General features: G+C 59.7%; 55 protein-coding genes and 1 pseudogene (1 of these 56 running past the window's edge). 28 read left to right on the plus strand and 28 right to left on the minus strand.

The window, feature by feature from the left end; genetic code table 11:
* Nucleotides 1–35: 35 nt before the first annotated feature.
* From EHF44_RS01280 to EHF44_RS28260, 3 genes are all read left to right on the plus strand, one after another.
* Nucleotides 36–962, plus strand: coding sequence for a cation diffusion facilitator family transporter (locus EHF44_RS01280; RefSeq protein ID WP_059416137.1), 927 nt, complete (start codon nucleotides 36–38; stop codon nucleotides 960–962).
* 154 nt (nucleotides 963–1,116) lie between these two features.
* A complete protein-coding gene (locus EHF44_RS01285; RefSeq protein ID WP_049286305.1) occupies nucleotides 1,117–1,641 on the plus strand; it encodes a cytochrome b in 525 nt (174 codons plus the stop codon).
* A 48-nt stretch (nucleotides 1,642–1,689) separates the two neighbouring features.
* Nucleotides 1,690–1,854, plus strand: a complete 165-nt coding sequence (locus EHF44_RS28260; protein ID WP_156174057.1) for a hypothetical protein — start codon at nucleotides 1,690–1,692, stop codon at nucleotides 1,852–1,854.
* A gap of 7 nt (nucleotides 1,855–1,861) precedes the next feature.
* Here the strand turns inward: EHF44_RS28260 and EHF44_RS28620 are convergent, their stop codons facing one another.
* From EHF44_RS28620 to EHF44_RS01350, 12 genes are all read right to left on the minus strand, one after another.
* Nucleotides 1,862–2,080, minus strand: a complete 219-nt coding sequence (locus EHF44_RS28620) for a hypothetical protein (protein ID WP_253699766.1) — start codon at nucleotides 2,078–2,080, stop codon at nucleotides 1,862–1,864.
* 170 nt (nucleotides 2,081–2,250) lie between these two features.
* Nucleotides 2,251–5,166 (minus strand): Tn3-like element IS1071 family transposase, encoded by a 2,916-nt coding sequence (locus tag EHF44_RS01295; protein ID WP_003049965.1) that lies wholly within the window; start codon nucleotides 5,164–5,166, stop codon nucleotides 2,251–2,253.
* A gap of 114 nt (nucleotides 5,167–5,280) precedes the next feature.
* Nucleotides 5,281–5,538, minus strand: coding sequence for a hypothetical protein (locus EHF44_RS01300; RefSeq protein ID WP_124682115.1), 258 nt, complete (start codon nucleotides 5,536–5,538; stop codon nucleotides 5,281–5,283).
* A 21-nt stretch (nucleotides 5,539–5,559) separates the two neighbouring features.
* Nucleotides 5,560–5,904, minus strand: a complete 345-nt coding sequence (locus EHF44_RS01305; protein ID WP_017514039.1) for a hypothetical protein — start codon at nucleotides 5,902–5,904, stop codon at nucleotides 5,560–5,562.
* A complete protein-coding gene (locus tag EHF44_RS01310; RefSeq protein WP_038316601.1) occupies nucleotides 5,897–6,247 on the minus strand; it encodes a hypothetical protein in 351 nt (116 codons plus the stop codon). Before EHF44_RS01310 ends, EHF44_RS01305 begins: the two co-directional genes overlap by 8 nt.
* A 59-nt stretch (nucleotides 6,248–6,306) precedes the next feature.
* A complete protein-coding gene (locus tag EHF44_RS01315) occupies nucleotides 6,307–6,966 on the minus strand; it encodes a hypothetical protein (protein WP_017514041.1) in 660 nt (219 codons plus the stop codon).
* 231 nt (nucleotides 6,967–7,197) lie between these two features.
* On the minus strand, nucleotides 7,198–7,515 hold the full coding sequence (locus EHF44_RS01325) for a hypothetical protein (protein WP_017514042.1): 318 nt from the start codon (nucleotides 7,513–7,515) through the stop codon (nucleotides 7,198–7,200).
* Nucleotides 7,516–7,880: 365 nt separating this feature from the next.
* Entirely contained in the window at nucleotides 7,881–10,160 is a 2,280-nt protein-coding gene (locus EHF44_RS01330; protein ID WP_039376341.1) for a T6SS phospholipase effector Tle1-like catalytic domain-containing protein, read from the minus strand.
* Nucleotide 10,161: 1 nt separating this feature from the next.
* Complete coding sequence (locus EHF44_RS01335; protein ID WP_017513003.1) at nucleotides 10,162–10,704, minus strand: DUF3304 domain-containing protein; 543 nt, start codon at nucleotides 10,702–10,704, stop codon at nucleotides 10,162–10,164.
* On the minus strand, nucleotides 10,701–11,552 hold the full coding sequence (locus tag EHF44_RS01340) for a DUF4123 domain-containing protein (protein WP_017513002.1): 852 nt from the start codon (nucleotides 11,550–11,552) through the stop codon (nucleotides 10,701–10,703). Before EHF44_RS01340 ends, EHF44_RS01335 begins: the two co-directional genes overlap by 4 nt.
* A gap of 28 nt (nucleotides 11,553–11,580) precedes the next feature.
* A complete protein-coding gene (locus EHF44_RS01345) occupies nucleotides 11,581–14,457 on the minus strand; it encodes a type VI secretion system Vgr family protein (protein ID WP_017513001.1) in 2,877 nt (958 codons plus the stop codon).
* Between the two features lie 15 nt (nucleotides 14,458–14,472).
* Nucleotides 14,473–14,985: a hypothetical protein gene (locus EHF44_RS01350; RefSeq protein WP_017513000.1), complete on the minus strand. Its 513-nt coding sequence runs from the start codon at nucleotides 14,983–14,985 to the stop codon at nucleotides 14,473–14,475.
* Nucleotides 14,986–15,312: 327 nt separating this feature from the next.
* Here EHF44_RS01350 and EHF44_RS01355 point away from each other — a divergent pair, with 327 nt between their 5' ends.
* Entirely contained in the window at nucleotides 15,313–18,297 is a 2,985-nt protein-coding gene (locus tag EHF44_RS01355) for a Tn3 family transposase (protein ID WP_049286361.1), read from the plus strand.
* Between the two features lie 2 nt (nucleotides 18,298–18,299).
* On the opposite strand, the gene EHF44_RS01360 is transcribed toward EHF44_RS01355, so the two are convergent.
* The gene (locus tag EHF44_RS01360) at nucleotides 18,300–18,617 is read right to left on the minus strand and encodes a hypothetical protein (protein WP_216643949.1); all 318 of its coding nucleotides are present in this window, start codon (nucleotides 18,615–18,617) and stop codon (nucleotides 18,300–18,302) included.
* A gap of 122 nt (nucleotides 18,618–18,739) precedes the next feature.
* Here EHF44_RS01360 and EHF44_RS01365 point away from each other — a divergent pair, with 122 nt between their 5' ends.
* Entirely contained in the window at nucleotides 18,740–19,270 is a 531-nt protein-coding gene (locus tag EHF44_RS01365; RefSeq protein WP_017512751.1) for a hypothetical protein, read from the plus strand.
* 546 nt (nucleotides 19,271–19,816) lie between these two features.
* On the plus strand, nucleotides 19,817–21,253 hold the full coding sequence (locus EHF44_RS01370; RefSeq protein ID WP_017512752.1) for a DNA cytosine methyltransferase: 1,437 nt from the start codon (nucleotides 19,817–19,819) through the stop codon (nucleotides 21,251–21,253).
* A 53-nt stretch (nucleotides 21,254–21,306) separates the two neighbouring features.
* On the opposite strand, the gene EHF44_RS01375 is transcribed toward EHF44_RS01370, so the two are convergent.
* A complete protein-coding gene (locus tag EHF44_RS01375; protein ID WP_038315709.1) occupies nucleotides 21,307–21,960 on the minus strand; it encodes a hypothetical protein in 654 nt (217 codons plus the stop codon).
* Nucleotides 21,961–22,319: 359 nt separating this feature from the next.
* Here EHF44_RS01375 and EHF44_RS01380 point away from each other — a divergent pair, with 359 nt between their 5' ends.
* From EHF44_RS01380 to EHF44_RS01400, 5 genes are all read left to right on the plus strand, one after another.
* A complete protein-coding gene (locus tag EHF44_RS01380; protein WP_011229372.1) occupies nucleotides 22,320–23,036 on the plus strand; it encodes a DsbC family protein in 717 nt (238 codons plus the stop codon).
* A gap of 101 nt (nucleotides 23,037–23,137) precedes the next feature.
* The gene (gene traW, locus EHF44_RS01385; RefSeq protein ID WP_011229373.1) at nucleotides 23,138–23,770 is read left to right on the plus strand and encodes a type-F conjugative transfer system protein TraW; all 633 of its coding nucleotides are present in this window, start codon (nucleotides 23,138–23,140) and stop codon (nucleotides 23,768–23,770) included.
* Entirely contained in the window at nucleotides 23,767–24,801 is a 1,035-nt protein-coding gene (locus EHF44_RS01390; protein WP_111733920.1) for a TraU family protein, read from the plus strand. The genes traW and EHF44_RS01390 overlap by 4 nt, the downstream gene beginning before the upstream one ends.
* Before the next feature lie 67 nt (nucleotides 24,802–24,868).
* On the plus strand, nucleotides 24,869–25,486 hold the full coding sequence (trbC, locus tag EHF44_RS01395) for a type-F conjugative transfer system pilin assembly protein TrbC (RefSeq protein ID WP_111733938.1): 618 nt from the start codon (nucleotides 24,869–24,871) through the stop codon (nucleotides 25,484–25,486).
* 103 nt (nucleotides 25,487–25,589) lie between these two features.
* Nucleotides 25,590–26,363, plus strand: a complete 774-nt coding sequence (locus EHF44_RS01400; protein ID WP_011229376.1) for a hypothetical protein — start codon at nucleotides 25,590–25,592, stop codon at nucleotides 26,361–26,363.
* 77 nt (nucleotides 26,364–26,440) lie between these two features.
* On the opposite strand, the gene EHF44_RS01405 is transcribed toward EHF44_RS01400, so the two are convergent.
* The 6 genes and pseudogenes from EHF44_RS01405 to EHF44_RS01430 all read right to left on the minus strand — a co-directional run bounded on the left by EHF44_RS01405 (nucleotide 26,441) and on the right by EHF44_RS01430 (nucleotide 30,073).
* A complete protein-coding gene (locus EHF44_RS01405) occupies nucleotides 26,441–26,689 on the minus strand; it encodes a hypothetical protein (protein WP_017512257.1) in 249 nt (82 codons plus the stop codon).
* 125 nt (nucleotides 26,690–26,814) lie between these two features.
* Entirely contained in the window at nucleotides 26,815–27,141 is a 327-nt protein-coding gene (locus tag EHF44_RS01410; protein WP_017512258.1) for a hypothetical protein, read from the minus strand.
* A gap of 59 nt (nucleotides 27,142–27,200) precedes the next feature.
* On the minus strand, nucleotides 27,201–27,515 hold the full coding sequence (locus EHF44_RS01415) for a hypothetical protein (RefSeq protein WP_017512259.1): 315 nt from the start codon (nucleotides 27,513–27,515) through the stop codon (nucleotides 27,201–27,203).
* Between the two features lie 201 nt (nucleotides 27,516–27,716).
* A pseudogene (gene ssb, locus EHF44_RS01420) lies at nucleotides 27,717–28,079 on the minus strand (single-stranded DNA-binding protein); the annotation flags it as partial.
* Between the two features lie 158 nt (nucleotides 28,080–28,237).
* The gene (locus EHF44_RS01425) at nucleotides 28,238–29,143 is read right to left on the minus strand and encodes a recombination-associated protein RdgC (protein ID WP_017512261.1); all 906 of its coding nucleotides are present in this window, start codon (nucleotides 29,141–29,143) and stop codon (nucleotides 28,238–28,240) included.
* 708 nt (nucleotides 29,144–29,851) lie between these two features.
* Nucleotides 29,852–30,073, minus strand: a complete 222-nt coding sequence (locus tag EHF44_RS01430; RefSeq protein WP_124682117.1) for a hypothetical protein — start codon at nucleotides 30,071–30,073, stop codon at nucleotides 29,852–29,854.
* Nucleotides 30,074–30,245: 172 nt separating this feature from the next.
* Between EHF44_RS01430 and EHF44_RS01435 the strand changes: the two genes are divergently transcribed.
* Nucleotides 30,246–31,295: a toprim domain-containing protein gene (locus EHF44_RS01435; protein ID WP_253699769.1), complete on the plus strand. Its 1,050-nt coding sequence runs from the start codon at nucleotides 30,246–30,248 to the stop codon at nucleotides 31,293–31,295.
* A gap of 349 nt (nucleotides 31,296–31,644) precedes the next feature.
* The gene (locus EHF44_RS01440; protein ID WP_235672260.1) at nucleotides 31,645–32,010 is read left to right on the plus strand and encodes a YcbK family protein; all 366 of its coding nucleotides are present in this window, start codon (nucleotides 31,645–31,647) and stop codon (nucleotides 32,008–32,010) included.
* A gap of 269 nt (nucleotides 32,011–32,279) precedes the next feature.
* Here the strand turns inward: EHF44_RS01440 and EHF44_RS01445 are convergent, their stop codons facing one another.
* The 3 genes from EHF44_RS01445 to EHF44_RS01455 form a co-directional block, all read right to left on the minus strand.
* Nucleotides 32,280–33,173 (minus strand): hypothetical protein, encoded by an 894-nt coding sequence (locus EHF44_RS01445; RefSeq protein WP_029309093.1) that lies wholly within the window; start codon nucleotides 33,171–33,173, stop codon nucleotides 32,280–32,282.
* A 97-nt stretch (nucleotides 33,174–33,270) separates the two neighbouring features.
* Nucleotides 33,271–35,040: a type IV secretory system conjugative DNA transfer family protein gene (locus tag EHF44_RS01450; protein ID WP_029309092.1), complete on the minus strand. Its 1,770-nt coding sequence runs from the start codon at nucleotides 35,038–35,040 to the stop codon at nucleotides 33,271–33,273.
* A 105-nt stretch (nucleotides 35,041–35,145) separates the two neighbouring features.
* Nucleotides 35,146–36,021, minus strand: coding sequence for a hypothetical protein (locus tag EHF44_RS01455; RefSeq protein ID WP_051723324.1), 876 nt, complete (start codon nucleotides 36,019–36,021; stop codon nucleotides 35,146–35,148).
* A gap of 224 nt (nucleotides 36,022–36,245) precedes the next feature.
* On the opposite strand from EHF44_RS01455, the gene EHF44_RS01460 reads away from it, so the two are divergent.
* The 14 genes from EHF44_RS01460 to EHF44_RS01525 all read left to right on the plus strand — a co-directional run bounded on the left by EHF44_RS01460 (nucleotide 36,246) and on the right by EHF44_RS01525 (nucleotide 51,128).
* A complete protein-coding gene (locus EHF44_RS01460; RefSeq protein WP_124682118.1) occupies nucleotides 36,246–36,872 on the plus strand; it encodes an OmpA family protein in 627 nt (208 codons plus the stop codon).
* Nucleotides 36,869–37,153 (plus strand): type IV conjugative transfer system protein TraL, encoded by a 285-nt coding sequence (gene traL, locus EHF44_RS01465; protein WP_017515798.1) that lies wholly within the window; start codon nucleotides 36,869–36,871, stop codon nucleotides 37,151–37,153. Before EHF44_RS01460 ends, traL begins: the two co-directional genes overlap by 4 nt.
* A gap of 73 nt (nucleotides 37,154–37,226) precedes the next feature.
* Complete coding sequence (locus tag EHF44_RS01470; protein ID WP_017515797.1) at nucleotides 37,227–37,949, plus strand: TraE/TraK family type IV conjugative transfer system protein; 723 nt, start codon at nucleotides 37,227–37,229, stop codon at nucleotides 37,947–37,949.
* Nucleotides 37,946–38,803 (plus strand): TraK domain-containing protein, encoded by an 858-nt coding sequence (locus EHF44_RS01475; RefSeq protein WP_124682119.1) that lies wholly within the window; start codon nucleotides 37,946–37,948, stop codon nucleotides 38,801–38,803. Before EHF44_RS01470 ends, EHF44_RS01475 begins: the two co-directional genes overlap by 4 nt.
* Nucleotide 38,804: 1 nt before the next feature.
* The gene (locus EHF44_RS01480) at nucleotides 38,805–40,028 is read left to right on the plus strand and encodes a TraB/VirB10 family protein (RefSeq protein ID WP_017512650.1); all 1,224 of its coding nucleotides are present in this window, start codon (nucleotides 38,805–38,807) and stop codon (nucleotides 40,026–40,028) included.
* 20 nt (nucleotides 40,029–40,048) lie between these two features.
* Nucleotides 40,049–40,723, plus strand: coding sequence for a type IV conjugative transfer system lipoprotein TraV (gene traV, locus EHF44_RS01485; protein WP_124682120.1), 675 nt, complete (start codon nucleotides 40,049–40,051; stop codon nucleotides 40,721–40,723).
* 27 nt (nucleotides 40,724–40,750) lie between these two features.
* Nucleotides 40,751–41,047, plus strand: coding sequence for a TraA family conjugative transfer protein (traA, locus tag EHF44_RS01490; protein WP_017512648.1), 297 nt, complete (start codon nucleotides 40,751–40,753; stop codon nucleotides 41,045–41,047).
* A 130-nt stretch (nucleotides 41,048–41,177) separates the two neighbouring features.
* A complete protein-coding gene (gene traC / locus EHF44_RS01495) occupies nucleotides 41,178–43,637 on the plus strand; it encodes a type IV secretion system protein TraC (RefSeq protein WP_017512646.1) in 2,460 nt (819 codons plus the stop codon).
* A gap of 181 nt (nucleotides 43,638–43,818) precedes the next feature.
* A complete protein-coding gene (locus tag EHF44_RS01500; protein ID WP_124682121.1) occupies nucleotides 43,819–44,247 on the plus strand; it encodes a hypothetical protein in 429 nt (142 codons plus the stop codon).
* Nucleotides 44,248–44,251: 4 nt separating this feature from the next.
* Nucleotides 44,252–44,815, plus strand: coding sequence for a signal peptidase I (gene lepB / locus EHF44_RS01505; RefSeq protein ID WP_017512644.1), 564 nt, complete (start codon nucleotides 44,252–44,254; stop codon nucleotides 44,813–44,815).
* A gap of 37 nt (nucleotides 44,816–44,852) precedes the next feature.
* Nucleotides 44,853–45,803 carry a conjugal transfer protein TraF gene (gene traF / locus EHF44_RS01510; protein WP_017512643.1) on the plus strand — a complete coding sequence of 317 codons (951 nt, stop codon included), beginning with the start codon at nucleotides 44,853–44,855 and terminating at the stop codon, nucleotides 45,801–45,803.
* Nucleotides 45,804–45,817: 14 nt separating this feature from the next.
* Nucleotides 45,818–47,272, plus strand: coding sequence for a conjugal transfer protein TraH (locus EHF44_RS01515; RefSeq protein ID WP_017512642.1), 1,455 nt, complete (start codon nucleotides 45,818–45,820; stop codon nucleotides 47,270–47,272).
* Nucleotides 47,273–47,281: 9 nt separating this feature from the next.
* Entirely contained in the window at nucleotides 47,282–50,782 is a 3,501-nt protein-coding gene (locus tag EHF44_RS01520; protein ID WP_124682122.1) for a conjugal transfer protein TraG N-terminal domain-containing protein, read from the plus strand.
* Between the two features lie 73 nt (nucleotides 50,783–50,855).
* Nucleotides 50,856–51,128, plus strand: coding sequence for a hypothetical protein (locus tag EHF44_RS01525; protein WP_124682123.1), 273 nt, complete (start codon nucleotides 50,856–50,858; stop codon nucleotides 51,126–51,128).
* A 97-nt stretch (nucleotides 51,129–51,225) separates the two neighbouring features.
* Here the strand turns inward: EHF44_RS01525 and EHF44_RS01530 are convergent, their stop codons facing one another.
* The 4 genes from EHF44_RS01530 to EHF44_RS01545 are packed head-to-tail and all read right to left on the minus strand — an operon-like array spanning nucleotide 51,226 to nucleotide 54,098.
* Entirely contained in the window at nucleotides 51,226–51,858 is a 633-nt protein-coding gene (locus EHF44_RS01530; protein WP_234710870.1) for a thioredoxin domain-containing protein, read from the minus strand.
* Complete coding sequence (locus tag EHF44_RS01535) at nucleotides 51,749–53,395, minus strand: GspE/PulE family protein (protein ID WP_017514226.1); 1,647 nt, start codon at nucleotides 53,393–53,395, stop codon at nucleotides 51,749–51,751. Before EHF44_RS01535 ends, EHF44_RS01530 begins: the two co-directional genes overlap by 110 nt.
* Nucleotides 53,396–53,400: 5 nt before the next feature.
* Nucleotides 53,401–53,667 carry a hypothetical protein gene (locus tag EHF44_RS01540; protein WP_017514227.1) on the minus strand — a complete coding sequence of 89 codons (267 nt, stop codon included), beginning with the start codon at nucleotides 53,665–53,667 and terminating at the stop codon, nucleotides 53,401–53,403.
* On the minus strand, nucleotides 53,664–54,098 hold the full coding sequence (locus tag EHF44_RS01545; RefSeq protein WP_017514228.1) for a lytic transglycosylase domain-containing protein: 435 nt from the start codon (nucleotides 54,096–54,098) through the stop codon (nucleotides 53,664–53,666). The genes EHF44_RS01540 and EHF44_RS01545 overlap by 4 nt, the downstream gene beginning before the upstream one ends.
* Between EHF44_RS01545 and EHF44_RS01550 the strand changes: the two genes are divergently transcribed.
* Nucleotides 54,073–55,116, plus strand: coding sequence for a tetratricopeptide repeat protein (locus tag EHF44_RS01550; protein WP_017514229.1), 1,044 nt, complete (start codon nucleotides 54,073–54,075; stop codon nucleotides 55,114–55,116). The genes EHF44_RS01545 and EHF44_RS01550 overlap by 26 nt on opposite strands.
* Nucleotides 55,117–55,201: 85 nt before the next feature.
* On the opposite strand, the gene EHF44_RS01555 is transcribed toward EHF44_RS01550, so the two are convergent.
* Nucleotides 55,202–57,108 carry the 3' portion of an adenosylcobalamin-dependent ribonucleoside-diphosphate reductase gene (locus tag EHF44_RS01555; RefSeq protein WP_124682124.1) on the minus strand. Its footprint extends 586 nt past the window's final position, so only the last 1,907 of its 2,493 coding nucleotides appear in the window; its start codon lies beyond the right edge, outside the window; its stop codon occupies nucleotides 55,202–55,204.

The following is a 57,108-nucleotide window of genomic DNA, read 5'->3' on the forward strand; positions in this document are numbered from 1 at the left end:
GCGGCGTACTCCACGTGTCCTAACGTAGATGAATCATGCGACATCCCGAAGACCTCGATCTCAAAATCGACCTGGATACCGAAGACAGTGCGACCAAGCAGGCAGCCGCACGGCGCAGCACGCTGGTGAGCGTGGGCGTCAACCTGAGCTTGACCGTTGCACAAGTCGTGGCGGGCATCCTGGCCGGCTCCCAGGCGTTGGTGGCCGATGCCATCCACTCGTTGTCCGATTTGATCTCGGACTTCGTTGTGCTGTTTGCCAGCCACCACAGCCAGAAAGGGCCGGATGCAACTCACCACTATGGCCATCAGCGCTTCGAGAACGCCGCGTCGCTAGTGCTCGGATTGCTGTTGCTGGCCGTCGGCGTCGGCATGCTTTGGAATGCAGTAGTGAAGCTGGAGCACCCCGAGGCCATTCAGCCAGTCAAGCTCATCGGCCTGTGGGTCGCTCTCGGGGCGCTGGCGGCAAAGGAGCTGCTGTTCCGCTACATGCTGGCCGTTGCCGAGCGTGTGCGCTCCAGCATGCTGGTCGCCAACGCATGGCATGCACGCTCGGACGCCGCCTCGTCGCTGGTGGTGGCGCTCGGCATTGTGGGCAATGTGTTCGGCTACCGCCTGCTTGATCCTGTAGCGGCTCTGATCGTCGGCCTGATGGTGACGCGCATGGGTTGGCAGTTCGGGTGGGAGGCGCTGCACGATCTCATGGACCGTGCCGTCGACCAGGAAACCGTTGAGGCGATCCACCAAACGATGCTGGAAACGCCCGGCGTGCACGGCGTACACGACGTCAAGACCCGCCGCATGGGCGACATGATCCTGGTCGATGTCCACCTGGAAGTCGATGCGCGTGCCAACGTGAGACAAGGCCACGACATTGCATTGGAAGCGCGGCGCCGCGTCATGCTGCGCCGCGATGTGCTCAACGTAATGACCCACGTGGACCCTGTGGAGGCGCCAACCTAAACGCGAGGGAGGGCAGTTTTTTGATCTGCGACAACTGTTTTCCGTATCGCGGCGGCGATCGATCAGAAGTCGCTGCTCCGTAACGGGGCATGCGAGTACATAGATGTTGTACTGCGCAGCCATGATTCACACACTCCAATTTCTAGGTGGTTTTATGCGCTCTGAACAGAAGTACTCCCTTGCCATGCGATCCCTGCATTGGCTGGTATTCCTGGCCGTCACGATTGCCGTGGTGGCGATCGAGATCCACGACTTTTTTCCCAAAGGCAGCACCGCGCGCACCGCGGCATTTGCGGTTCATCAGACCGCGGGGCTGTCCGTGCTCGCGTTGATGGTGCTGCGTTTATTTGTCCGCTGGGGAACCCAGCCGCCGGCACCGGTCCCTGGCCCACAACTGCTGCAGCGTGCAGCATGCCTCACGCATGGCGTGCTCTACCTGTTGATGGTCGGGATGCCCATTCTTGGCGTGCTGGCGCTGGCCTGGGGTGGTAAGCCGATTCAGCCGTTCGGGCTGACTTTGACGCTCCCCCTTTTGCAGGACAAGAGCTTGGCGAGCCTCAGCAAGGAGGTGCATGAGTCAGGTGCCACGCTCGTGTACATCTTTGTTGGGCTGCATGCGGCCGCAGCGCTCTGGCATGAGTTCATGCTGAAAGACCGATTGTTGCGTCGCATGATCTAGCGCAGCAAACGGTTCTTCCAGGTCGCTATTCGTGCAGGCCCATCGTTCATGGAATCCGGCTTCCGTCATCTCAATATAGCGCTGCTCGCTGTCTCGGCCGCGACGCTGGCGGCCGGATTGTTGGCGCGCTACCTGCGGGCCGACCAAGATAAGCCGACCCGCTATCATAAGCCTCTCGGTGATGAAGGCGGCGCTTGTTATTTCGTTTGGTAATTAGGCGTCAGGCCGGTTTTGGCCGCTGGCCAGCGCGTCCAACTGGCGCTTTCTTCAACACATCTACCAACCGGCGCGTCGTTGCCGCCTCGGTCTCGGCGCGCTCAGCGCGTCGCAGCGCTTCCTGCAGCTGCAACTGAGTCTGCGCCAGTTGATCGGCCGCCGCGCGCAGCTGAGCCACGGCGGCGTCTGCCTGCTGCTGCGCCCCGCCCAGTTCCGCGCGCAAGGCGCCGATCGCGTTGGCGTGCTGAACGGGGTCTCCTCGTTTTCAGTGCAATAAGTGACGGTACGAAAAGCTAGCACTGGCGCGGAGGTGGTGTTGGTAGATCGTTGATTTCATTGACTTTCCTGTTCACTTTCAAATCTGCGATTCGTGGCGTCAAACCGTGGTCGGTTTCATCCATTGGTGCCAGTTATCGATGCATTTGGCCGCGAAGGCAGGATTTGGTCAGCATAGCGGTCAACCGGGAAGCGAAACACACCCCGCAAGTTGATGCTCTCCAGCCTGGTGGGCGCAATCTTCCCGATCAGTTCCGGTGGAATGACCTGGCGGCGGTTCGACCAGCGATCCAGGACCGCCTGCATCTGTGAGGTATTCCACGCCATCACGATGTTGGCCATCAGGCTCAACGCATCGGCCACAGCCTGCATTTCATCGACACGTTTGGCCTGCGCCGGGCTGATCCGGCCGGTATAAATGGCGCGCTTGAGGGCGTTAACAGCCTCGCCCCGATTGAGCACCCGGCGCAACTCGTTCCTGAAAGCGTCCTTGACAAAGTAGTCAGCCAAAAACGCCGTACGCAGCAACCGCCCCAATTGCACGCCAGCCTCATAGATTGGATCGCCCTGGGCGGCAGAACCGAACCGCGCAAGAGCTGCCACCGCACTGGCATGTCCGCTCATGACCGAGGCTGCCAGGTGCACCAGACTATCCCAATGCTTTTCGATCAAAGCGACGTCGACATTGGCTTCGCACACCGCAGCGATTTCTGCGGGCACTTTGGTGCCGCGTGGCACAAAGAGGTGGCGCTGTTTGAGTTCCTTCAACCGCGGGCAAAGATCAAAACCAAGCAAACGGGCATGTGACATGGCAAAGTCGGTGTAGCCATGGGTATCCACAGCAAGCTGGCTGGTCTCCAGCTTTTCTTGGCGGATGACACCTTCAATGGCCACGCCCGCCTGGCGCTCATTGAGCACAAAGGGCTGCGCATGGAAGATGCCCCACCGGTCTTTTACATGGGAGTAGATTCCAATGGAAGGTGTGTTGCGCCGAGGATCAAGCCGGGCTTGCCACACCCGTTTGGTGGTCTCCATGCTCATCATGTCAGAAGATGCCAAATCGGACCGCCCCCAGGTGGCGGCAATCGGGTGTCGCTGCATGAATTCCAGCACAGCCTGGCAGGCCTGGCTCAGACGCCGTTCGTCCCGCGCCCAGCGCATGGCCTGGCGAATGCTGGTGGCAGACAATTGCGGAATCATGCGCGCGCATTCGACCGCAGTCAGACTGGTGCCGTGGGCCATGATGCCGGCATAGACCATCAGCAGCTCGTCGGTAGAGCGCGGCTCACGTCCGAGCATGATCCAGCTAAAGCGCACCTGGGCGTCAACGGCCAGAATCACTTCCGGCAATTGAACCTCACCGATGCGGTGATCCAAAGCCGCGCGCAGCTTGGTCACTTCTGGGTCTTCGTCCTCTGCGGGCAATGGCGACAAATGGAGTTCATCATCCACGCGCAGTACGCCACTGCGGGCTGCAGCGGCCACCGCATCGACACCGGCAGTTACTCTGGCCAGCAAAGGCTTCAAGAAAGTGGCAGCCTTGCTGGGTAACGATAGACGGGCATAGTGTTTCTTGGACTCTGCCTGCCAACGCTCGTCCGTGAAGAACAAGCGCGCACGACCCCGAAAGCTCAGGCTGTGCTCAATCCAGACCGAGCCATTGCGCACCGCGCGGCGCAGGGCAAACAGGGTGGCCACCTCCAACGCCTGAAACGCCCGTTCCCGGTCTGGGCTGGAGATCGAAACCTGCCAGATCATTCCCAGACTTGGTGCCACCACTTCAACTGGCAGCTTTCTGGATCCTTTGAGATATAAAGCTTGCAGCTTGGCAAGGTACTCGATGGCAGGATGCTCGCCGGTGGCCTGCCAGGGCAGCTTTGCAATGGCGACGAGCAACGACCGCACGGGGCGAATTCCATCAATCAATCCCTCGCGGACCAGGGAGGCCCTGCTCGGTGGTTTGCGTTTCTGGGTTTCGGTGATCAAGGCTTCAAGACGGGCACGCAACTCAGCATCTGGCACCGCACCTTGCGCGCTCAAGGCAACAAGTTCGCCGAGCAGCGTTTTGTACATTGCGGCCCAATTGACGGTAGCGGGGACATCGGCGGCAGCCTGACGCCACAGATCGGCGATCCGGCGCTGCACCATAAGGATCAACTGGTCTGTGGTGGTGAACAGGCAATACCGAAGAAAGCATGCGACCTCCACGGTGCGCGCTGGCTCTTTGATCTTGGCTCCGGCTGAGGGCGGCCTGGAGACAAGTCGGCGCGCGTAGCGGCGCAAGATGAGATCGGGGATGTCTGCCAGGTGCTTATGAACGTCCAGCGTGTAAAGCAGGTCGATGCGCTCCAGTACCTCGCTGATTTGGCGGGTTGAGTGTTTCGCCGGTGCAGCCCATAGCCAACTCTGCTGGGTTTGTCCATCTGGGCGCAGCTCTGAAACTGAGGCTCGCCAGCGATCAAGTGTTGCTGGATCAACGCTGGCGGCGATGGCGGTGCCTGTTTCAACTTCAAGCTGGGCAAGTGCCGCCGCAATCAGTGTCCGAATTGCCCGCTCGTGCACGATCACCAGCTTGTTCTTGTACAGCCATTGACGCGCCCGCACGAGTAGCTGATCGCGGTCGGCGCAGCGCGCCACTTCGTCGCGCAGTTCACGTACCAGTGAGCGGCGCTGGTGCTCGCTCATCCACTGGAATCCAAGGACCGTGCAGGCTACTTGTTGGTGATCGAATAGCGTGCGCCCGCGTTCATACATGGCTCTCAGCGAGGCGACTTCTGGTGCTGCAATGCCAAGCTCGTTGCCAAGGTGGCGCCACAAGGCTACTGGAATTACCCGAAAGGCACCGAGCAAACGCCCACTCATGCGCAGGAAACCAATATGGAGCGCCAGACCAAGCTTGTGGGAATCACCTCGGCGTGCATTGATTGCGTCGCGCTCGGCACCATCGAAGGTGAAAAATGCCTTCATCTCGAAGTCGCTGATATCGCGGGGGAGCCCACGCATCCCCAAAAACGTTGTGTGCCAACCCTGCATCGTGAACCTCAAAAGTGGGAGGCCACCATACCCGTTTACAAAGCGAACAGGAAAGTCAATGAAATCAACGGTCTACCCAGACCACCCCCGCGCCAGTGCTAGCTTTGCGTACCGTCACTTATTGCACTGAAAACGAGGAGACCCCCAATCCGACAAGGCGATCAACTCGTTCAGTTCGTCGTCTGGGATCGAGAGCAACCAGGCACGTAGCTCATCCTCATTCATCTCGACCGGGTTCTTGTCGAGGTCTACGATGCGCCAACGCAACCGCTCGCGGGCTTCCACGTTGAGCGGTGGCGGAAGAATCGGATGCGAGTGCGAACCGCTCGCACCCGATTTCGGCCTCAGACGGAACCCATAAAAGGTCTTCATTGCACTACCGACGGGCCGAGGTCAGTCCGTGAAACCGACCAGCCACTGATTGTCGTGGTCGAACAAGTAGGCCACCACGGTCCTATGCTTTTGGATCTGGGCCGCCTGCTTGGCGGCGCCGCGATAGTCTGCGAACACCTTGGCCAGGTCCGGGTTGGCACCATACCGATAGACCGTGACCCCGCGTTGGGACTCCATGGCATCGGCCAGGAATTCGTCGCTATCGGGCAGGTGCACGACGTAGCCCACGAACTTCGCGGACGCCGCAAAACCCATACTTTCGCGCATGGCCTCGGGGCTCGGTACCGCGCCAATGGCAGCCTCCACACGTTCTGTCTGACTGCCGCGCCGCTTGGCCTCACCCATGGTGAGTACCTCCGGACGGGCCGTCGAGCGGGAGGTAGCGCCCATCGGACGATTGGCTGCCGACGACGCCTTCGCTGCCAATCATGTCCTGCCACGCAAGGATGGAATCGGCCACCGCATCGGAGTCGCCCTTGAATGCGACGACCGACTCCCCGCACGTCGGGCACGGCCCGCCAAAGGCCGCATCGATACCGGCCAGGCCGCGCGTGCCCAGCGCCTCAAACTCGGCAAACGCCGTTTTGCAGCTGCCGCACACCAGCGTCTCCGGGCGCAGCGCCGCCAGTTTGGCGTGCGCTTGCGCCACCCGTTGTTCTTTGGTCCCGCGTTGTTTTGCTTGTCCCACCATTTCTCCCTTGTTGATACGGCCTGAGCCGGCAAAGTCAGAGCGCGGTCAGCGGGCCGCTATTCTTCAGGCATCCAGTAAAACTCACCCGCATCCACGTCTTCCAAGATACGCGGCTCCGGCGCTCCCTTCTGCTCGACCGAGACAATCGTGCCGTGTCCGTACATGCGTTGGCCGACCTTTGGAAACTCCACGATCGCGATCACGGGTACCGCGAACGATGTTTCTTGGTTGTAGGCGTAGGCGTCCCCTGAAACCTCAATCCTCAGAATATCCGGCACTTGATCTTCGGCGCAATGGCAGCGGCTTGAGGTCGCTCTCTTGACATCCGGGTAACCGACCAATCGCTGGATGGCGTGGATTCGGGAATTGGACGTGTCCTCGAAAACAAGTTCAGCCGCGTTGTGCATGCCGCCGATGGTGGTCAGCCAAAATGGCGTAATGCCGCTGGGTCGAAGCGCCAAGGAAACGTCTCGCCACTGCGCTTCAGTCACGGCAAGTCCGAGGTCCTCCGCGCGTGCGAGTCCCGCCGCATCGTCGAACAGGACATAGTGGGGCTTGCCATTCAGGGTGTCGAGATCCGTCGCGCGAAGCGACGCGTACGTTCGGTGGCCGAGGCAGGCAGCGAGGAGCTGATGCACTTGGCCGAGTTTGATTTTGGGAGCTTGCTTGACAAGGAGGGCGTGCGCGATGCCGCTCCAGCGGGAGAACTGGTCCATGGTTGTCTCTCAGAGCACAGCGAACGTTGAGCGTTTAGCGTCCGCCGCCTTTGACAATCATGCGACGCGGAAGGAAGAGATGAATTCGTGCCAGTTTAAGCCGCTCAAAACTTGGGCTGGGAGCCCAGGCGGCGATGCGCGCCCGTGATGATTCTGCCATTGGTCCGAACCAAACGCAAACGCAGTCACGAAGATGGCAACGATGGTCTGCCCTCGGGCGGATCTAAACGACTACTGCTCGATATAGGTGCCGAGCACCAGCACCTGTCCCGCCTCGGAAATCTCGAAAACGACGTTGCGACAGTTGAATTCAAAGCCGGTCCCATCGACGCCGTGCAGGTAGGAAACAACTCCGCCGCCTGCGAAGTGCACCGTATGGGACACGGTGTCGTAGAGGCGGATGATGCTGTGTTTCACAACCTTCGAGAGATCGGCGATGGTGACTGCGCGGATAGCCGGCGTCCGCCCGTCGATGTCACCGTCGCGTGAGCAGTGAACCGTGGCGACGCCTGGCAACGTGACCATGAAGCTACCGTCGGGGTAGTCCATCCGCTGCCCACCTTGGCAGTCGACAGCGGCGCGGGAATGTGGCGAAGGTGGGTCGGATCGGTCAGGCATGGAGGTCTCTCGAAAACAGGACGGAAATGCTGTTTATGCGATCAAGGCGCCCCGGAGATTCCGACAACGCTGAAGACCAGCAACGGCAGCAGCATCAACCCTCCGATTCCCATGAAGACATAGGCGATTGCACGCAATACACGTCGCTGTGCGGCCATAGAGCGCAGCGCCTCCTCATCCGTGGAGGCACCCGTATCAGTCATCCCCATGGAAGCGAGCAGGCTCGCGATCCCGAGTCCGAGCAGGACGATTGGGAGGTCGAAGTCAGCTGAGGAAATGCCTGTTTCCTGGCTGCGTCAAAGCATGGGGACCCCGCCGCCTGAGTACTGCTCCAGGACGCGCTTCGCACCACGTTCCAGCGCGTCTTGGCCGGCAGACAAGAGCTTGCGAGCTGTGCTCGCTAGACCCTCTTCTGCGCTATGCGCGACTTCGCCGACCTTCTGGGAGACTGTGTCCGCTACCTTGCCAGGCACCGCCGCCACACGGTCCCACGCCGCTTGCGCACGCTCGCCCAGCGTCAGCTCCGGCGCGAAGTGTGTGCGCCAGCGTAGATACCCCCATACTGAACTGAACTCGCGTCCGGTTTTCTCCAACGGCAGCGTGCCGTCCTTCAGATAGCGGTCCAAATCGATGCGATCCTGACCCATAACTGGTGGCGGTGGCGGCGCGACTTCACCCTTGCCGCCGTCAGAAACCGGCGCATAGCGCTCGATCGTTCCGCGCGGGTCCCGCTGGAGGTCCGCGCTCATCTTCTGCCACTCCGCCTTCCATCTGGCGTTCCACTCGGCATCTTTGCGCTTGAGGTCTTCCAGCCGGTTTTTTTCCCTCAGCTTCCAGACCCCTTCATTGGTGGCGCCCATTGGCTTGAACCACGCACGCGAGTCGTGCACGTAGTCGTCAAAGAACTTGACGATCCTCGGGTCCAACGGCGACGTGTCATTCCAATACTCTTTGACCTCTCGCCACTGTGCAACTTTGTCGCCCCATATGGCACGGTGGAGTCTGATCAACGCCTCAGCGGCCACACCTGACCTGCGGAATACCGCCGCCATCCAGCCATCTGAGTACAGGATGGAGTTTTCCATCTCCGACATCGTCTTGGCTTCTTCGCGCAATTCTTCGTTTGCGCCGCTCAGATCCTGTGCGCACTGAGCACTGTAATTCTGTGCTCGCCTGAAAAAGGGTTGGTTCTCAAAGGCATCGGGTCCGCTGCCCAGGCGCAGCCGACGCCAACGCAGGTACAAGCCGTATTGCACGTGTGCTGCGCCAGTAGTTCCTCCGCCCTTCTTTTTGATAAGCGGATTCACCGCATCAACGTACGCGTTGTAGTCCTTGATCAGTTGGGGCGAGATCTTGAGTGCATCCAGAACCCGAGGTGGAAGATCCGCTGACGGCTTCAACGGCACGCCGGCAGCAACGGCTTCCCGATACATCTTGGCAAGTGTCACTTGCGAGAGCTTGGTGCTGTCGTCGGGTGTTCCGTCGGCCCTGCAACCACGGCCTTGGTCCCCTGGCCGGTATGCCCCGCCCACATCCGTGTGGACGCCTGGATAGGCGATTTCGAGCAGATCCCTGGCGACCGCCTTGTCCAACGGGAACGAGCCACGTATTTCGTGTGAGGAAATCAAGTGGACCGTCCGATTGACATATTTCGGAATGCGTAGGAATTCCTCTTGGCCCCACCCGCCGTGGCCGGTGGAGAACATGGAGCTTTGGGCGAACCCCACGGACGCGACAGTATCCAAGATTCCGAGGAAATCGAAGCTCACCTCGACACCAGCCAGCGTCATACCTGGGTCGAACGCATCTTCCAGCCAGTTGCTGAACACCCGAGCTTCCGCCGCGCCGCGTGAGAATCCGAACACGTACAGGCGAATGCGCTGGAGCTTCGGCTTGCGGTCGGCGATGAGTGCCTTCAGCTTTTGCGAAAGGAACTCGCGCCGCCGTTGCAACTCCTGCTTGCGCGGAATGGCATTGGGAATGTTGTCCGCCGTGTCCAACGCGACGGCGAGCGTGCGCCCCGTCCCTGCGTCATTCAGTTGCTCCACTTCGTCTTTGATCTTCTGCGCCTCGTCGCGTGCGCCGGCTTCCGCGCGCTTATGTACAGGGAAGCTCAAATCGCCCGAGATTTTGCGAAGCACCTTCAGATCTTCGGTGCCCATCGCCCTACTCAGATCATCTCCGTAAAACAGCTGGTAAAGCGCATCGGTTAGTTTCAGCAATGCCCAATTGATGCGGGCTTCACCGCCCCAGCCCGCCATCAGCCCCGCCCGTGCGTCATAGCCGCGGCCGGTGTCGCCGATTTCTTTCTCGAACGGTGTCCCGATGCCGGGCACATAGAAGGCCACCTGATTTTTCTTCCGCTCAAAGATGTCGTACAGCCGCGCTACGTTACTGTGGGCGTGCTTGGGTGCGTCCCGATCCTTGTTGTTGTTGGTGCCATCGAAGAAGATCCCGATTCGCAATTCCTCGGTGCATTGCCCTGAGAAGGCCTCAATGTTGTTCGCCATGCACCGTCCCTTCTCGTCCAGCGTTAGGGCGAAGGGATTTGGCTGCAGTCGTTCGAGTTCGGCCATCTCATCGCTCCTGGCTGGATGACGCCATGCGCTCGGGATAGAACTTGGCGGCGCACGCCTTGTCCGCCATGCAAGCGTCTTCTGGATACTTCAGTCCGCCTGGAAATTTGGGATTGAGAGGCGTATAGCGCGAAGCAATGGCTCTTATCTTCTTGCCTGGGTAAAACGCTAGCCAAAGCGAACTTGGATCGCCGTCAGGATACGGCTCGACGGGGACCTGTGCCTTGTATGTCGCATCATGGTCCTTCCGGTAGAGCGTGTCGTCCTGCCATTCAACTTCTACTGTAAGACCTGGATGCCACTTGCGTGGCACACCGATTGCCCCTGCAACACCAAAACCCCCTGCATGGCGCTTCTCACTTCCTACCCAAACGCCGTTTACATAAACGATGTCGAGTCCCTCATCCATGTAGTTGAGCACTCGGACCTCAAGGCCGAGGTCTTCATCTTGCTGGGCAGCATTCGCCTGCTCCGCAGGCTTGCAGCCGGCGCTGAGCGTGGCCAACACCACCAACACGAGTGCCATCCATGTTCGAATTTTCATGACTGTTCCGTCGTTTCTTGCGACTGCAGCAAACCAGCTTCACTCAATGCACCGGCGACTACTCGAAAAACCACTGCGTCATGCGCGCCCGCGTTGAACTCGGGGCTATCCAGCGCCATCCGAATGCAGCTATGCGCCTGAGATGGTGTACCTGTTAGTTCTCCCCACCAATGCACGTTCGTCTGAATGAGTCTCAGCAGGCCATCCGGGCGAGCCAGCGCATCAAGACGATCCATCTGCTCCCGACTGAAGACATAGGGTTCGTCAGTCCGGTCGGCTGAAGCATCGTCAGGGTGACCGACAGCCTGCAACCTGCCATCGCGTCGGAAGTACCACCACCGCAACCCATTCAGGAAGCGCTCACGCTGCGCGTCATCAAACACCTGCAGCAGCGCATCCAACGAGCGGGTATCCGCGAAGCGGATCAGGAACGCCTTCCCCTCATGGTCCACAGCTTCCATCTGGTCCTGGAGGTGCGCGACTGGATCAAGAGCCGACGCGATGCGATGCAAGAAGCTCAGCATCGGCTTGCCCGAAGTCTCATTCAGAACGAACTCAAGGAACGTACGCCGTTCGGATTCTTCAACCGGTATGCGGACCACGGAGGGGGCGATTTCTGCCAAGCCGGGCCCGTCATAGCGCCCCTCGTAGAGTGACTGCGGATGCAAGCCCGGAAACCGCGAGCGTAGCCGCTGCGCGAAACCGGTATCGAACGCGTTGTCGACCAAGGCATACACGTTCGCCTCCGGCAATGCGCCAAAAAGTTGTGCCAGAGCGCTATCCGGGAAATCGTTCACCCAAGCAGGTTCATCCGAGCGTCTGCGTTGAATCTGGAAACGGGTTGCCATGGTGCCAATGACCTCGATGTCTGCTAAATCAGCCGTTCCTGCTACCGAGCGAATGACCGCCAGCCATTGCGCGCAACATGCATTCGACACAGATGCTCTGTGGAAACGCCGGCAACGGATACGACTGGTTCACCGGCCCATCAAAGGTGCGCTGCGCGGCCTTGTAGGTAATCGGCCCGGAGCACTCGACGGTGATGTTGCCGTCCTCCAGCGTAATGGCTGCACCGGCCGCCGTCGCCAGGCGAATCCGCTTGGCCGCCGCAAAATCCACGTTCATGTTGGCCGACACTAATTTCAGGTCATCCTTGGCCATGAGCTTCAGCGTGTCGTGCTGCGCCTGAACGTCGATGTTGCCCTGGCCGGCGGTCAGTTGCAGGCCGATGTTGTTGTCACCCGCCTTGGACAGGCCCGCCGCCACGCCGATCGCTTGCCCAGCGTGCATGCGCGCCTGTTTGCCGACGGCGATGTTGGTGTCCTGGCCGCTGCCCAGGGCGATGCTCTCGCCGTTGGCCAACTGCAGATCCTGACCGGCCACCATGACCAACCCGGCGCGGCCGTTCGCATGCACCATCGCCTCGCCCTGGTGTGGCACCTTGCCCGGCGTGCTGGTGTTGCCGGCGCTGGCATCCTGCTTCGCCGCATCGAGCGCCTTGCCGTCCACCATGCCGGCGGCGGCCTTCTCCTGCTTGGCCAGCGGCGCATTCTCGTCCTTCGCCGACGACAGGCCAGCGGTCTGATGGGTGACGGCCCCTTGGCCCAGCGATTGGGTGAGCGCCTTGGCCTGCTTGATGAGGGCAATGCCGGCGGCGTTGTCGCCTGTGGGCACAGCTTTGCCGCTGGCGGCGTCGCGGTAGGTGGTCAGCAGCAGTCCGGCCTGGCCGCGCACGGCGGCGTGGCCGTCGGTGCGCAGCTCGAAGCCCTGACCACGGAAGCTGCCGCGCCGGTTGTCCTGTTGGTGAACGAGGTGGCCAAGGTTGATCTGGCTGTGTAGCTGCGTGGTGGCAAGCTGCGTGCGCAACTGACCATCGCTGTCATCGAAGACGAGCTGGTTGTAGCCGCTGCCGCCGTGTTCGGCGCTCTTGAAGCCGGTGTGCGCAGCAGCGTTGCGGTGTCCGTCCGCGTCGGTGCCCATGCCGTGCCAGGCGGGGCTGTGGCCGCCCGCCACGTTACCCTGGGCGCTCGGGGCCGTATCGCTGCCTTGTTTGTAGAGTGCGGCCGTGTCCATTTGAGCTGCGGTTTGGCCGCCGGGCGTCGGCGCAACGCCGGCCTCGCCCTGACCGTTGTAGAGGGCACCAATGACGACCGGCTGGTCGACATCGTCTTCGCTGAACTTGACGAGCACTTCCTGCCCAATGCGCGGCAGCCATTGCCAGCCCATGCCGGAACCGGCCTGCCGCTGCGCGACGCGTACCCAGCGGCTGCTTCGGTCATCTGCACGCTCGCCTTGTTGCCAGGGAAAGCGCACGCGGATTTCACCTGCGGGGCTGGCATGGTGCTCGCCGTCTCCGCCGGCTTGGGTCTGGCCGTCCGGGCCGACCACGATGGCGCTGTGTACGCCTTGCGCGGTGGGCGCCGCGTAGAGACGGCCGCAATCGGGTTCAGTCACGGCCGGGCGCCAGGGCCGGCGTGCGTCGCCGGCGCGGAAGACGCCAGCGTAACCGTGCGCGCGTGCTGCTTTGAGCAGATCGCCAGTCGGCGTGCTGCGTTCGACGGGGCCTTCTGCTTCTTGGAAACCAAAAACGCCCGGGCCGGATTCCGGCGCGCTGGGCGGCGTATCGAATGCCAGCGCGGCATCGAGCCCGCCCAAACGCTGGCTGAGCGCGTTGTGCGTATCGACGGTCAGGTTGTTGATGCCGCAGTGCTCGACCAGATCCATCAACAGCGGATAGGCGCCTTCCACGTCTTGCGGCAGGTGCGGGCAATCCACCACCTGCAGACGCGTACCGCTGCGCAGCGTGCGCACCGTGCCTCGCCCCGAGAACAGCAGTGCGCGCGCCTCCAGGCTTTCCATGACCTGCTCGGCAATGCGCTGGGCATTGGCGGAATCCGGCGCCAGCGACGGGCTGATGGACAGATACGCGTCGGGGCTGCCGGCGCTGGTGGCAAAGCGCGCGGGCGCATGGGCACGCACGCTGTGCTTGCCTTCCGGGTCCCACGCGGCCACGGCAACGCCGCCGGCAGTTGTGCGGGTGTGGCAGGCCAGTTGCTGGATGGCGTCGCGCTCTTCCAGGCTGTGCGCGCGGTGGAAGCGGATGCCGCCGGCCGCAGCCGACTCCGTGTCTTCCGGCAGCTGCGTGCTGTCGGCAAAGATCACCAGCGTGTGGCCGCCGTGCGCCTGGTCGTCTTCCACCGTGGTGAAGCCGAGCCCCGCCTCGGCGAGAAGGCGTGTGACGAAGTGGTAGTCCGTCTCGCGAAACTGCGCGATGTGCGCGCGTGTACCGAAATCGCTCATGCGTGCTTCGGCACCGGCCGCGTAGCGCCACGAGGCGTACGGCTCGTACGGCGACAGCATCTGCTCAATGATGTCAGCGAGCGGCCGATTCTGGAACACCTGGCTGTGGCGCTGCTGCGTGGTCAGCCAGAACCATGGCACCACCGTCAGGCGATAGCGCGTGAGGCTGCCGTCCGCGCCGAGCTTCTCAGCCAGGCGGATCAGGCCCGTGCGCTTGGTCTGCGTACCATCGGCCAGCGTCGTGACCAGCGTGACCCGCTGGCCCAGCAATGATTTGAGCGCGATGCGCGCATTGGCGCTGACGGCCACCACGCGCCATTCGAACAGTTCGGACAGTGCCTCGCGACCGAGCCAGGCTTCCACCGCCAGATCCGCAAGCGGCCCGTCGCCTTCCAGCGTGTACAGGCGGCGTGTGGGGGCGAAGAGGTTCTGAAGAAGGGTTGTGACTTCCATGCGGCGATCTGCCCGTTACAGGTGCAATGTCCAACCATCCACCGGCGGCTGCACGCGCGCAGGATCTGGGCGGGGGGATTTGTTTTCGAGAAGTTCGGTAATGGCATCGAACGCTGCTAGGCGCGCAGCCTCATCAGAGGCATAGCCCGTTTCTGCCCGACAGATTTCGGTTTGCCGGATGGGGCGAATTTCGTAACGCCATCCGTTCTCCTGCCGCCACACCGTGGTCACATAGCCATCGGCCGGAAGCGACATGGGGCCATCGAAACTGCCGCCGCGCTTCCATGCGCGGGTCAGCCATAAGAGGCGCTTGGTCGCCCGGCTGCGCGGCGGCGGCTTCGGCTCGCTCTGTTGCGGTTTCACCCGCAACTCGCGGGAACAGTCTTCGTCGACGCGCAGCACGCCGTGGTAGTTGTGATGACGTAATACGTGCACCGGCCCCGTGAACACGCCACGGCATCGGTCACACGTGCCGACACCGGCGTCGCCCTCGTCGGCAGCGACGCGAATCCACCCATCGCGCGGCAAGCCGGCCTTGATCCATCGGCCTTGCTCCCAGACAGTGGGCGGTCGGGTTCCGCGGGCTTTGCGGGGTGACCTGATTGACCTCATCGACGACCAGCACGGGTTGACCAAAACCCGGGATGGTAGAGCGGCTGTGGCCCGTTATCGCTGAAAAATATCGAAATCAGACTTAAAAAGAACTGTCCACCAGACCCGATGCTGGCATTGCTTGCATGCGCGCTGACACGGTTTTCAGCCCGAGGCGGGGCCGATATCGCACCGGTCAGCCCTTATGATGCGTAGCCTGGCGTGACGAGACTCAAGACGCAAACATTCTCGGCGGTTGAGACGATGCAGCAGATCCATGACACGGCCTACCCAATGCTGCCGGCCGAACTGGGGGAAACGGAACTGGCCACGGTGTTCACCCCGAGCCCGGCCGAAATCCGCTTTGTTGCCGACCAGTATCGGCAAGCGCCCACGCGCGCGCTGATCCTCGTCCAGCTCAAGCTGTACCAGCGGCTGGGCTACTGCCCGCCAGTTTCGGGCGTTCCGACGGCCATCGTGCATCACGTGTGTTCGGTGCTGCGCATCCGCCCACTGCTGCGCAGCGTGCTGGCACGATACGACCGTTCAGGAAGCAAATCCCGCCACCAAAAGCTCCTGCGCGACTTTATCGGCATTCGCACCACGGACGCGCAGACACACGCGTGGCTTGCCGATGTGGCCGCGCACGCGGCGCGCATCAAAACGGAACTGCCTGACATCATCAACGTCCTGATCGAGGAGCTGATCCGGCACCGCTATGAATTGCCGCCGCTGGCCGCGCTGACCAGGATCGCTGCCCACGCCCGCAGTCAGGTCAACGAAACCATCTACCGCACGATCGTCGAGGCGCTGGGGCCCGACCTGATCGTCAGAATCGATGCGCTCTTCGACAACCGTGGCGGGCGCACCGGCTGGGATCAGGTCAAACGGGAACCCAAGCGGCCCGCGCCACGGGAGATCGCCGGGTTCCTCAAGCACATCGAGGCGCTGCGTGTCTTGGCTGATGGCATGCCGGTGGCACCGGAGATCCTCACCGCGCCAAAGTGCACGCAGTTGGTCACGGAAGCGCGCGCCCTGGATGTCCAGGAAATGCGGTCGCTCAAGCCCACCAAGCGCTATGCGTTGGCTGTCCTGTTCATCCTTGCGCAGTTGCAAAAAGCACTGGACGACGTGGCCGAGATCTTCATCAAGACGGTGCGCAACCTGGAACATACGGCCGAATTGCGCCTGCAGCAGTACCAATTAGCGCACGCGGACCAGCTTGAGGCCCTGGTCGGTCAGTTTCGAGACGTGCTCGGTGTGCTGCAGGACGACACGCTGCCGGCGGAAGCCCGTGTCGCGAAGATGCGCGCGGCGCTGGGCGGCGATCCCGATGGGGTACTGACCCGCTGCAATGAACACATCGCCTACGCGGGAAACCATACGTTTCCCTTCATGCTGCGTCCGTATCGGAACCTGCGGGCGCTGCTGTTCCAGTGCCTCGATCTGCTATCGCTCAGGGCCAGCTCGCAAGACGATGCGCTCCTGCGAGCGCTGGACTGGATGCGCAGCTACAGGACCTCGCACCGCGAATACCTGATGCTCAGCGACCGTGACGCGGCCAACCTACCGCTGGGCTGGATACCGGACAAGTGGGAGAAGCCGATTTTCCCGAATGGCAAGAGCGGCCGGCTGATGCACCGCAAGTACTTCGAGCTGTGCGTATTCAGCCAAATCATGCGGGAGTTGAAATCGGGTGACATCTATGTGGAGAACAGTGACCAGTACGACGATCCACGTGTGCACCAGGTGTCGTGGGAGGAGTTCCGGGCGGAACTACCGCGCTACAGCGAGCTGGTCAATTTCCCGGTCGACGGCAAGGCATTCGTCCAGGCGTTGAAAGAAGAATTGGGTACGCTCGCTGACGCGGTGGACTCTGAGTTCCCTGCCAACGACCATGTGGAGATCAGCGAACAGGGGCTCATCCTGCATCGGCTGGAGAAAGATCCCGATCCGCCCAACAAGCTGCTGATCGATCAGGCCATCACCGCGTCGATGCCACCGGTGAGCATTCTGGACATCCTGATCGAGACCGAGCGGTGGCTCGACTTGCACAAGCTGTTCGGTCCGCTGTCGGGGTTCGAAGCCAAGATCGACGATCCGCGCAAGCGGTTCATCACAACGCTGTTCTGTTATGGCTGCAATCTCGGACCGAGCCAGACCGCGCGCTCGGTGAAGAACCTGAGCCGCAAGCAGGTCGCCTGGCTGAATCTGCGACACGTCACCGAGGAGCGCCTGGACAAAGCCATCGTGCAGGTCATCAATGCCTACAACCGGTTCGCTTTGCCGAAGTTCTGGGGTTCCGGCAAGCGGGTGTCGGCCGACGGCACGAAGTGGAACCTCTACGAGCAGAACCTGCTGTCGGAATATCACATCCGGTACGGTGGCTATGGCGGCATCGGTTACTACCATGTCTCCGACATGTACATCGCGCTGTTCAGCCACTTCATTCCCTGCGGCGTGCACGAGGCCGTCTACATCCTGGATGGGTTGCTCAAGAATGCCTCCAGCGTGCAGCCCGACACCGTCCATGGCGACACGCAGGCGCAGAGCGGGCCGGTGTTCGGCTTGGCACATCTACTGGGGATCAACCTGATGCCGCGCATCCGAAACATCAAGGATCTGGTGTTCTACAAGGCCGACCGGCGCCGGCGCTACAAAAACATCGATTCGCTGTTCCGGGGCACCATCGACTGGGCACTGATCGAGCGGCATTTCCCGGACATGCTGCGCGTGGCCATCTCGATTAAGGTCGGCCGTATGACGCCGTCGACGATCCTCCGGCGCCTCGGCTCCGAGAGCCGCAAGAACAAGCTGTACTTCGCTTTCCGAGAGTTGGGCCGCGTCATCCGTACGATGTTCCTGCTGAAGTACATCAGCAACCCCGACATGCGACGGGCCATCCATGCGGCCACCAACAAGAGCGAGCAGTTCAACGACTACGCGCAGTGGCTGATGTTCGGGGGAGAGGGCGTCATCGCCGAGAACATCCGGCACGAGCAGCGCAAGGTCATCAAGTACAACCAACTCGTGGCCAACATGGTCATCCTGTACAACGTGCAGTGGATGTCGCGCAAGCTCAAGGAGCTTCAGGAGAAGGGGTTGCCGATCGACGCCGAAGTGCTGAAGGTGCTGTCGCCTTACCGGAAGGACCACATCAACCGGTTCGGCGATTACTTGATGGACCTGCACAAGAAGGTGCCGCCGCTTGATCCGACGATCGATTTCTCTTTCAAATCAGCCGCTTAGACTCATTCTGGCGGAAATTTTACGAATCCCGGCCGACCCTCAATATCCGCCAGTTCCGACGCCCATCGCTTGTAGCGAATGAATGTAGACGGCTTCAATGCAGCGAGCCTTTCCATCGGACCCGAGTCCGAGACCACGACCGCGCTGACGATGCCATCGCCCAAGAGCGAGGCAATGCCGTAGTCCTCAAGCTCCGCGCTCTCATCGTTGAGCAGCCTACTTGGGGCTCGTTTGCCTGGAAGGGTAGTTCCCAAGCCGGCCCAAATGATATCTATCGTCAGGCCCGCAGCAAGGAATGCCGCGAAGGCTAGCTTTTTCATCGTGACTGACTCCGTTATCTGTTACCTCGGAGATGCGGTACGCGACCTTGTATCTCGATTGCAGGTGGGTGATCTGCATAGCCAAGCATCACGCAAACGCTCCCCACCTCAAGGAGATACAGATGAATGAAGCCCTTCCCACCAAGCACGAACTTCGCCGTCAGATGCATGAAGCGCTGGGCAGTTGGCTGTATGCCCGTCGCGCGACGAGTAAAACCAAGCAGGAGCGAGCCGAACACGTCCTCGACTACCGTCGCCGGCGGAATCAGCTTGCGGCAGGGATGTACCGCGAGGAAGTCAATGCACGCGGGAATACCGTCCATCGCGATCTGGATGCGGATCTGGCGCTCGGGTTTGTTGGCCGGGATCGATACGTGTATGACAGCAAACTCTGCGGCGCCGGCTGGCAACAGTACGACACCGACCAGGATGCCCCTTACTTCGGGTGCTGGGTCAACCTCGAAAAGCGTTGGACCATGTGCTACGCCGAAGGCGACCGGATTCTGGTGAAATGCCCCAGCGAGGAATCGCTGAAGGCCGAGCTCGCCGACATGGATCGGTTCTATGGCCGGGCTCCTGCCGCGTTCACCTTGTTTGCCTCCGGTGGGCAGGTAACCCAGCTCGTATGCGAACGACCATCGGTCACACCCTGATCCGTCAAGCCTCTACGCCCCCGTGTTATTCACGGGGGTTTTGTTTTTCTGCGGGCCATTAGCTGACGCTGTGAGCCATACCCGATCACAGACCAACGCAAAGGAGGCTTTCGTGATCACCTGGCCTGACCTCAGGATTCCCCCCATCAACCTCTGGAATGCCCCCAGGGTGCAGCTCCCCAGCACCGTTCCCACACATAGGGCGCAACCGACCAACGGGCACCGAGGGCAGTTTCGCCCCGTCACTGCGGAGATCCAACAGCTGCTCAAAGCCCGATGACCTGCCATATCAATGAACTGCACCACCGACGCCCTGGCTAGCAAGACAGCCGGGGCGTTTCCTTTTCCATCCACCCCATAGCCCCGTCACCAGCTGCCGCCTTCTGCCCTATGCGCACTGCGCATTGCGTGCGCTGGCCGTGGATACCCGACCCGCCTCCGCGTCCTGCCCGACCTCCCACCGCTCACCAGGTTACAGCCACCTGGTGGTCATCACCTGGCGTACGGCCATCGCAAGTGGCTCCTTTCAACCTCAGGAGATGACACATGAGCAAGCAATTGGAAACAATGGAGATTCGGACTCTCGGCGAGAGGCGCGGCAACCCACGCCTCTGGATCGATGGGGACCAAGCCATGAGGGGAGGTTTTGCCCCGGGCGTGGAGTTCAACCCCAAGGTCGACAAGGAACGGTGCATGCTCACACTCGAAGTCGTTACGAGCGGCGGCGAGCGTGTGGTTTCCAAGAAGATCGTCCGCGATCGTGAGATCCCGGTAATCGACATCAACAACAGCGACCTTCTCGGGATGTTCGTGAAGCTGGGTTTGACGGCAGTTCGCATCGTCGTCAAGTACCATCGGATCTTCATCCTACCCATCGCCTCGGAGCTCCGTGCCATGGAGCGCCTGGAGCGCCTGAAGGCAAAGCTCGATGCAGGTGAGCCGTTGCTGATTGGCTCGTTCTCCGCTGGCATTGGCATCCTGGATCGTGCTGCGCACGAGGGGCTGGAAGCGGCGGGCGTCGCATCCAGGCTTGCAGTTGCCAACGAGATCCGAGCGGATTGCATGGCGCATGCCGTCGAGCGCAACCCTGTCTACGATGCCAAGACGATTTTGCTCACGGCACCGATGCAGGAGGTGGTGTTCGATTCGTGGCTAATGTCCCAGCTTCCGAAGCTGGACGGCATCGTCATTGGAATTCCGTGCAGCGGAGCATCCAGCGCAGGGCGAAGTAAGCTCAAGCTGACGCATCCCGAAGACCATCCTGACGTCGGCCATCTGGTCGTTCCGTTCCTCGCGGCCGTGGCTCAGACGTCGCCGGCGTTCGTGGTAATCGAGTGCGTGCCAAACTGGCTGAAAACGGCTTCCGCCTCCATTTCGCGATCGATGCTGAGGGATCTCGGCTACGTTGTTCACGAGACTGTGCTCAATGCCGCGGACTTCAACATGCTCGAGCATCGGCAGCGGATGGCTATGGTCGCGGTCACCAACCCACTGTCATTCGACTTTGACATGGTGGAGGTGCCTGTTCCCCAGGAGCATTGCTTCGCCGAAATCATGGACGACGTGCCGCTTGACGACAAATCGTGGAGCCGTCTTGACTACCTGAAGGAGAAGGAAATTCGCGACAAAGCCGCTAATAAGGGCTTTAGCATGACGGTGATCGATGGCACCGCAACCAAGCTACCAACCCTGAACAAGACGCTCGCGAAGCGCCAAAGCACGGGGACGTTCATTCAACATCCGATCGATCCCGACCTGCTGCGTATCCCTACGGTGGCCGAACATGGTCGCGCGAAGGGAATCTGGACGGAAATGGTGGATGGAACCACGCAGACGTTTGGACACGAAGTTTGTGGCCAGGCCATCAGCGTGCCGCCGTGGATTGCTGTCTTCAAAGCAATCGGCAAGACGCTCATCTCCTTCAAGGAGAGCGCAACGCTGACGTTCTCATCCTTCGTCAGGCCCGAGCTGAAAGCCGCTTAACCCCCACGCCACCGACTACACATCGGTGGCGTTTTTCTTTTGGGAGGGTTGGTTCAACGGGGCCCGGCAAGCCCCGCGTGGGTTTGGCGCCAGAAGGACGCCGCAGCGACGATTGAACGCTGATAGTTCGCTTCCGCAACGAGCGCCGCGGCGCGATCGGGAGCTTCATAGCGTGCATGGGTAGCGTCCGCATCCATCGCTGCGGCAGCCACAGTGCGAGCGGCACACGCTTCCTCTGCGAGGTGCTCGACGAGCTCCCAAACCAGCGACCTATGTCGCGGTCTGCCGGTGCCAATGATTCTGCCCTGCGCATCCACGAGTTCAACCCAGTCGATCGCCCCTGCAGTCTCGTCCTCGTCAAGCGTTGCGGCGAGATGCTCCGCCCACAGAAACTCGACGCGCTCGGCCGTCAGGACTCGCCGCGCTGACTCCAATGTCGCACCCTGAATACTGATCAAGGCCCTTGCTTTGCGCGAAAGGTTGGCCGCGCTCGAGTGCTGCCCAAATGTGGCGACATCGACGAAACCATGAACTCGAATCCACCGGCCCACGGCTTTCAGCCTGGCCTCAAGTTGGGCAAGTGCATTCTGTGCGGACACATCGTCGCGCCCCAGCGTCGCCTTGCCGCGAACCAGAGCCGACAGAAGGTGATACTCAACCCTCTCTCTAAACGCCGCATAGAGCAATTCCGTACGCCCTTCAGTCACGTGCTGTCCCTCAAATCCGTAGCCAGTGAATGCAGTTCTCCCGGCGGGGGGCCAGGGTGAAGCTGCTCTATCCAAGATGATGCCTTGTGGAGGGCAGGGGACGCTCCGGCGAGCAAAAGGAGATTTTCACGCCAATTCAGCCGCGCCGGCCAGATTTGCATCCACCAAGCGCCATGCCGATGTGCCTCATTCGCCCCACCAACGCCCTCCACGACGTCAAATTATACAGAAGACGCCAATTCAATACATAACGTGTATAGTTACGTGTGATGCATCTTCATTGATCGCAGGACGCGGGCAACCGAAGATCCGATCGTATTTGGATACACCTTCCGACAACTGAACCTGAGGGAACACGAATGAAAAAGATTGCTGCTGCTCTGGCCTTTGCCGCCATGTCCATCGCTGCCCATGCTTCGCCTGAGACCGACAGCGTGATGGCGACACTGAAGATCAAGTATCCCAACACGAACTTCACCAGCGTCGAGGCCACCCCGATTCCGGGGATCTACGAGCTCACCATGGGCAAGAACATCGCGTACACCGACAAGGAAGGGCACTACTTCCTCTTCGGCAGCATGTACGACATGGAGAAGCGCCAGGATCTCACCGCCTCAAAACGCGAAGCCGCCAACAAGATCGACGTCAGCAAGCTGCCCATTCAGGACGCGATCGTGCGCGTGAAAGGCAAGGGCACGCGCAAGCTCTACCTCTTCTCTGACCCCGACTGCCCGTATTGCAAGCAGCTCGAAGCGCAAGCGTTCCCACAGCTGGATGACGTGACCATCTATACGTTCATGTTCCCGCTCGACTCACTGCACCCGCAGGCGAGTGCCAAGTCGGAGTCGATCTGGTGCCTGCCGGCCGCACAACGCGCTGCTGCGTGGGACAAGCTCGTCACCCAGAACGTCCCGGCGCCGGCGGCGAAGTGCGACAACCCGATCAAGCGTATTGCTGCACTGGGCGACGGCCTCGGCGTGCGGGGCACCCCGACCCTGTTCAGCGCCGATGGCCGCATCTTGCCGGGCGCCGCTGACGCTGCGCGAATCGACGCGTGGCTCAATGGTGCGAAGTAATCAGGTGTCTCCCAACCACTCGCCTTCACGGTGAGTGGCGCATCGAAAGCCGCGGCCAAGGTCGCGGTTTTGTGCTATCTACTTCGTTGATCGGAGCCCATATGAAGGTAAGCCGCCGCACTACAGCGCTCTTCCTTGGCTTGGCACTCTCTACCATCGCCTGCGCGTCGTTTGCCGAGTCTCTCGGCCGATACGGCAATACCTGGGACATCCAGGAGCAGGACGCTGTCGACATGATCAAAGGTCGGTTGACCAACATGGAGAAGCAGGGCCAGCTGAAGAAGTTCTGGGAAGACTACAGGAACAAGCAGCTCTCCAACCTGGAAAATCCCCCTCCAGTTCCGGGTATATCGACCGCAACCGGTCCAAAGGTGTGGACGTTTGATCCTACCTATACCTACCCTGACAACGTGAAGGATCACCTGGGCAATGTTCTCGTTCCCGCGGGGACCAAACTCAATCCGCTCGATTTCACTGCTCTGTCGAAGGCCATCGTGTTCATCGACGGCCGCGACCCGAAGCAAGTCCAGTACGCCAAGAAGCGCATCGACGAGAATCCCCGCGACAAGGTCGTTCTCGTCGCGGGCTCTTTCCTGAAACTAGATCGCGAATGGAAGCGACCGGTCTACTTTGACCAGCAGGGCATCCTGACTCAGCACTTTGGCATCAAGCGGGTCCCGGCAGTGCTTTCCCAGAAGGGGAAAATGCTGCAGGTCGAGGAGTTCGCGCCATGAAGAAACTCATCTCAGCGGCCCTCCTGCTCGCCGGTGCACTCTTCGGTTCTGGCACTGCGAACGCCGACGCGCTTTGCACGGGCAAGTTTCCCAACCTGATCTCCGACGTGTGCTGGTCATGCATGATGCCGATCAAGTTGTTCGGCACCGCGACTCTTCTCGGGGGCGGCCAGGACGACTTCGATTCTGGCCCCGTGAACCCGGTCTGCTTTTGCCAGAACCCGCCGAAAGTCGGCATCCCGACGTCATTCTGGGAGTTCGACATGATGACGGATGTGACTGCCGTTCCAGGCTGCTTCCCGCTGCTCGGTGGGGTGAGGGTGAACACTGGCGTGAATGCCGATGCCTTCGGCCAGATCTCCGATGACCAGTCGGGGGAGATCGGGTCTACCCGGACGTCGTTCATGCAGGTGAACCTCTACATCAATCCGGCACTGTACGTCATGGGCGCGATTCTGGACGATTCCTGTCTGGACCAGCGGGGCATTGACATCCCTTGGGTGTCCTTCGCCGACCCGACGCACAACGATGATGAGCTCGCCGGCATCATCGCGCCTTACGCGTTCCCGTTCGGAGGGATGGTTGCCATCGGCGCAATGTCAGCCGATGCAGTGGCGGCTACTGCAGGCTTTCCGATCCCAGAGATCTTCTGGGCCGCGGGCGCCTACGGGCACATGTATCCCCTGACAGGGAATAATGAGGCTCACCTGAGCATGGAGCAGACTGCGCGGCTCCAGACGACGCGCGTTCTGGCCAAACTCCATGCCGCCGGAACGCAGTGGTCAGCGTTCGGCAGCGATGCCATGTGCGGCTACTACCCGCAGATCATCATGGATAAGCGGCAGTACAAGTTCACGCGCCTGTACCCAATTCCGCAGACCGTCAAGATCGCCGGCAAATGCTGCGACCCGATCGGGCGATCGCCCATTCTTACCCAAACAAACACTGAATTGCCCATGCCGGGCTGGAGGGACTTTGGCTATGCGATATTCCGCAAACGTGATTGCTGCAGCGGCGCTTCTCCTGGCTAATGGCTGGGCTGGCACGGCCATCGCTCAGTCGCTCTCGCTACCACCCGAAGCCGAGATCCAGACAGAAATGGCCAAGCACCGAGAAGAGGCGGCAGCAGTCCTTGGACAGAACATCAAGCCGGTGAAGCCGGGTACGTTCAAGGTCGAGGTCCCCACGATTAAGGCACCGCCGCCAGTGCGAACGCAGAGTCTGGACGACATCATGCAGCAGTATGCAGAGGCCAAGAAGGGTGGCCCAGCACCGGCAAAGCGGGGGGCGAACGACCTCATCATCTTTGTCTCGTTCTCGATGCCAAAGCCCGTCCTTACTGAGCTGGCTCGACAGGCCAAGGAGACGGGCGCCGTTATGGTGGTCCGCGGTTTCAAGGACGGGTCGCTCAAAGCAACCAAGCTCGCCGCGCTCGAAGTCAACCGAGCGGGCGCCCCATGGGAGATCCATCCGGACCTCTTCAAGGCGTTCAAGGTAACCGCAGTGCCGACGTTTGTGGTTGCGAGTGCGGAGGCCGAATCCGTGCTTGAGGACGGCTGCTCGCCGGAGACAGCCTACTCTGCGGTGGCCGGCAACATGTCCGTCGAGCTAGCCCTGGACACGATCCGCCGGCGGGCGCAGCCAACGATCGCAAAGCTCGCTGAGAACCGCCTCGCGGCCATCCGAGCCAAGAATCAGCCCGGCACATTGCGATGAACGGGCCTTGCTGGCGGGACGGCACCGGTCCGACCGCCAGCGGGGCTTGAGCCCAGGACATCAGCCTCCAAACCCGGTTCTTGTGGTTACCAAGGAGAAAATTATGCAGAAAATGCTTGGCATGGCCGTGGCCATGTCGACCCTATCCCTCTCCGCGATCGCCGGCGGTACTACGACGGTGAAATCGACTTTCCCGAACGTTGTACCTGTCGAGCAGGTTCGCCCGGCGGTCGAGCGCATCAATGGCGCCGACGGGGTCAAACCCGGCGACACACGTACCGCCGCACCAGGTGCAAAGCTCATGGAGTTCACGGTCTCGACCAAGACGACCACGCCGCTCCTGGAGGTTGTCCGAGAGGTGAAGCTCGAGGCCGGCGACGCTTCCCTGTCCCTCAAGGCTGGCGCCCGCGTTGCGCCGGCGGCAAAGATCGTCGACAAGGAGGGGAGGACCTTCTATCTGGTCAAGGCCGCCCCTGAGAGCAGCTCGCTCTTCGCCCGGAATCGCTACTTCGCCATTACGGACACCGGCGCAGTACTCGAGAACGCACTGAAGGCGACGGGAGATACCTACGAGATGCAGGAACCTGTCTCGATCACCCCGGGCGACATGGTGATCACCAAGTCTCGGACGAGCGGGCCAGCACTCTGCGGCATCTCAACCGTATTCCTTGGCGCCAACGACGGCGTGGCGAAGTACCGCGTCCTTCGGACCGATGCTTCCGGCCGAATCCGCGGCTCGCGCGACTTGGCATACATGAATGATCTGCGGCTGATTTCGATGGCCGGCACCCATCTCGCGATCGACAAGGTCGAGCCGAACTCGGTAAGTGTCCGTATCGTTGGCTCCACGCCGGCGGCCTGCAGTACCGCGATCTAGTTCCGACGACCACCACTCGAGCGCACCTGGAGGGCGAAAGTAAAAAGGCGGCACCGGTATCCGGGCCGCCTTTATTTCTATGTTCCACGCGACTCAGCAGCTCGCGCGGCCAGGCGTGTGAACACCTCGGCCATTTGATTGAGCACGCGCTGATCGCTGGGAATCTGCATGAGGCATCGCGCAGGCACCCCGCGCGACGTCAAAGGCTGCATTTCAATGTAGCCGTCGAGGTCACGGATCAGAAGGCCGCTTGTTTTGACCTCTCCATTACGACCCAGGCACAATTCCAGCGACTCAAACTTCACCTCTTGCTCTTGAACTTGCATGACGATACTCCGGACATTGGTTGAGTGTGCATTTGCATTGCCCTTTGGTATGGCACGCAATGACGCGTAAGAAAAAGGGTCCGCATCGATAGACGCGGACCCTTTCTGTGCAGTTGATTCCGATACTAGTGGCCGTCGTGGCTATTCACGGACAGCGCCGGAAGGGCGGCGGTGTCAAACACCCCGGCCTCCTCGCGGCTTTGCTCCAGTCGCTCGCGCGTGGCCTTCCATTCCTGGTCGGTCATGCGTTGACGGTGCTTGGTCCGAACTTCACCATTGAGAACATGACGGAAACGGACGATGAAGTATCCGGGCGTGACGCTCGGCGTTCCTTCATACTCATAGATGTTGAAGCCCTTGGGGTCTTTCCCTGTGGTCGACACGGTCTGAGAACGAAAGAGACGGTTCACAAACGCCAGTGCGGCGAGTTTGAGGATATGCAGGATTGCCATGTTTGATCTCCTAGTGGATGTCGGACCCTTGCGATGACCTGACATAGGGGAGATGGAGATCATGAGAGCGGAAGAGCCTCCTGCTGCGATGGTGGGTCCCGTCGTTGCGCGACGGGCTCCCCAAGGCAATTCCACAGACGAACGTTGCCGTTTGCAGCAAACTGGACTTCAGCCGGTATCACGGCCAGAATCCGCGCATCCGATGAGCCCTCCATTTCGCGCATGGCCAGCGTCTCGGTGGCATGGAAGTTGATCAGACCCCAGTCCTGTACTTCGAAACGCCGTCCTGCCAGAGCAAAACCGACCTCCATTCGGCGTCCAATACCCTTCAACTCGGTCTCAAAGGCTTTCCGAGCTTGCTGTTGATGATTCATGTCAGATCTCCATTCTGGGTTGATTTGCGATCGGATATGCGTCACAGCAAGTAGTAGGGCCTTCACGGACGCGTGCTGCCGGCAAAAGAAAAGCCCGCGATGCGGGCTGAGAAGAGTCGGCGGGAGGAGGAGGGCGGCTTAGATGAACGTGCTATCTCCCTGGTTGCCATCGTCTGCATACCCCTGCTCTTGGGGGGGCGGACCGTCATCGTGTCCGTCCGCGCCCCCTTGCCGGCCGCCCAGCATTTGCATTTGGTCCGCAATGATCTCGGTGCTGTACTTGTCCTGGCCAGACTGATCCTGCCACTTCCGCGTGCGGATGCGGCCTTCGATGTAGACCGACGAACCCTTCCGCAGGTACTGACCTGCAATGTCAGCCAGCTTCCCGAAAAAGGCGACACGGTGCCATTCGGTGGCTTCCTTGAACTCGCCAGACTGCTTGTCCTTGTAGCGGTCGGTCGTCGCCAGCCGGATATTGGTCACGGCATCGCCGCTGGGCATGTAGCGGGTTTCCGGGTCCGCACCGAGGTTCCCGACCAGAATCACCTTGTTTACCGATGCCATCAAACGCTTCCTTTCAATACCCCCAGTCGGAGGCTCAACGACGAATTGAGTGATGGTGCATTCCTGACTTCCCACCACCCGCTATGACCAGCAGCTCGCTCATGCGCTGCCACCGATGTCCGGCCTCTGGTGCCCCCGGGCATTGCTGCCCGCCGCGGTCACTCTGCAACGTACTCCGCTTCGCCTCCCAGGCTCTCTATGAGATCCGGGAGAAAACGTGACAGCTCACCTGTCATGATGGCAAAAGAGGACTGGAACACGGCCTCAGCGTCCTCCCCATCGAGATTGACCTCTCCCATCACGGCGTCGAGGAACGCAATCCGCTTAACCTGGCACTTATCTGTGAGGATGAAGCTAACGCGGTCAGTCCACGTCATCGCCAGCTTGGTGGGACGCTTTCCCTCGAGGATGTGCTGCCGGATCTCGTCTCGCTCCAAAGAAAGGCGCGTGTACTTGACCGTTGGCTTCTCTGCGTCTGTGCCCTTCAGCTCGCACTCGCGATCGACCGTGAAGTTGTACGGTGCTTCGTTCGAGGTTAGCCAGTCGGACATCGCCTGGGCCGGCGAGAGATTCGTTTGGGCCAGCGCGATCGGGATCGTTTCAGCCGTTCGAATCAGATCGCTAACCACGTCGTCGGCCTTGGACGGAGTCGAGGTATCCATCGCGACCCATCCATCGGCGGCATTGATCCACACCTGAATCGTCGCCTGCTTTGGGAATGCCCGTGGCAATAGCTCCGTGAGGGCCTGCTCTTTCATCTCCTTGAGCACCTTGCGGCCCGGCTTATAGCCGTTTCGCTCCTCATACTCACGTGCCCGTTGCTCGACCAACTTCCGGATGGCCTCCCCGGGCACCGATTTCGTCTCAATGCGGAGGGCAACCAACCACTGCTTCCCATGGGCATGAACAAGCGGGCCATTGTCCCGCGGGCTGACCCAACCGGATGACTTCATATCCTGGCTGCCGCATGGATGAAATGGCCGCTTCTTCAGCAAGGCTTCGAGGCCGTCTGATGTCATGGGCCAATCCTTGGTCAGGCGGTAAAGGTGCAGGTTTGAGAACAAGGACTCTCCTCTGAATGGTGACTCTGCAGCTGTGTTGATGCGGCCCGCCGGCGGGGAACAGCCGGGTGCCGGCGAGACGTCAGCTTAGATGGGCGATTGGCCAGGCGGCGAGCCGGGAAGGGCCAGGATGGCGGGGGGCAAGCGCCCGAGCTCGGCCGCGGTCAGCTGGTCCACGGAAAGACCGAGGCGCAGTGCCGCGGCAACCGCAGACTCCTTGTGCGCAAACCGCATTTGGCGGTGCGACCTACCGATCGCAATCCAGCGGCATTGCTCGTCTGTTATCGTGCCAACTCCGTCACATTGCGGGCAGGGAGCCGTTCTTGTCAGACGGAGCCTTCCCGTAGAGTCCGTAACGAAACCGCTCACCCGCTTCTTGCCCTCACACGAGGGACAGGAATGATGTATGTCCATAGGCTCGGTCCCTGGTCAATTCGGCGCTCGCAATCGCATCGTCACGCCATATCACGTATGCATACCTTCATTGTATCTTAATGACGCAAAACACAGGCGTGCAATATGTTGTCTGGTAGCCTCAGTGACCACAAAAAAGGCAAGGCCCCTCGACATCTCACTGTCGAGGGGCCTTGCCCACTTCACGGTTCGAGAGCGTCCCCTCGATGTCGCACCGTTGGCGTTTCAGTTCAACCTGTTACCCCGTCCGGAACGCACCTGACACGAGGGTATGAAACGCTTATTCTGATAAAGCTCTCACACCCTCAAAAGGGCAGCGTACGCCTGATCATTCATGACATTCACCATGTCGACCGCTGCGGATTCGTCCACCGCAAGTACTCGGACCGTCTCGACCAGATCGAGGCCGCGATCGACAACGACGTGATGCGGCACCTCCTCGAGCTCTGCTGAGCATCGCACTCGCATTGCAACCGCCTGTACCGCGCATCGATAGTCCATGGTTTCGACCTCCTTCAATTGTTTCTTGACCAAACCCCACTAAGTGGGTTTCTGTAACACGTAACCATAAATCTATCGGCCATCACCGGACAAGGGAAATTGCCCCGGGGTAGCGGCGACCCAAATGGCCCCCTTATGGACCTGCGTGATTCATCTCCTGGCATCAAGGAATTTCATCAGGAGCATCCAGATGGCTAACAGCAATTCAAAGGACTGGAAAGTCGATTTCTCCAAGGTGCGCAAGGATTTCCCTCTCGATTGGGTCTTCGAGCGCATGCTTGGTGCAATCCCCAAGCCCATGAGCGGCACGATCCGTTACTCGATCTGCCCGAATCCGGAATGCGGTGCGTCTTCCGAAGGTTCGGTGAAGGTGAGTGTGAAGGACGACACGTGGAAGTGCTTCGCGTGCAACAAGCACGGTGACGTGATTGAAGCTGCTTCTCTGTACTTGGGTAAGTCTCCCCTCGAGACTGCGCTGGAGCTCAGTGGTGCTGACGCGAACGCTATCCGTTCGTACACGCCCCCAAAGCCGAAGCCAGCGATCGAGAGGGATGACTCGGCTCTTGAAGAAGTCTTCTCCAAGCTTGTTGCTGCGCTGCCCGAACCGTCTCGCGATGGTATCGAGTACCTTGCCGGTCGAGGAATCTCGCCGGAGATCACTCGAACCGCCTGTCGAAAGGGCATCCTTCTGACGCTTCCGTCAAACCCAAAGGAAGCCAAGGAGTTCCTACTTCACCACATTGGCCAGGGCCTCATGACGAGAGCCGGCTTGTGGAAGGAAGGATCAAAAGCGCCTGCAGCAGCTTTCCGTCCTCTGGTTCTGGTGTCGAACAACCGGAGGGCTGCGGAGTTTCGTTACTTGCGTGCGACGCGATCCGACGAGGTCAAATCGCTACGCTACGGAACGATTGCTCCGTGGGGATGGCTTGGTGAATCGAAGCAACGCATTTTGATCACCGAGGGCTGCATCGACTTGCTGTCTGCTGTCGCACTGGGTACGAAGCGAAGCATAATGGGCCTGCCAGGCTGCGAAAACTGGCGCCCAGAATGGTTCGAAACGTTCCGCGGAGCAGACGTTTTGGCTGCATTTGACGATGATGATGCAGGGCGAACCGCGTTGGAGAAAATCCGACCTGTCCTGGAGGCTGCAGTTGGCGGACCGATCGGTACGTACACGCTGCCACCTGGCGCGAAGGATCTCAACGAGGAGCTCAAGCTCAAACTCGGTCTAAAAATGTAGTCCCCCAAACCCGGCTCCCCCGCCGGGTTTTTTCTTTTTTGTACGCCACTTGTAGCAATACAGCTACGCCAATATTCCACATACGCGTTAGACTAGCATCCTGCTTTACCAACGGGCGGGAAGGCTTGACGGCCAACAAGAGCCCCCAGCATTTGGAGTTCATTCTTTGGACAGACGGCGATTTCTTACTTGCACAGCCGGCGCGTTGATCGCCACGTGCACCGACCCACTATTTGCACGGACGGACCCGCATTTCTGGGAGCGCCCGAGGCGCCTCTGGATCAAGACGGAGGTTCGTAAGGGAGTCATCGAGGAGATCAGCGAGACATACTGGGCCAACGGCCGCGTGGTGTGGCCAGGCTACCTCGCTATCTGCCGCCTGATGCGCGATGTACGTGCCGACGCCGCAGTTCAGATGAGTACCACACTGCTCGATATTCTCTATGGAATGCAAGGCTGGACGGAAATGAACGGACGTCGCAAGGTAATCGCACTGACCTCGGGCTACCGCACTAAGCCCACCAATGAGGCCGTCGGCGGGAAGGGTGACTCCAGGCACATGAAGGGCGCCGCTGCGGATATCTTTATCCCCGGCGTCTCCGTTGCTGACATGGGCAAGCTCGCTCAGCATTTGCGGGGGGGCGGAGTTGGCTTCTACCCGTCAAAAGGCGTCGTCCACGTCGATGACGGCGATCTGCGCTCGTGGCGCTCATGATCCGGGAATAACACGCATAAATACGCTTGTAGTATCGTTTCGATTCATTTAGTATTGCACCCATTGCTTGGCCTGACGGCCGAGTGAGACGTGCAGTAGCAGTTTGGGGATCGTGACTGTTCCCTCCAATGGCCTCTCTACCTGACCCCTGAGTAGGCTTTTCTCCCGACCAGCTCCCCTCCCGAGAGCTGGTTTTTTTTTGGTGCTCCCGGCGCGAAAAAAACAAAGGCCGCCAAGGGCGGCCGGCTTATGTTGAGTCTAGCCCGGAGCTAGTACAGCTTCGACCAGGAGATCTGATTCGCCAGCGGCCGGTACGGGGTAGCCGACAGATCGATCGCCCTCAGCGTAGGGTTCCGGCCGGTGAGGTACCAGTTGTCGTTCTGTTGCGACATCAAGTACCTTTCGGCCATCTGCTGCAGCGCCCGGCGATATCGGTCCACGTTCTCGCCACCGGACGCCTCCTCGAGAAGGGCGGCCGACCGGATTCCCGGCTGCAACCACGCTGCCCGCGCCAGCATGTAGCCTTCGTCTCCCGCGACGATGTAGATCTCCCCCTCGACGGCATCAGGCACTGGATCGATCATGAAGGGGAACTCCACGGGCAGGACCAGCCAGCGACGCCAAAACTCATAGTGAATTCGCAGTCGAAGGACATCCTTGCGCGTCCCCAGCGTTTCGCAGCACCGCTCAAAGTTCACTTCACCCAGCGTGCGCCCGAACAGCCACTGTGCCGCCTTCACCAGTTGATCTGGCTTAGTCCGTTTGTCGAACAAAGCCTCAACGTTCGCCTTGACGATCCGGTAGCAGAGACGTTCCACGCCCTCCTCAAAGTCCTCCTCTGTCAGGTTCCTCAGGTAATCTTCTTTCCGCCGTTTTTGGGTCGTTCCAGCGTTGGGAATACTACTGAGTGCGGCGAGAGCAAGTTCTTCGCTAAAAGGACGTGCGAGTCCAGCAGCTTCTTCATCCCCCACAGAAGCCATTTCGCCGTCGCCGTCAGAATCGCTAAGATCGAAGGCGTCAAGATCTTTGAAAAGATTGGAACAATCAAAGCTCTCAAGCCAGCGATGCACATCACGAGGGTCAGACAGATCGCCGCGATCACCAGAAACACCATCCAATCCGACGTGATCATAGCCATTCTCCCAGTTTAGGTTTTCACTCATTTCATGCTCCGTACGTTGTGTTCAAGCCTTCCCGTCCAGTCGTTAGCGAGCGGGAGGGCCTGCTACTCAATCCCTGTCCTTCCTTCGTATGCAGGGGCTACTCGTTCGCCAGTTCCTGACCGAAATCTCGCTTCCTCCCACCGCTGGGCACGCTGCTCCCGCCGAGGTACTTGTCGGCATTCTTGAAGAAGTCGGCACCTTCAACTTGGGGGCGTCGGAAGTGGTTGATGCGGAGTGGGCCAATCTCCCGCTGCAGTTTCTTGTCAATCGTGATCATGGGCACGCGAAGGTTGAAAACCGTATCTCCGCCGTACGTGACAATGCACTCACCCTTGCCAAGCGCTTTGAGATCGTCAGGAGAAACCTTGTATTCTTCCTGTTCCCGCTGGCCCTCCGAGAATCCCGAACCTGCGCCAGCGCCACCTTCCGGAGTCATATTCAGCAACGGCGAGTTCGTACTCTGGTTCTGTGTCGCACTCAACGACTTGGCAATACCCGTTTGATAGCCAATGAGCTCCGCACACTCTTCCGCCGTCGCCTGTGTCCCCACTTTGAACATGATCTTCGTCCAGGTGTTGCCGATCACCATCTCCTTGAACTCATCGGAAACAGACTCAAGGTTGGCCATTGTTTGTACCGCAGGCCAGAGTGCGATGCGTGCGCTGCGTGACTGCTCGAATGGGCGGGCCAGGGATTGCACAGCGTAGCTACCTGCTTCATCCATGAAGACGAAGAAGGGAGGATTCGGGCGTTGGCTCTCAGGAAGTGCCTGCACCCAAGATATGGCGGTACGAAGATCACCGAGGAACATCTTCCCGAAGTTCGATGCCGCCTCGTTCTTTCCCATGGTCGGCAGTGCAACGTAGATGATCTTGTTGCTTTTGATCGCCTCGAAAAGATCGATCTCCGGTGTGTAGGTGTTCATGACCTTGCCGAAGCTACCGGTCCCGAACATATACATGCGGCCTCCAACTCCGCCGAAGGTCTCTCGCATCCGCTTGATGTCGACCATGTTCTCCAGCCCGGAGCCAGGTTTTCCACCACCCTTGTACTGTTCAAGGAATAGCGACAGGTTCTTCGTAGCGTCGTGGTGGGGGCGCGTCTTTTTCAGCCGCGTCTCGAGCTCCTCCATCGCTCTGTGATTCATGAGCAGGATCGTGAAGTCGATGAAGTTGTAGGCTAGCCCGGCCGCCTGCATCGCGGCCACCAGGGTTGTAATGCCTTGGTTTGCGCTCTGCTTATAGTGGTCCGCCCCGGGATTCGAGTCGGTTGCCGGAATTAGCGAGAGGACACGCGCAGATACTTCGTCTGGCTCCCCGCGCAGAATAGGGCTGTACGTGTGGCTCTTGTCCGGATCACCGGGGTTGAGGATGAGCAAGTCCTGTTCGCGACCGCACGCGCAGCAGTACTGGTAGACCGTCTCCATGTCCTCTGCAGTCAACTTGCCGTCCATGAAAATCAGGCCGCCGCCCCGCTGGATCTGCTGAAACATCAGCAATCTGCCCATCACGGTCTTCCCCACGCCGGACTGGCCGCCGATGAAACCATGCCGCATCAAGTCGTCATCTGGCAGATACACTGGCTTACCGGTATCTGTCGTGAAGCCCAGCAACAGACCATCCGGCTTGGTCAACGCCGCGGCTGACTGAATGCTGATCTTCGATTCGAGGATGTTCTGTTGGCGCCAGAAGTCGAATAGCCGGGTGCCAAGGTATGTTGCGCCGGCGGCGCCAAGTGCCATTGGGACAGCCGCCGGTATGTTGGCAAAGTAGGGTGATGTCATCAAAGCGCCGGCGCCCATGGAACTGAGTGCGAGCGTGTCGCGTGTTCCGCCAAGCTTTGTCCGATAAATCTGATCAATGCTCATGAGAGCTGCCTCCATTTCCAGCGCACCTGCATCCTTTCCTGGTACCGGTGCGCATGCTTCGAGCAAAAAAGCCCCGGTGCGCGAGAAGCGACCGGGGGCAGTGGGTTAAAGAAAAATCTCGTCCTTGGGAGACTGCTGGGTGAGTTGAAGGCGCGGGTGGCTCAACAGAAGGGCGCTTTCGACTTTGGTGAGCCCTGCGTCCTGCTCAACCGTCTGTCGTGCGATCGCAACGTCGGCGATCTTTTGGTTCTGGTCGTCAAGCCTGGTCTTGTACATGGTGTAGCGATCGGACTTGGCAGAATCAGCTTGCTGACTCTGCGCACCGGCACGCTGCCTTGGCGGTGCTGCATCGACGCCACTCGCTCCGGGAGGAGGGGTGTCGGTGAGCCCAGGCCCGCGATCCGGACTACCAAACTTGGCGTGCAGGCCTTCCAAGTACTTCACGTCACTGAAGAGGTTCATATGTACGTCAGCGCCGAATCCAAGCAACGACATACATTTGCTCATCCCATCCGTGAAGCTCTTCTTTGGCGCCTCTTCGTCAGTGAAGACGCCGTGGGTCGTACGCCCGACAAACGTCGTCTGGCCGAACTGTTCGATCTCACCGCGTCGAATCTCGCCTCTCCAATCCATCTCGTACCAGAAGCGAACGCGCAATTTATGGATCAGCTCGCGCCCCCAAGAGTTGCCGTTCTCGTCCCAGCCCAACGGAGACCCCTCCAGAATCTCTTCCGAAACAATGGTGCACCCCCAACCTAGTCCCATTGGACCGAACAGCTTGGTGGCTTTCTGGACGAGGTAGGTTGGAGTAACTGCTGTACCTGAGAACCCGCTATGAGTGCTGAACTCCTTCGTGAAGGTTGGATCAGTATGAAACACCTTGTCCCAGACATGAGCACAGCCTTCACCCAGTGGTCCTTGCATCCACCCCGGAACCGGTAAGTTGGTCCCCTTGCTGTTGTTGCTGCCGTTTTCACTCATTCATCGACCCTCCTATGACTGATGCGGGAATGCCTTGCGAAGAGGTATGCGGCACAACGTCGGATAAGGCCTACCAGGCCGGGTTGCGGACAGACTTGTCTCGGCTCACACTTGCGAATACTTAACACGTCGTTATAATTCTATTGTGCGTGCGAAACGTTTGCAATCGTTGCACTCTTTATCGGTACGCGTTATTCTTCGCCATCACATCATCCTGTATCGCAATGACCCGACTTCTCAAACCGGCAGTCGCCCTTGTGTTCGCGAGCCTCGCGTGGCAGGCGTGGGCGGTGGACGCGCATCAGATCGTCGTTCCCCAAAGCGACGGCATCGCAATTGAGCCCGCCCATCGCGCTCACGTTTTGTCCGACCAGCAGCGGAACTTCCAACTGAAGCGCGATGGCGCTTTCTGGATGGTCATGGAACCCGCACGCTCGCGCGCACTGATACCGGAGGAGGAAGCTCGCCTAGCGGCAGAGGAAGCCAGCTTGAACGCCGCGCCCAAGGATTCGACGCCCGTAGCGGCTGCGACTCTCCATTTCTCGTTCAACCGGGCAAAGCCTATGTCTTGGAGCCCGCTGGCCAAAGTGCTGAATCAGGCCCAGACTTCATCGGCGCGCATCACCGTGGTCGGCCACGCCGACGAGGTGGGAACCGCTCAGTACAACAAGCGACTCTCCGAGGTCCGCGCAAACGAGGTTCGTCGCTACCTGACGGCAAAGGGCGTCGATCCCGCTCGGATCAGTGTTGAAGGGCGGGGCAAACTCGAGCCGGTTGCCCCTGGTGATGGCGTACGGAACCGGCGGGCGGTCATTGACGTCCTGGCATTTCCGCAGGGGGCAGGCCAGTGAAAGAGATTGATATCCCGCGCTACGTCGACAATCAACCCCAGCTGTTCTTCTGGGAACTTGACGAAGCCATCATTTTCATCGGTTGTTTAGCCGGCGGAATCTCACTGGGCGGCTACTTCACGCTCGTCAGCATGGCGCTCGGTTACGGGGCAGTGAAGGCGTTCCGACGCTTCAAGAATGGTTCGCTGGAAGGCATCCTCTACCACCTGTGCTATTGGGCTGGGCTCATGGCGCTGAACAAGCAGTATCAGGACTCCTCGAAGCGCGACTTCTTCTACTAGAACCCGCCCCTTTTTTTAGTCATCTATTATCGGTACGTGTTATGTATCCGTACAGCAACCGAACGGAGTTTTGATGAAGATGCCGCTGCTTACCTCCACATGGGAGGGCTCCAACAAGCTGGCCAGCGTAATGATTCTGTCGAACGTCATTCTTGCCGTCGGCGTGGTCATTGCCGTTGGCAAGCTGGTCACTGACCACGAAGTCACCCGCATCGTGCCGCCGCACCTCACAAAGGCGGTCTCCGTTGGCTGGGAATCTGCCGACCAGGAGTATCTGGAAAGCTTCGCGACGTACGTGGCCACGCTCACAGCGAATATCACTCCGAAGAACGTCGATTTCGTGATCGAGCGGCTTTCTGGCCTAGTCTCCCCACGGGTCTACACCAACGTTCGTCAGCAACTGCTGGTGCTGAGCAAGAACCCAGTCTTCAAGCACAACGGTGGCTCGGTTCGCTTCGACCCGTCGAAGGTGGTGTCCGAGAAGGAGACGAAGAAGGTCTTCATCCTTGGCCAGATGACCACCCAGAGCATCGGCGGCAAGGACACGAAGAACTATGTGATCGAGATGAACGTCGTCATGCGTGACGGGCGTCCATGGGTGGACAGCCTTGACCATTACGAAGGCTCCGATCCTCATACGCTCACCTGGATCGAGAAGAATCCGGTCCTCGCTCAAGAGGCCCTCCGCCGACAAGCGGAGAGTGCGGCAACGCAGGCCGATCAGATCCTCAAGCAGCAGGCCGCCGAATCCGTGAGCATCCAGCCCCTGAACACAACCAAGGAGGTTGCGCAATGAAGCGCCTCGCACTAGCTGTCGCCGCGCTGATCGCGCTACCAGTCCTCGCGGACGAACTGCCCCCGCCGGTCCCCGGCAAGAAGCTCTCGGCGGCAGAGTCTCGCCTCGCGGAAATTGCCGCTAAGCGGGTACAGAAAGTCCCCGCACAGAACCTGCCCGGCTTGGGCACCATGCCAGGCGACACCCAGGTGTACAAGCCGCAGGTTGTCCGCGTGAGCCCAGACCGCAATGAGGTCATCAACGTTTCGTCGGGCCTGCCCAATCGTATCGCGACACCGTTTGCAAACCCCCAGTCCATCGACGGGCAATCGGCTGACGTCGAAGTGAAGGCGGTGGGGCAGTCCCTCTACGTCACGATGAAGACCGATCGCTCGGTGGCACTGTATGTGACCGGTGACAAGCCAAACGATCCCGTCGTTTCGCTGACGCTCGTTCCCAAGAGCCTGCCTGCACAGACGATCACCCTCCAACTGGACAAGCCCGTTGCAAGCACGGGCGCTGTGCCCGGCGACGAAGAGCGGGGCGCCGACAGCTCGGTCTATACCGATCGCTTGCGCTACGTTCTGCGTCAGATCGCTCTTGGCAAGGTCCCGGAAGGCTTCTCGGACGGCGTTCTTCCGAAGTCAGTCGCACGGATGGGGCCGGTGATCGCCTATCCATTGACCCGCTACTCGGGCCCTACCTACGACATCTTCCGCTACCGCATCGAGGCCTCAGTCGATAGCGTCGATCTCGACGAGGGCGCGTTCTACACCGACGGCGTGCGTGCCGTGGCCTTCTTCCCATACGCCGCATTGCGCAAGGGCGAGTCGACCGAAGTGTTCATCGTATCCGACAAGACGGAGAGCAACTGACATGTCTGAGTCGCTTTCCGACAAGTTCAAGAAGAAGTGGCTGGACTTGCCACCCCGGTCCCGAACGGTCATTGCTATCGCTGTGCTTTTCGGCTCGATGGTGGCTATCGGGTCGCTGTTCATCAAACCGCACAGCAAGCCCCGTAAGCAGGTTGAGCAGCCAGCGGTAAGCAACATGCTGCTTCCCAAGCCCAAGGACACCACGGGGGAACAGCTGTCCGCGCAGAACTCTGCCACCCAGAAAGACGTCGACAGACTCAAGGGCGATCTAGAGGCAGCCGCGAAAGACAGCAGGGCTCTTCAGGCACGGATCGACGAGATGGAGAGGGAACGCAAGCAGCCGGCCAACGGCGTTACCTCGGACATGATGAAAGAACTCATGGAAATGAAGGGCCGCCTCGAGGCCATGGAGCGCAAAGGCACCGCCCCTGGAAAGGCGCCGGCACTCTCCGACCCGTTGCCTGTTCCGACCGAAGGTGGGAAGGCGGGAGAGGAACCGCCAGAGCGTGCCAAAGACCAGGAAGTATCGCGCATTCGAGTATCGGGCAACGCAGCCACGACCACTGTAGCTCAAGCCAAGCAGGAATCGAAGCCGACACCGTACCTCACCGCGGGCTCAATGTTCGAAGCAATCCTGCTGAACGGTATGGATGCGCCCACCAACTCGGTAGCGCAGAAAAATCCTATGCCGGCCGTCATGCGGATCAAGACTGAAGCGCTGCTGCCGAATCAGTACAGCCACGATGTCAAGGAGTGCTTTGTACTGGTATCTGGCTTCGGGATCTTGTCAAGCGAGCGTGCCCAACTCAGGACTGAAACCCTCTCCTGTGTCCGCGAAGGGGGCAAAACCATGGAAGCCAAGGTCGATGGCTACGTCGTCGGCGAGGACGGCCGGGTTGGCGCTCGAGGCCGCCTCGTTTCGAAGCAGGGGCAGAAGATCGCGCAGGCTCTCACAGCTGGTGTCCTGAGCGGCTTCGCAACGGCGCTCACGCCAACGCAGGTGCCACGCCTGGACCTGAGCACTGGTGGCAACAACTTCATCAGTACCCAACGCGCGACGCCCCAATCGATCCTCGAAACCGGCGTGGCGAAAGGGTTCTCTTCCTCCGCGAACATGGTCTCCCAGTTCTACCTGGAACTGGCAAAGGAGATGACGCCGGTGGTCGAGATTGATGCTGGCCGCAAGCTGACTGTCGTCCTCATCAAGGGCGTCGAACTCAAGTAAACGGGTCAAGGAGGCCCACCATGAAATTTCGACTTCTTCTCGCGACGCTTCCACTGCTCGCGACCGGCTGCTCATCGATCTTGAACACAGCGGACAACGATTCCTTCTCGTGCCCGGGTATGCCGCAGGGAATCATCTGCAAGACGCCGCTGGCCGTCTACAAATCGACGAACCAGATGCCGCAACCGACGGAGAGCGATCGCCCCTTTGGGTCTTCAGGAGCTCGTGGCGTTCAGGCGGGGGACGATCAGGGAAACGTTGCGCGCCCTGAGCTCACCAGCGGTGTTGCCGCAGGTGCGCCAGGGCTGATCCAAACGTCCGTCCCGGGTTCCGCCCAGGCCAACGGAACGGCACGCCCGGTCCGCAAGCCGGCGCAAGTCATGCGCATCTGGATCGCTCCGTGGATCGATAGCAAAGACGATCTTCACTACCCGTCATATCTGTACACCGAGGTACAACCGCGCCGCTGGTCGTTCGGCAAGTCCGAGTTCGCCGGCAAGGGCATGGTTGTTCCTCATCGTGAGCTCGCAGCGGTCGCTCCGATTCCCCAGGAATCGGGCCGGCCGAACGGGAAACCTGCAGCGCAAAGAACTCCCGGGGGGGATGCGCCGCAGGCAGACGCCAACCAGCCATATCAGGGGACCGATGTGACGAAGCTTGGCATGCCATCTCCCTCGGACATTAACCTCGAGTGATCATTTCCACATTAGGAGAAATCTCCCATGAACCGCATTACCAACAACAAGCAAGCTCTGCTGACCATGGCCATGATGGCACTCGTGCTTGCGGTCAACGCGTCCGCGGCCTCGGATACCACGTTCGCGCAGATCGTGACCCGACTGTCTGACTGGATGACCGGCTCGCTGGGCACGGTTTTCGCGCTCGGCTCGCTGGCTGTCGGCCTGGCCATCGGCGTCGTCAAGCAGTCCGTGATGAGCGTGGTGACCGGTGTGGCGGTGGCTCTGTCCGCCTCCCTGGGCCCTGGCGTCCTGCAAGGTCTTTTCACGGCAGCGCTGTAATGCTCGTGCCTCCGGCTTTCGTCGGAGGCCGCGTTGCACTGCCGATCTCGAAACTGGTTCGCGGCTCCGGCCGCGAACTTGTCTTCTAAAGCGTATCCCCCATTCAGAATCACAAGGCAAGGAAATCACGATGCTCGGGTCTCAAAAATCGAAGGGTTCCAAGTCCACGCCCACCATTGACGGAGACCGGGACAACGTTCCTTACGCCAAGATCACTGTTCGCGCGTGGGACCCGGATACAAATCTGCTCCTCGCGTCCGACAAGGGCGAGCACTATCTGGGCGCTTGCTTCATCGCGGACCCGCTGAAAGGCGCGGACGACGCGACCGTCGACAAATTCCGCTCGGCGTTGAGTATGCCGTTCCCGGCCGGGACGTTCATTCAAATCGGACTCCTGTCTTCCCCCGACGCAGACGAATTCTTTGACGCGTACATGGCAGGGAAAGACACTGAGAACGAAGTGCTCCGCGCGCTCGCCGAGCAGCATGCCTCGTACGTCCGGAATGGCCGCCATGAGCCTCTGGTTACCCGCAGTGGCGTACTGGTGAACCGGCAGCGGCTCATCCTTACGATCAAGACGCCTTGCGCTCGCGCACTCCCCTCGGCCGCGGATATCGCGGCTGCTCGGGAGACTGTCGACCGCGTTCAGGAAGCATTCAAGGCCGCAGAGCTTCAGACCGTCCAGCTCGACGCTCAGGGATACCTCGTTCTTCTCCGCCTGATCGCGAATATGTACGAGCACCCGAGCTTCCACTACGACGAGACCCGTCCTATTCGAGAACAGGTCTTCTTCCCAGGTGACTCGATCAACTACGACGATCCGAAGCTCATCAACTTCAATGATGGGGCGCACTTCGCCAAGGTCATGAGCGTCAAGCACTTCCCGAAAAGGGCGAGCTTGGCCATCATGAACCACATGATTGGCGATCCTCTTGGCCTGTCGAATCAAATCACAGACCCATACTACATGGTGCTGACGCTTCACTACCCTGATCAGGTAAAGAAGGTCGACTGGGTCAAAAACCGATCCTCCATGCTGAATCACCAGGTGTTCGGCCCAACGGCGCACATGATCCCAATTCTTGGCTACAAGAAACATGGGATGGACGTCCTGGTCCACGACATCGAAGGCAAGGGCTCCATCGTCTGTGAGGCGAACTTCACGCTCTTCCTGTTCTCCCGCAGCAAGGAGAAGCTCAACAAGCTCGCGGCCGGCCTGCGCGCCTACTACACCAGTCTGGCATTCGAGATCCGAGAGGACAGCCGCATTCTCGAGCCCCTCTGGAACAACCTCCTGCCTCTGAACACCTCTCTCGAGGGAATCCAGAATCTGTTCCGATTTCACACGATGGGCGTCACGCACGCCGTGCAGTTCATGCCAGTCATCGGTGAATGGACCGGCAGCGGGCGAAATGGGGCGCTCCTCCTCGTAACGCGCCGCGGGCAACCTGCGCTGATCGATCTGTACGAGTCAACAACCAATTACAACGGCATCGTGTTCGCCGAGGCCGGCGCCGGTAAGTCGTTCCTTACCCAGAAGATCGTCAGCGACTACCTGGCCGAGGGCGCAAAAGTCTGGGCAATTGATGCCGGTCGCTCATACTTCAAGCTATGCAAGGCAGCCAAGGGCTCATTTGTCGAGTTCAAGGCTGACTCTGATCTGTGCCTGAATCCATTCACCTTCATCGACAACCTCGAGGAGGAAATGGACATCATCAAGGCGATGATCGCCAAGATGGCAGCCCCCGACGAGCCGTTGGGGGCGTATGCGATGTCCCGTCTCGAAGAGGCGATCACCAGCGTCTATCAAAAGTATGGCCGCAACGCGTCCGTCAAGGCGGTGGCCGAGTTCTGCCTGCAGCAGCCCGACGAAGACACCCAGCGCCTTGGCCGCCAGCTTTATCCGTTCGCCGGCGGCGCCTACACTCGATGGTTCGAGGGCGAAAACAACCTGGACATGAACAACGCTTTCGTTGTTCTGGAGCTCAGCGACCTGAAGGGTCGGAAGGCGCTCCAGCAGGTTGTGCTGCTTCAGTTGATGTCGCGCATCAACTACGACATGTTCCTCACACGTGGTCGGAAGAAGATCCTGATCATTGATGAGGCCTGGGAACTGCTCGACGACCCGGTCATGGGCAAGGCAATGGAGGCCCTCTATCGCAAGGCGCGAAAAGAGAAGGGCGCCGTGCTGATCGTCACGCAATCGATTGAAGACCTCTACAACTCGCCGAACGCTCGCGCTATTGCCGCCAACTCGGCATGGCAGTTCATCCTGAAGCAGAACAGCGAGTCGATTGACGGTGCGATCGCAGGCGGGCACTTCAAGATCGAACCCTACGGTGCGCATATGCTCAAGACTGTGCATACGATTCCCGGAAAGTATTCGGAAGTCATGGTGAAGCAGAGCGAAAGCCAGTGGGGCATTTTCCGGCTGACTGTTGACCGCTTCACACAGGTCCTGTTCTCAACCAAGGATGACGAGCGCGACGCCATCTTTGATGCCATTGACCGCGGGGATAGTGTCGTCGACGCAGTCCATCGCTTTATCGACCAGGAAGCAGCAGCCGAGGACGCGCTCCTGGCCGCGTAGCGGATACGACACGTATCCTCGGAGGAATGCCCGCATTCGCGGGCATTCCTCTTTTCTCTTCGCACTTCAATCCATTTGCCGTATCGGTACGTGTTATGCTTCGGCAATTACCAGATGAGCGAGATTCTGGCCGCTGGGCCATCGCGCTTCCCGCGGAACATTTCTTTTACCCGAGCACACCATGACCCAAGACACCGACACCACTGCTCAACCCACTCCGCCGTCCTCTGCTACCCCGAGCCGCTCGCCTGATCAAGGGGGCGTGTCGCTCCTGACGACAATCATCGTTGCCGCGCTGTTTTCGGCGTTCTCCAGTGTCCTGAGCTGGAGCTTCGCTACGGGCGATCGCGTTCAAGCGACGCCGGTGGTCATGGTTGATGGGGCAAAGCTGGTGGAGCTCCAAGCGAAGGCGGCGCTCTCGAAGCCCGGGATGACCGTCGAACAGGCGGAATCTCAGGGCAAAGAATTCGTGCAACAACTGAACAACGCGCTGTCGGAGTACACCCAGGCCGGCATCATCGTCGTCAACTCCTCTGTCGTGCTGAACAGGCCCGGCAGCGTGGATGTGACTGCAGCAGTCGCGCAGAAGCTCGGAATCAAGTTCGAGTGACCTCATGCGATTCCACTACCCGATCCATCAGTATCTCGATCGCATTCGGCTCGGGATGAAGGACCAGAACCGCATTCGGTTCCTTCGTGCCTCGCTGCTATGGACTGTATTGAGCTTCCTCGTGGCTTTGGCCGCCGTCACCGAGTTCCGCAAGCACTACCAGATTGGGCTCGACCTTACACCGATCCGATGCATGCCTGAGCGGCTGTATTGGGTGAAGCTTGGCGCCCCGAAGTCTGTCCAACGCGGAGACATCATCGCGTTCATCGCCCCCAAGGGGCTGATGCTCGAACCCTTCAACGGAAAAATGATCGCCAAGCAGGTAGCCGGCCTTCCGGGCGACACGGTCCGGGTGACGAACGACCGAGCATATGTGAACGGAAAGTACATAGGGGACCTAGTGCTCAACCAGAAGCTCGGCCGTGGTCCGGGAGCTTTTGACCGGGAGGAGGTTGTACCTCCTGGAAAGCTCTTCGTGATCGGAACGCTTCCGCGTAGCTATGACGGCCGTTACTGGGGCTTTCTGGACCAACGGTCGTTGGTTGGCTCTGTGACGCCGCTCATCTGATCCACACGTGACTACAGCCAACTGCTACGGGTCAAGAATGACAAAGACACTCCTCGTACTGGCACTGCTCTCCCTCACCTTTGGAGCCGCGCAAGCCAGGGAAGACGACGGTACACCGACTCGCTTCCTTGAACGGAAAGCGGAAGGGTGGTTCTGGTACCAAGATCCGAAGGATGAGATCCCTCCCGAGCCGCCGGCACAGCAGCCACCCGCTCCACCGAAGAAGCAGGATACCGCCCAACCAAAAAAGCCTGAGAAGGCTCAGGACGAGCCATTCTCTGTGGAATGGCTCCGCGCAAGCATGCCTAAGCTCCTCGACGCCGCGATCAATGATCCGACAAAAGAGAACGTCGAGGCGTACTTGTACGCGCAGCGGGTCGCCATGGACAAATCTCAGCGCTATGCGGAGATGACACAGCGAGTGGTCGCCGCCGATCCCTTCCTAGACGAGAACAACCGCGTACCGATTGCCGCTTACACCAAGGCGTTCTTCCTGCGGCAGCTTGGTCAAGGTACCTCCGAAGCGCTCAAGCACATTGCAAAGGTTGGCGGCCTTTGGGTCTTCTTTGACTCGAAATGTGAGTACTGCCGGCCCCAGGCCAATAGTGTCCAGGAGATCGGCAAGAAGTACGGATTCATCACCAAGTTCATCTCGATGGATGGCAGGCCATTGCCGAATGTTCCAACGTTCGTGAACGACAACGGCCACGCCAAGCTCCTAAACCTCCGCCTGACGCCCACGACAGTTCTGGTGGTTCCGCCCAACAACTACTTCGTGGTCTCGCAGGGAATGATGGCTCAGGACCAGCTTGAACAGCGAATCATCATCGCCGCTGAATCGAACAACCTGTTGCCACCCGACCTGGCCGCGAAGATCCGGACTTACGACCGCGGTGTTCTGTCCAACGAGGACATGAAGAAGGGCGCTGGCGATGACCCGAAAGCCTGGGTGAAGTATCTGAAAGACCGCCTTGACGGGCGCTACTAATGCGGAGCACCACCATGAAACTGAATCTCAAGCGGATCGTCGTCACGCTATCGTTGATGACTTGGCTTCTCGGGCTCCCCGGTGCCGCGCATGCGGGGCTGCAAGACGCTCTTGACGGCATGTTTATGTCGAACAGCACCACACCCTCATCGTTCACCAACCAGTCCCGAGGCGGCCTGGTCGGCGGCGGCGCATCGGTGCGCATGCCCATCCGGAACATCAACCTCATCGCGTTCGATCCTCCGCGCATCTCTGCCGGGTGTGGCGGCATCGACCTCTTTGGTGGTTCGTTCTCCTTCATCAACGCTGATCAGCTCGTTGCGCTGTTCCGCCAGATCGCCGCGAACGCCGTCGGCGTCGCATTCAAGGCCGCGATCGATGCGATCAACCCGGCCCTGGGCAAGCTGATGCAGGACTTCCAGAACAAGATCGCGGCCCTGAACTCGATGATGAAAAATACGTGCTCGCTGGCCACCACGATTATGGACAAGTCCGGCGCCAGTGATGCGATCCGTAGTTTTGTCGGTCAGAAGATTGCCCCCGAAGTGGAGACTGCCTCTGGCGCGATCACTGACTTCTTTGCGGGAATCAACAGCTTTCTGCCGGAACCGAACTCCGGCACGCGAGCAGCTGCGGCCAGCGGCAAAGCTCCTGAACTGGGGAACATGACATGGAAGGCGTTGAAATCGAGCAAGGCCGGAGAAATGCTCGGGAATCCTTCGACAGCCGAAACTAATCCGGACGGTGCGAATGAGATCGTCATGAGTCTCGTGGGTGCGGTGGTCGTTGGACCAGAAAACGACTCAGACCAGACGAACCCGGACGGCAGCGTGCAAGTCGACAACGGTCGCTACTGGTCGCCGACTCTGCGTCTCCCCGACCTGCGCGACGGCAATATGGGCGGTGAGAAGCCTGTCTACGTCCTTCGCTGCCAAGATGGCTATGACGAAGGCAGCTGCCGGAGGATTTCCCGGGCTTCGATCAACTTCAGCGGCGTCCGTGGCTACGTCTATACGATGCTTCTTGGAGATGCTACGGGTGCGACCACCACGGCAGATTCGATCGTCGGAAAGCTGATCTTCTGCTCTGGCAATGCCTGCAACTTCACCAGCCAGCAGAAGACGTTCATCGGCCTCGTGAGTGCACCGGTGCTTGGGATGATGAAGAAGGTTCAAGCAATGCCGGGCGCCGCGGATCACATCGCAAGGCAGATGGCTCCCGTCATCATCAACGAGATCACCATCAAGTTTGCCGAGTCCGCGCTTGTTGCTGCTCAGGCGGCCTTCGGTGGGACCAAGTACACGGCCGATGAGCGCGTATTGAAGGCGCAGAGCGACCTGCTGCACGAGGTGATTGACATGCGTCGTGCCGCAACCGAACAACTGCCTGCCATCAATGAGGCAATTGCCTACACGAAAGCCATCAACCAGGACAATCCGGCCGTCTTCGTGAAGCCGGAAATCCGATAAGGGACTGCTATGCTCGACTTCAATATTTACGTCGTCGGCGACCCGAGCTCGTTCTATGCCGCACTGAACGCGGTGGCCATGATCTTCAACCAGCAGGGCTTCCTGAACAGCACGTTTCTGGTTGGCGGGCTTGTGGCACTGATCTCCGGCATCCTGTACATGATCGGCAAGCAGAGCGATGGGCCAGTCCCCGGCGCCATGGGGCCGGTCAGCGCGTTGTTTGGCTTCTTTGCCGTGGTCTGGACCACCACCATACCTACCTCCGTGCTGGTCAATGACATCTACACAGGAAACGTGGCGAGGGTCGACAATGTGCCGATGATCCTCTCGCTGCCCGCAAGCGCCTTCACAACGGCAAGTCACAAGCTCTTCCAACTGTCCAATACCGCCTTTCAAAGCGTGAACGGTAGCTATATGGCGGTCACATCGGATGGATTTGTGACGCCGCTCAAGCTCCTGTACTCATTGCGCAGGGGCTTTGACAATGCTGACGTGTTCTTGTCTGCCAGCATTCGGACATTCATCCTGGACTGCACGCCGAACGCGACCTCGTTCTCAATGGACGCGATGAAATCAAGCGCCAACTCGCTGAACTACATCCTGACCCATGCGCGCGACAACGGCATCACTACTTACTGGAACACTGCGAATCCGCAAGGCCAGTCCCTCTCCTGCAACGAGTCTGCAGCACTTATCTCGCAGGACGCCAACGTCCGGTTCCTCAATGGGACCAACCGCGGCCTCAAGGAGCTGATCAACAAGAACATGAAGGAGAAGAGCCCCACGGGCAACGCGTGGGGCCAAAGCGATGTCGAGGACGTGTTGCAGAACGTGCTACCTGGCGGGTGGAAGACGGCAACGGACACACTAGGCATGGCCCAGAGTTCGCGCGACTTCATGATCAACGCTCTGACGTACAACACGATCGCGAACACTTTCAACTGCATGTCGAGCAACACTGATCAGGGAAGTTTCAATCAGTGCAATGTTCAGTTGACCCAGGCGTTCGAGCAGAGCCGAACTGACTCTGCAGCCGCCGGCTCGTTCTTCTCCAAGACCATGATGCCGGCGATGGTGTTCATGCAGCTGATGTTCTTCAGCTTCGCGCCATTGGTCATCATCTACGGCGTAATGAAGGGCGGCGGCGCACTTGGCATGTACATCAAGTACCTCCTGTTCGGAATCTGGACGTCGAGCTGGCTGCCGTTCTCGGCAGTGATCCAGATGTATATCCAGAACGACGTTGCCGAGAAGCTGTCCCAGATTGATTCCGGGATGCTGACTCTTTCAAACTTCCCGGCTATCTACTACGACATCCTGGCCACTCGACTGTCGGTGGCGTCTGACATGCTTGCGGCGACGCCACTGGTTTCGCTCGCCATGCTGACGGGCACAGCTATGTCAATGGCTTCACTGGCTGGACGGTGGTCAGGTCGCGACCATGTTGACGAGAAGCAGACAAGTCCTGACATCGTGCGTAATGGGCCCATCACAGACGTCGGCGCAGCCACTCAATCTAGTGCAGCGATCACCGGGAATCCGCTGTCTGGAATGACACGCGCAGATGCTGCTCTTCGCGCTCACAGCGCAGGCCAGATGCTGGACAACAACGTTTCCAGTGCTCGTGCGGACGTGCAATCGACTAAGGCCGAAGCGGCAGCATCGTTCGAGAAGATGATGAGCTATATGAAGGCTCATTCGAGCGGCTTTAAGTCCAGCGAATCCGATATCACAGCGATGAGTAAGGACTATGGAAGTCGTGCCTCCAAGGTGCAGGAGGCCGCCGAGAGCGCGATGGATTCGCATAAGTTCTCGGCAGAGGAGAAATCAGCATTCCAAGCTGCGATCACCGCAAGCGCCGGATTCAAGAGCCCATTTGGCGGCGTAGAGGCATCGGCACAAGCCGCAGCGACTGCCACGAAAGGTCGAGTCAGCGCCCAGGATTTCTCAAAGACGATGACGCAAAGGGTGAATACTGACCAGTCCTGGACCGACAGCATTACCAATCGTGCCCAGAATTCCATGGATCGGTACTCTGGCGAGGACACGAAGACCGCGCAGGGCCTCTCAGCGTCCCTTCGTCAGTCTACTGCTCGCGTCCAGTCCGCAGAGCAGCGCTACCAGGAAGCAGTAAGCATGAAGACATCGATGGATACGAGCTTCTCGGTCCGTGACCAGGAGCTTGGTCCGATGACTATGGCGAATCCCGCCGTCCAAAACGAGCTTCAAAAGATGAACGACAGCGCGATGCCGAACGTCCCCGGCTACCAGGCGAAGCTTGCCCAGCATCAGAATCGCGTCCAGAGGGCCGGCAACATCAGCGGAGCAGGATATGTCGCGATATTCAACGCTCTAGTGGACACGAATCAGTTCCAGGCGGCATCCAAGATCATGTCGATGCTTAGCGGTATAAACGGGCCAACCAATTTCTCCCCTAACGCCAACCAGGGAGTAGCCCCGGCTGCGGCGGCTGTTGCTTCCGATCCGGCTGCGGGTAACTTGTCACTCAAGGACCCTCATGTGCTGCAACAGGGCGGTGCCGGTGCAGGCCATGCCCCGGACGCGTCTGGCCGCGCCACCGCGGCATCCGGCCCGAGCACGACGGCCATTCACGGTGGCACCCCTCCTCGGAACCCCGGCAATGGAGCCGCTGCCGGCAGCGGGCCAGCTGCACCTGCGTCAGGCCCGGGAGACCTCCAAGCGCGGTTGGATCGCCTCACGAACAACTCGCTCCCGAACTTTGAAGCGGACAAGCAGAAGATTGCAGACGGCACCGCCGGAGTCGGCCAAGGAATTGCCGACCAGAAGGAAGCAGTGCAATCGGCCTCGGCTGTGATCTCGCCCGAGCAGGTGCGAGACACGTTCCATCGTGAAGTGGGTACCGTGAAGAGCGGTTTCGCGGGAGCAGGTATGGCGTGGGGTGACTTTGAGAAGGCCCACCCCTATATGGCCGCCGGCATCGAAGCCGGTGTCACCATGCTACCCGTGATGCGCGCCGCCGGCGGACTCAAGAAGCTTTACGACGTCTCTGCAGCCGCAAAGAAGGGGTGGCAAGGCGTTCAAGCAGCGAAGGCCGGTGTCTCGACTGCCGCGAAGGAGATGGCAAGATTGGAGAGCGCTTTCAAGTCTCCGAACGGCGCATTGCTCGGTGGCAAGAAGGCCCTTGATGCTCGACAAGTTGCGAACCTTGGCTTCAAGAGCACTGACGACTTCCTGGAGGCCTATGGGAAGGCCGGCGCCAATGTCATCAAAGCTGAGAAGGATCTTCTGCGTTCGGCCGAGACATACTCCCAGAAGTTTGGCGCATCGGTTGGTAAGGATGGGCTTCCGGGCGACGCTACTTTCGGGTTCGTCGCGCAGAACGCTACACGGCAGGCCGTGGCCACCGGGAAAGCGGCAGGCGGTGCTGGTCTCCTCGAGCTCTCAAAGTACGAGGCGAACATCCACCGGCAAGAGGTCATGCATAACCAGGAGATGGAGGACCTGCGCCGAGGCGTGCGTGGTCGATAGACCCCTGTACGTCACTGAAGGATTGGAAACAGCCCCGGAATCCGGGGCTTTTCTTTGAGCAACCGATAGTCAGATGGATCTGGGATTGGCGGGTATGGACGACGAGATAAGGGGCCTAATGAAGATCAAGCGGATTGGCCTCTCCGATCGCGGCGTGCTCGCGATCCAGGCCGCCTTGATTGCGCGGCAGAAACGCATTGCAGAGGGAAGTGAATGGCCCGCCGAGACATTTGCCGATCAACTGACAGGGTTCTTGGTCGCGGAGCGCCTGGTGCCGGTTCATGTAGCGCCGGATGATCTCAGGAGAGAGATCGCAAACCGTACTGGCGGGGGTGGTGCCTATTGAGACTGTTCAGGCCCAGCAATCAAATCATGGGAAGTTGAAGCATCAGGATCTGGGCTGGCGAGCAGCTACCATCGGCGCCGCTCGCCAAGGCCAGTGTTCAGCCGGTCATGGCCTTCGAGACCATGCCATTTGCAAGCTTGAAGAAGAGCTCCTGGTCGCCGTTCGTGCTGTCGGGCGTGATGACATAGCGACCACCGATCGCAATAGACGGCGTCGCATCGATCCGGTACCGGATGAGCTTGTTGAATGCGGCCTGGACTGTAGCGGGGTTCACGTTCTTCCATGCAGCATCAAACCCCTGCAAATGGGAGGACGAGGCAATGAAGCTCCAAGTCTTGCCGTCACTCACCGGCATACCGCGGTCCTGAATAGCGGAGTAGGCGTAGCTCAAGAACGCAGGAAGGTACGTGGCATTCAAAGCCTTGGCCGCATAGAAGGCCCTCGCAGCGATGACGGTGTCACGATGTGCCTCGACAACCGGCACAAACTCCGCACTCCAGCCCTTAGGTAGCGACAGTGCCCACTTCGCAATCTGCTCGTGGTACGCGGCGCAAACAGGGCAAGTCAGAGAGATGAAGATCAGGACCTTCTTACTGTCCTCCGCTTCCCGCGGGACTTCCCTATAGGGCAGCTGCGGTGCCGACGTCCCCTGTGACGACTCCTGTGCCAGCGTCGTCAGCGGCAGGCCGAACAACGCGACGGCCATTGAAGAAAAGGAGCGACGGTTCATTGAAATCTTCCTCTGTAAGGTGCTTGTGTTCAATATATAGGTCAAAGAGTGAGCAACTGGTCCGCTCTTGGCGCCATCGCGTCTCCATCTCTTTCGCCAGATCTGCCGACACCTTGCCGGTGGTGATGAAGTACCGGACCAATTCCGGAGCGCCCTGGGTGTAACCAACTGCCCGGATCACCTCCCGTGCGGTACAGATCCCTTCTTCGACGAGGATCTGTCCGAGCCGCCGAACCTTGCCACCCTTACGGAGCTCGATCTGCCGTACGGCCGCTGCATACGCCTCCTCAGGCGTGATATATCCGAGCTCCACGAGAACTTGACCGACGCGCTTCGTCTCAGGCGCCAACGCTTCGGCCCGATCAAGCTGCATGGCCTTCTCGATGGAGGTCAAACCGGCTGCGGCCATGCGCGTCACGGCTTGCGCCATGGTTTCGAACTGCGATTGGCGCATGGCTGCATTGAAAACCGCCATCTCCCCGCTCATCGCGAGCATTGCCGCTCGCACCGCAGCATCGGCCCGAATCAACTCCATAACCGGCATCCGGCCCTCATAGTCGGTCTCCTGTACGCCTGCGGGGAATTTGAGACCGGCGTGATGGATACCGGCAACCTCCATCCAGTCCACTTCGGCTTCGGTCGGAGCTCGGGTCCCTCTCTCCGGATCTGGCAGCAGAATTTCCACGAGCCGTTGGGAGAGGACACCGCGGAGAGCATCGGCCAGCGTCTGAACGTCCACACCCATATCGAGTAGACGTGTGATCGCCATCGCCGAGTTATTCGCGTGAACGGTAGCAACCACCAGGTGCCCGGTGTTTGCTGCCTGGATGGCAATCATCGCGGTCTCGACGTCGCGAATCTCACCAACCAGAATGACGTGCGGGGCTTGGCGGAGTGCTGCACGCAACCCCTCGGCAAACGAGATGTGCTGATTGATGTTGACCTGTGTGAGCCCAGGGAGGACCTTCTCGACGGGCTGCTCGAGCGTCAGGATGTTCCGCTTCCCATTGTTGAGATGCTGAAGTCCGGCATACAGAGTTGTGCTCTTCCCCGACCCCGTGGGGCCACAGACGAGAAAAAGCCCATTCGGCTCTTGCAGGATGTCCTGTAAGCAAGACCGTGCCATCGGCGTCATCTCAATCTCGTCGAGACTCGCAACGGAGGCAGTATTGTCCATCAGGCGACAAACGATCTTTTGTCCGGTCAGTGTCGGCAGGATCGACACCCGAACATCAACCGCCCGGTCAGGAAACTTGAGTCTTAGACGCCCATCCAGTGGCTTATGACGATCCGAGGCGGCAATGTTGGCACGCGCCCGGAGCTTCTCGTCGAGTTGCTTAGCGAGGTTGTGATCAATGTGGTCGACCCAGTGCAGCGAACCAGAGATGCCATACTGAATTGTGGTGCCCTCTGCTTCGTACAACATGTGAACGTCGGCAGCACGTCTTACTGCGGCCCTGGAGAACATGTCGTTCAGGTATTCCGCCGCCGCACGATCATGCGTCCCGGTATTGAAGAATAGGTCTGGTTCTCTCATTGTGATTACTTCCCGCAGTCGAGTGTCGGGCCGTAGAACAGCCGGCCAAGGAATCTCTGGGTTGTGTTGTCCGCCGTGATACTCCAACTGATCAAACGCAGCCGGCTATCCTGGCTCAGAAAGTTCTGCCCGCCCCAGCGCACCGCATCGAATGCGATCCGCACCGGCCCGGCCGAGCGGTAGACGCGCTCGCACGGTTCCGGCGCGATCGCTGAGTACACCACCCAGCCCACGACCATCGCAGCAAAGGCGCCGCCAAACATCTGCTTCATCGATTTACTCCGTGCAAGTTCTTCCACACCTTATTGATGTAGCGTATCTGGGCATCGTCGTCCTTGGAGTACTTGCCCGTGTTGTACGCGCCAACTGCCTTCCAGGTCCTGCCGTACTTGTACATCCCGTCAGCGAGCACCCAGGCGCCTACGTTCACGTTCACGCATGGCTCAAGCAGCCTTTCCCGATCGATCCCGAACTTCTTCAGTTCTGGCAGCCAGATCGAGCTGACCATCATGAGGCCCATGAACTCCCAACCCTCCTTGCTTGTTCGAACCAGATTGGGGTCGAACGAGGCGTTCTCCGTCTTTGCAATAGCGCGCAGCAATGACTCATCGACGGAGTACCGCTTAGCCGCCTCCTTGAAGCAATACCCCCAGCTTTGCAGGCTCACGGAGGCCAGGATGGCGAAGGCCAGTAGCTTTTTCATGGCTCGAATCATACAATACACGTATCAATACGCCAATAGTATCCCAATGCGAAATCTCGTGCTTTGCGCGCTAACTGCCGCTATGTGGGGCGCATTCGCCACCGCGGCACATGCTTCGGACATTCCCACCGGTAAGCCGGGGCAGGAGGAAGCCACTCCGCGCGTGGCAGGGGGCGCCAAGCCGTCATCCCTTCCGAGTGACACTGCCTCCATTGACATCACCGCGAAGCTCGACGATCTCCTCGCTACGGCGAAAGAGACGAGTGAAGTGATGCGTCTCTATGCCAGCTGGCAAGCTGGTAATCGCGAGGCGGTGCCTGAGATATTTGCATTAGCCAAAAATGGCAACGCCCGCGCACAGAACCTCGCGGGGTTCATGCTCGACAATGGGCAGGGTGTGAAGCAGGATTCCAAGGCCGCAGCAGCATACTTCCAACGGTCCGCGGAGAGCGTTCCGCTGGCCAAGTACAACCTCGGGGTGCTGACGTACTACGGAAGGGGTGTAAGAAAAGACGAGGCAAGGGCAATGGAGCTCTTCAAGGGCTCCGCAATTAAGGCCGGCGTCGAACAGGCGAGTGTTCAGCTCGCCATCTACTACCTGAAGAACAAGAACGAGGACGAAGCGTATAAGTGGGCGAATGAAGGGGCGAACCGCGGCAACGTCAAGGCCTTCTACCTGCTCGGTAGGATTCTGTACCAGCGGGGCCAGTACCAGTCCGCCGCCTCGTGGATACAGAAGGCCGCTAATGCATCCGAACCGAATGCGCCAGCAATCCTGTCGCTCATGTACCGCGACGGGAAGGGAGTAGGGCAGAGCAAGATGATGTCCGCGGCCTGGTGGATGATCTATGGCGCCCTGAATCGGCGCCAGACTGGAGGCAGCCTTGTTTCCTCCTCCTCATTCGACCTGGATGAAACGGAACAACGGCAGGCGCTAGGCTTTGCAAACAACTGGTTGGCTACGCATGGCGCAGACAAGCGTATCAGCTATCAAAAGACACTTTTGCAGACAAACTAGAGCCTTCCGCCCAAGAAAAAAGGCCCTGCGATCTGAACGATCCAGGGCCTTGAGTTTTAGCGCGAGCCTCACGGCTGGCAGTGCATCAGCCACAACTACCGATGTGACCACACGCTTGGCATTTGCTGCACCCATCGACGCGATGGAGTTCGTGAGCGCCACATTCCGGGCACTTCTTTCCGAGTCCTGCCCCGATCGATTGACCCAGGCTCACCACGGTCCCGCTGTCAGAAGTGACTTCGTCGAAAGCAAGCGCTGCGTCGGTTTTCGACAGGCGTCTGGCGAGTTCCGCTGCCGGTACCTGACTACCGTCCTCGGCAAGGAAGCCGCGTTTTTTCAGAATGGACTGCAGGGCGTATCCGATCGCTGCGACCTCCGAATCGTGGTGCAGCGGCACCTTCGATCCATCAGCCCGCGTCAAATGCCCATAGCGCACCGCACCCTTGTCCCAGATGACTTCCCGGAGGTTTGCGACTGCCTTCGCTACCGAACCACCGGATCGTGCCACCATCGAGAGCATCCGCATGTTGGCAGAGATCCATTGTTGGCCGTCATTCCGCTGGCCCGCCGGCATGAAGAATTCCACCGGTCGTTCGATCTCCGCCTCCTCACCATCAACGATGCCTTTGACGCGCATGAAGTTCACCGTGAGATATACGGTGTTCGCCCCCTCATAGGTAAAATACTCAACCTTTGAAGTGACACCCTCCAGTTCGCCGGTAGGCCGGCTGTCGAAGGGCATGCGCAACGGATCGTCCGCGATGGGCGTGGGCGTCGGGCTTGGACTCGGCGATGCAGGAGCCTCCACCGACAGCACGGCACCGAGCACGGAGTTAGGCCGATAGGTCGCCAGTCCTTTCAAACCCGCCTTCCACGCATCCAGGTACAGATTCTGGAAATCCGCGTAAGGGTAGTCTTCAGGTACGTTGACCGTCTTGCTGATGCTGGTGTCGATGTACGGCTGAACCGCTTCCAGCATTCGCATATGGTCGATCGCAGGCATTTCCAGCGCCGTCACGAAGCATTCTGGCAGGTTCACAACATCCCCACCAAGATGCCGATAGAGGCGGTACGCATGATCAGCTACTTCAAACGTCTGATAGCTGTTGTCCGGCATACGCTTCTTGCGGTTGTACGTCCAGGAGAATGCAGGTTCGATGCCATTCGAGGCGTTATCAGCAAACGCGAGGGTGATAGTCCCCGTGGGTGCAATCGACAGCAAGTGCGAGTTGCGAATGCCGTGCTCCTGGATCAGATCTCGAACATCCTGGGGCAGGCGCTTTGCGAAGCCGCTCTCGAGGTACTTCTCTTTGTCGAGGAGCGGGAACGAACCCTTTTCGACAGCGAGCGCTACCGAAGCTGCGTAAGCGGCGTCGCGCATCGACTCCGAGATTGACGCAGCCAGCTCGCGTCCCGCATCGGAATCGTATCGAACTCCCAGCATCACGAGTGCACTTCCCAGGCCCAAGAACCCAAGGCCGATGCGTCGCTTCGACATGGCTTCGTCCCGCTGTTTCGGAAGCGGCCAGAACGTGGCGTCAAGTACGAGATCCAGCATTCGGATTCCCGTGGCCACGAGAGCCCTGAAGCCTTCGAAGTCGAAGTGTGCTTCGGGCCCGAAGGCGTTCCGCACGAACTTCGTAAGGTTGACCGAGCCCAGGCAGCAGCAACCGTAAGACGGCAAGGGCTGCTCCGCGCAAGGATTCGTTGCCTCAATCTGCTCGCAGTAGTAGAGGTTGTTGTCAGAGTTCATCCGGTCAAGGAAGAGAACCCCAGGCTCGGCGTGGTCATAGGTCGACTTCATGACCTGGTCCCACAGCTCCCGCGCGCTCACTTTTCGATACACCCACGTCCCGTCATCCCGACGGTACGATTCCGCCGTCAGCACTTCCGGATGGGGCTCTGCATTGTGCCAAAGTTCGATTTCCTCGCCGACTTCGACGGCACGCATAAATGCGTCAGTGACCCCGATCGAAATGTTGAAGTTGGTCA

It is taken from the genome of Cupriavidus pauculus (genome assembly GCF_003854935.1).
Lineage (GTDB): Bacteria > Pseudomonadota > Gammaproteobacteria > Burkholderiales > Burkholderiaceae > Cupriavidus > Cupriavidus pauculus_C.

Bases quoted from the DNA above. Each gene is read 5' to 3' on its own strand.
- EHF44_RS01455 (WP_051723324.1), bottom strand. From the start codon at position 36,021: ATGAGTGAAAACGGCAGCAACAACAGCAAGGGGACCAACTTACCGGTT.
- EHF44_RS01475 (WP_124682119.1), top strand. From the start codon at position 37,946: ATGAAGCGCCTCGCACTAGCTGTCGCCGCGCTGATCGCGCTACCAGTC.
- EHF44_RS01540 (WP_017514227.1), bottom strand. From the start codon at position 53,667: ATGAAGCAGATGTTTGGCGGCGCCTTTGCTGCGATGGTCGTGGGCTGG.
- EHF44_RS01515 (WP_017512642.1), top strand. From the start codon at position 45,818: ATGAAACTGAATCTCAAGCGGATCGTCGTCACGCTATCGTTGATGACT.
- traF (WP_017512643.1), top strand. From the start codon at position 44,853: ATGACAAAGACACTCCTCGTACTGGCACTGCTCTCCCTCACCTTTGGA.
- EHF44_RS28260 (WP_156174057.1), top strand. From the start codon at position 1,690: ATGGAATCCGGCTTCCGTCATCTCAATATAGCGCTGCTCGCTGTCTCG.
- EHF44_RS01530 (WP_234710870.1), bottom strand. From the start codon at position 51,858: ATGAACCGTCGCTCCTTTTCTTCAATGGCCGTCGCGTTGTTCGGCCTG.
- EHF44_RS01325 (WP_017514042.1), bottom strand. From the start codon at position 7,515: ATGGACTACCCCGACGGTAGCTTCATGGTCACGTTGCCAGGCGTCGCC.
- EHF44_RS01340 (WP_017513002.1), bottom strand. From the start codon at position 11,552: ATGGCAACCCGTTTCCAGATTCAACGCAGACGCTCGGATGAACCTGCT.
- EHF44_RS01525 (WP_124682123.1), top strand. From the start codon at position 50,856: ATGGATCTGGGATTGGCGGGTATGGACGACGAGATAAGGGGCCTAATG.
- EHF44_RS01280 (WP_059416137.1), top strand. From the start codon at position 36: ATGCGACATCCCGAAGACCTCGATCTCAAAATCGACCTGGATACCGAA.
- EHF44_RS01305 (WP_017514039.1), bottom strand. From the start codon at position 5,904: ATGGGTGAGGCCAAGCGGCGCGGCAGTCAGACAGAACGTGTGGAGGCT.
- EHF44_RS01550 (WP_017514229.1), top strand. From the start codon at position 54,073: ATGGCGAAGGCCAGTAGCTTTTTCATGGCTCGAATCATACAATACACG.
- EHF44_RS01380 (WP_011229372.1), top strand. From the start codon at position 22,320: ATGAAAAAGATTGCTGCTGCTCTGGCCTTTGCCGCCATGTCCATCGCT.
- EHF44_RS01315 (WP_017514041.1), bottom strand. From the start codon at position 6,966: ATGGACCAGTTCTCCCGCTGGAGCGGCATCGCGCACGCCCTCCTTGTC.
- EHF44_RS01450 (WP_029309092.1), bottom strand. From the start codon at position 35,040: ATGAGCATTGATCAGATTTATCGGACAAAGCTTGGCGGAACACGCGAC.
- EHF44_RS01500 (WP_124682121.1), top strand. From the start codon at position 43,819: ATGACCCAAGACACCGACACCACTGCTCAACCCACTCCGCCGTCCTCT.
- EHF44_RS01520 (WP_124682122.1), top strand. From the start codon at position 47,282: ATGCTCGACTTCAATATTTACGTCGTCGGCGACCCGAGCTCGTTCTAT.
- traC (WP_017512646.1), top strand. From the start codon at position 41,178: ATGCTCGGGTCTCAAAAATCGAAGGGTTCCAAGTCCACGCCCACCATT.
- EHF44_RS01355 (WP_049286361.1), top strand. From the start codon at position 15,313: ATGCAGCAGATCCATGACACGGCCTACCCAATGCTGCCGGCCGAACTG.
- EHF44_RS01370 (WP_017512752.1), top strand. From the start codon at position 19,817: ATGAGCAAGCAATTGGAAACAATGGAGATTCGGACTCTCGGCGAGAGG.
- EHF44_RS01445 (WP_029309093.1), bottom strand. From the start codon at position 33,173: ATGAGTGAAAACCTAAACTGGGAGAATGGCTATGATCACGTCGGATTG.
- EHF44_RS01400 (WP_011229376.1), top strand. From the start codon at position 25,590: ATGCAGAAAATGCTTGGCATGGCCGTGGCCATGTCGACCCTATCCCTC.
- EHF44_RS01390 (WP_111733920.1), top strand. From the start codon at position 23,767: ATGAAGAAACTCATCTCAGCGGCCCTCCTGCTCGCCGGTGCACTCTTC.
- trbC (WP_111733938.1), top strand. From the start codon at position 24,869: ATGGCCAAGCACCGAGAAGAGGCGGCAGCAGTCCTTGGACAGAACATC.
- lepB (WP_017512644.1), top strand. From the start codon at position 44,252: ATGCGATTCCACTACCCGATCCATCAGTATCTCGATCGCATTCGGCTC.
- EHF44_RS01300 (WP_124682115.1), bottom strand. From the start codon at position 5,538: ATGAAGACCTTTTATGGGTTCCGTCTGAGGCCGAAATCGGGTGCGAGC.
- EHF44_RS01415 (WP_017512259.1), bottom strand. From the start codon at position 27,515: ATGAATCATCAACAGCAAGCTCGGAAAGCCTTTGAGACCGAGTTGAAG.
- EHF44_RS01470 (WP_017515797.1), top strand. From the start codon at position 37,227: ATGAAGATGCCGCTGCTTACCTCCACATGGGAGGGCTCCAACAAGCTG.
- EHF44_RS01545 (WP_017514228.1), bottom strand. From the start codon at position 54,098: ATGAAAAAGCTACTGGCCTTCGCCATCCTGGCCTCCGTGAGCCTGCAA.
- EHF44_RS01365 (WP_017512751.1), top strand. From the start codon at position 18,740: ATGAATGAAGCCCTTCCCACCAAGCACGAACTTCGCCGTCAGATGCAT.
- EHF44_RS01345 (WP_017513001.1), bottom strand. From the start codon at position 14,457: ATGGAAGTCACAACCCTTCTTCAGAACCTCTTCGCCCCCACACGCCGC.
- traA (WP_017512648.1), top strand. From the start codon at position 40,751: ATGAACCGCATTACCAACAACAAGCAAGCTCTGCTGACCATGGCCATG.
- EHF44_RS01335 (WP_017513003.1), bottom strand. From the start codon at position 10,704: ATGAAAATTCGAACATGGATGGCACTCGTGTTGGTGGTGTTGGCCACG.
- EHF44_RS01435 (WP_253699769.1), top strand. From the start codon at position 30,246: ATGGCTAACAGCAATTCAAAGGACTGGAAAGTCGATTTCTCCAAGGTG.
- EHF44_RS01460 (WP_124682118.1), top strand. From the start codon at position 36,246: ATGACCCGACTTCTCAAACCGGCAGTCGCCCTTGTGTTCGCGAGCCTC.
- EHF44_RS01410 (WP_017512258.1), bottom strand. From the start codon at position 27,141: ATGGCAATCCTGCATATCCTCAAACTCGCCGCACTGGCGTTTGTGAAC.
- EHF44_RS01405 (WP_017512257.1), bottom strand. From the start codon at position 26,689: ATGCAAGTTCAAGAGCAAGAGGTGAAGTTTGAGTCGCTGGAATTGTGC.
- EHF44_RS01330 (WP_039376341.1), bottom strand. From the start codon at position 10,160: ATGGCCGAACTCGAACGACTGCAGCCAAATCCCTTCGCCCTAACGCTG.
- traV (WP_124682120.1), top strand. From the start codon at position 40,049: ATGAAATTTCGACTTCTTCTCGCGACGCTTCCACTGCTCGCGACCGGC.
- EHF44_RS01535 (WP_017514226.1), bottom strand. From the start codon at position 53,395: ATGAGAGAACCAGACCTATTCTTCAATACCGGGACGCATGATCGTGCG.
- traW (WP_011229373.1), top strand. From the start codon at position 23,138: ATGAAGGTAAGCCGCCGCACTACAGCGCTCTTCCTTGGCTTGGCACTC.
- EHF44_RS01285 (WP_049286305.1), top strand. From the start codon at position 1,117: ATGCGCTCTGAACAGAAGTACTCCCTTGCCATGCGATCCCTGCATTGG.
- EHF44_RS01295 (WP_003049965.1), bottom strand. From the start codon at position 5,166: ATGCAGGGTTGGCACACAACGTTTTTGGGGATGCGTGGGCTCCCCCGC.
- EHF44_RS01480 (WP_017512650.1), top strand. From the start codon at position 38,805: ATGTCTGAGTCGCTTTCCGACAAGTTCAAGAAGAAGTGGCTGGACTTG.
- EHF44_RS01360 (WP_216643949.1), bottom strand. From the start codon at position 18,617: ATGAAAAAGCTAGCCTTCGCGGCATTCCTTGCTGCGGGCCTGACGATA.